The sequence below is a fragment of the Nocardia sp. CA-135953 genome (assembly GCF_050955735.1).
Taxonomy (GTDB): Bacteria; Actinomycetota; Actinomycetes; order Mycobacteriales; family Mycobacteriaceae; genus Nocardia.
In genome coordinates, this window is sequence record NZ_CP192082.1 from 2,229,504 (window position 1) to 2,287,174 (window position 57,671).

55 protein-coding genes (2 of these 55 cut by a window edge) are annotated in these 57,671 nt (G+C 65.9%); 44 read left to right on the forward strand and 11 right to left on the reverse strand.

What is annotated here, in order from left to right; genetic code table 11:
* On the forward strand, positions 1-1,340 hold the 3' end of the coding sequence (gene smc, locus ACQPXH_RS10250) for a chromosome segregation protein SMC (protein ID WP_433602075.1). The gene continues 2,278 nt to the left of window position 1, outside the view; 1,340 of the gene's 3,618 nt are visible here — the last part of the coding sequence; its start codon lies off the left edge, out of view; it ends in the stop codon at positions 1,338-1,340.
* Positions 1,341-1,445: 105 nt separating this feature from the next.
* Positions 1,446-5,831 (forward strand): tetratricopeptide repeat protein, encoded by a 4,386-nt coding sequence (locus ACQPXH_RS10255; protein WP_433602076.1) that lies wholly within the window; start codon positions 1,446-1,448, stop codon positions 5,829-5,831.
* 169 nt (positions 5,832-6,000) lie between these two features.
* Here ACQPXH_RS10255 and ACQPXH_RS10260 read toward each other — a convergent pair whose 3' ends face one another.
* Entirely contained in the window at positions 6,001-6,390 is a 390-nt protein-coding gene (locus tag ACQPXH_RS10260) for a DUF2237 family protein (RefSeq protein ID WP_014987060.1), read from the reverse strand.
* Between the two features lie 120 nt (positions 6,391-6,510).
* On the opposite strand from ACQPXH_RS10260, the gene ftsY reads away from it, so the two are divergent.
* From ftsY to trmD, 13 genes are all read left to right on the forward strand, one after another.
* Positions 6,511-8,187, forward strand: coding sequence for a signal recognition particle-docking protein FtsY (gene ftsY / locus ACQPXH_RS10265; protein WP_433602077.1), 1,677 nt, complete (start codon positions 6,511-6,513; stop codon positions 8,185-8,187).
* A 235-nt stretch (positions 8,188-8,422) separates the two neighbouring features.
* Positions 8,423-9,802: an ammonium transporter gene (locus tag ACQPXH_RS10270; RefSeq protein WP_433602078.1), complete on the forward strand. Its 1,380-nt coding sequence runs from the start codon at positions 8,423-8,425 to the stop codon at positions 9,800-9,802.
* Between the two features lie 4 nt (positions 9,803-9,806).
* The gene (locus tag ACQPXH_RS10275; RefSeq protein WP_063045789.1) at positions 9,807-10,145 is read left to right on the forward strand and encodes a P-II family nitrogen regulator; all 339 of its coding nucleotides are present in this window, start codon (positions 9,807-9,809) and stop codon (positions 10,143-10,145) included.
* Between the two features lie 165 nt (positions 10,146-10,310).
* Positions 10,311-12,767, forward strand: coding sequence for a [protein-PII] uridylyltransferase (locus ACQPXH_RS10280; RefSeq protein ID WP_433602079.1), 2,457 nt, complete (start codon positions 10,311-10,313; stop codon positions 12,765-12,767).
* 108 nt (positions 12,768-12,875) lie between these two features.
* Positions 12,876-13,190 carry a hypothetical protein gene (locus tag ACQPXH_RS10285; RefSeq protein WP_387289130.1) on the forward strand — a complete coding sequence of 105 codons (315 nt, stop codon included), beginning with the start codon at positions 12,876-12,878 and terminating at the stop codon, positions 13,188-13,190.
* A 169-nt stretch (positions 13,191-13,359) separates the two neighbouring features.
* The gene (ffh, locus tag ACQPXH_RS10290; protein ID WP_433602080.1) at positions 13,360-14,913 is read left to right on the forward strand and encodes a signal recognition particle protein; all 1,554 of its coding nucleotides are present in this window, start codon (positions 13,360-13,362) and stop codon (positions 14,911-14,913) included.
* A gap of 156 nt (positions 14,914-15,069) precedes the next feature.
* Complete coding sequence (locus ACQPXH_RS10295) at positions 15,070-16,164, forward strand: metal-dependent hydrolase family protein (protein ID WP_433602081.1); 1,095 nt, start codon at positions 15,070-15,072, stop codon at positions 16,162-16,164.
* Positions 16,165-16,291: 127 nt separating this feature from the next.
* On the forward strand, positions 16,292-17,275 hold the full coding sequence (locus ACQPXH_RS10300) for an LLM class F420-dependent oxidoreductase (protein WP_433602083.1): 984 nt from the start codon (positions 16,292-16,294) through the stop codon (positions 17,273-17,275).
* Positions 17,276-17,421: 146 nt separating this feature from the next.
* Complete coding sequence (locus tag ACQPXH_RS10305) at positions 17,422-18,000, forward strand: Uma2 family endonuclease (RefSeq protein ID WP_433602084.1); 579 nt, start codon at positions 17,422-17,424, stop codon at positions 17,998-18,000.
* Positions 18,001-18,338: 338 nt separating this feature from the next.
* Entirely contained in the window at positions 18,339-18,773 is a 435-nt protein-coding gene (gene rpsP / locus ACQPXH_RS10310; RefSeq protein WP_433602085.1) for a 30S ribosomal protein S16, read from the forward strand.
* Between the two features lie 73 nt (positions 18,774-18,846).
* Positions 18,847-19,089: an RNA-binding protein gene (locus ACQPXH_RS10315; protein ID WP_040693288.1), complete on the forward strand. Its 243-nt coding sequence runs from the start codon at positions 18,847-18,849 to the stop codon at positions 19,087-19,089.
* Positions 19,089-19,613 (forward strand): ribosome maturation factor RimM, encoded by a 525-nt coding sequence (gene rimM / locus ACQPXH_RS10320; RefSeq protein ID WP_433602086.1) that lies wholly within the window; start codon positions 19,089-19,091, stop codon positions 19,611-19,613. The genes ACQPXH_RS10315 and rimM overlap by 1 nt, the downstream gene beginning before the upstream one ends.
* 35 nt (positions 19,614-19,648) lie before the next feature.
* Positions 19,649-20,329 (forward strand): tRNA (guanosine(37)-N1)-methyltransferase TrmD, encoded by a 681-nt coding sequence (trmD, locus tag ACQPXH_RS10325; protein ID WP_433602087.1) that lies wholly within the window; start codon positions 19,649-19,651, stop codon positions 20,327-20,329.
* A 199-nt stretch (positions 20,330-20,528) separates the two neighbouring features.
* Here trmD and ACQPXH_RS10330 read toward each other — a convergent pair whose 3' ends face one another.
* Positions 20,529-21,383 carry a LuxR C-terminal-related transcriptional regulator gene (locus ACQPXH_RS10330; RefSeq protein WP_433602088.1) on the reverse strand — a complete coding sequence of 285 codons (855 nt, stop codon included), beginning with the start codon at positions 21,381-21,383 and terminating at the stop codon, positions 20,529-20,531.
* Positions 21,384-21,478: 95 nt separating this feature from the next.
* On the opposite strand from ACQPXH_RS10330, the gene ACQPXH_RS10335 reads away from it, so the two are divergent.
* From ACQPXH_RS10335 to ACQPXH_RS10415, 17 genes are all read left to right on the forward strand, one after another.
* Complete coding sequence (locus tag ACQPXH_RS10335) at positions 21,479-22,288, forward strand: AMP-binding enzyme (protein ID WP_433602089.1); 810 nt, start codon at positions 21,479-21,481, stop codon at positions 22,286-22,288.
* On the forward strand, positions 22,288-23,922 hold the full coding sequence (locus ACQPXH_RS10340; RefSeq protein WP_433602090.1) for an AMP-binding protein: 1,635 nt from the start codon (positions 22,288-22,290) through the stop codon (positions 23,920-23,922). Before ACQPXH_RS10335 ends, ACQPXH_RS10340 begins: the two co-directional genes overlap by 1 nt.
* Before the next feature lie 217 nt (positions 23,923-24,139).
* Positions 24,140-26,581: a Tex family protein gene (locus tag ACQPXH_RS10345; RefSeq protein WP_433603402.1), complete on the forward strand. Its 2,442-nt coding sequence runs from the start codon at positions 24,140-24,142 to the stop codon at positions 26,579-26,581.
* A gap of 30 nt (positions 26,582-26,611) precedes the next feature.
* Complete coding sequence (locus ACQPXH_RS10350) at positions 26,612-27,481, forward strand: hypothetical protein (RefSeq protein ID WP_433602091.1); 870 nt, start codon at positions 26,612-26,614, stop codon at positions 27,479-27,481.
* Between the two features lie 390 nt (positions 27,482-27,871).
* Positions 27,872-28,213, forward strand: a complete 342-nt coding sequence (gene rplS, locus ACQPXH_RS10355) for a 50S ribosomal protein L19 (RefSeq protein ID WP_011210681.1) — start codon at positions 27,872-27,874, stop codon at positions 28,211-28,213.
* Positions 28,214-28,320: 107 nt separating this feature from the next.
* A complete protein-coding gene (lepB, locus tag ACQPXH_RS10360) occupies positions 28,321-29,064 on the forward strand; it encodes a signal peptidase I (protein ID WP_433602092.1) in 744 nt (247 codons plus the stop codon).
* Positions 29,065-29,161: 97 nt separating this feature from the next.
* On the forward strand, positions 29,162-29,896 hold the full coding sequence (locus ACQPXH_RS10365; protein WP_433603403.1) for a ribonuclease HII: 735 nt from the start codon (positions 29,162-29,164) through the stop codon (positions 29,894-29,896).
* A 46-nt stretch (positions 29,897-29,942) separates the two neighbouring features.
* Entirely contained in the window at positions 29,943-30,248 is a 306-nt protein-coding gene (locus ACQPXH_RS10370; protein WP_011210678.1) for a DUF2469 domain-containing protein, read from the forward strand.
* A 195-nt stretch (positions 30,249-30,443) separates the two neighbouring features.
* A complete protein-coding gene (locus ACQPXH_RS10375) occupies positions 30,444-30,800 on the forward strand; it encodes a YraN family protein (RefSeq protein WP_433602093.1) in 357 nt (118 codons plus the stop codon).
* Positions 30,800-32,308, forward strand: coding sequence for a YifB family Mg chelatase-like AAA ATPase (locus ACQPXH_RS10380; protein ID WP_433602094.1), 1,509 nt, complete (start codon positions 30,800-30,802; stop codon positions 32,306-32,308). The genes ACQPXH_RS10375 and ACQPXH_RS10380 overlap by 1 nt, the downstream gene beginning before the upstream one ends.
* 869 nt (positions 32,309-33,177) lie before the next feature.
* Positions 33,178-34,296 carry a DNA-processing protein DprA gene (gene dprA, locus ACQPXH_RS10385; RefSeq protein ID WP_433603404.1) on the forward strand — a complete coding sequence of 373 codons (1,119 nt, stop codon included), beginning with the start codon at positions 33,178-33,180 and terminating at the stop codon, positions 34,294-34,296.
* A 300-nt stretch (positions 34,297-34,596) separates the two neighbouring features.
* Positions 34,597-35,517 carry a tyrosine recombinase XerC gene (locus ACQPXH_RS10390; protein ID WP_433602095.1) on the forward strand — a complete coding sequence of 307 codons (921 nt, stop codon included), beginning with the start codon at positions 34,597-34,599 and terminating at the stop codon, positions 35,515-35,517.
* Between the two features lie 459 nt (positions 35,518-35,976).
* A complete protein-coding gene (locus tag ACQPXH_RS10395; protein WP_433602096.1) occupies positions 35,977-36,705 on the forward strand; it encodes an acetoacetate decarboxylase family protein in 729 nt (242 codons plus the stop codon).
* Between the two features lie 162 nt (positions 36,706-36,867).
* Positions 36,868-37,233: a YidH family protein gene (locus tag ACQPXH_RS10400; protein ID WP_433602097.1), complete on the forward strand. Its 366-nt coding sequence runs from the start codon at positions 36,868-36,870 to the stop codon at positions 37,231-37,233.
* Positions 37,230-37,538, forward strand: a complete 309-nt coding sequence (locus ACQPXH_RS10405; protein WP_433602098.1) for a DUF202 domain-containing protein — start codon at positions 37,230-37,232, stop codon at positions 37,536-37,538. Before ACQPXH_RS10400 ends, ACQPXH_RS10405 begins: the two co-directional genes overlap by 4 nt.
* Before the next feature lie 48 nt (positions 37,539-37,586).
* Positions 37,587-39,485: an alkyl/aryl-sulfatase gene (locus ACQPXH_RS10410; protein ID WP_433602099.1), complete on the forward strand. Its 1,899-nt coding sequence runs from the start codon at positions 37,587-37,589 to the stop codon at positions 39,483-39,485.
* Positions 39,486-39,554: 69 nt separating this feature from the next.
* Positions 39,555-39,920 carry a hypothetical protein gene (locus ACQPXH_RS10415; RefSeq protein ID WP_433602100.1) on the forward strand — a complete coding sequence of 122 codons (366 nt, stop codon included), beginning with the start codon at positions 39,555-39,557 and terminating at the stop codon, positions 39,918-39,920.
* Between the two features lie 165 nt (positions 39,921-40,085).
* Here ACQPXH_RS10415 and ACQPXH_RS10420 read toward each other — a convergent pair whose 3' ends face one another.
* The 3 genes from ACQPXH_RS10420 to ACQPXH_RS10430 all read right to left on the reverse strand — a co-directional run bounded on the left by ACQPXH_RS10420 (position 40,086) and on the right by ACQPXH_RS10430 (position 41,842).
* Positions 40,086-40,604, reverse strand: a complete 519-nt coding sequence (locus ACQPXH_RS10420) for a DUF1990 family protein (RefSeq protein ID WP_433602101.1) — start codon at positions 40,602-40,604, stop codon at positions 40,086-40,088.
* 68 nt (positions 40,605-40,672) lie between these two features.
* A complete protein-coding gene (locus ACQPXH_RS10425) occupies positions 40,673-41,218 on the reverse strand; it encodes a M23 family metallopeptidase (RefSeq protein ID WP_433602102.1) in 546 nt (181 codons plus the stop codon).
* Positions 41,219-41,224: 6 nt separating this feature from the next.
* Positions 41,225-41,842, reverse strand: coding sequence for a hypothetical protein (locus tag ACQPXH_RS10430; RefSeq protein WP_433602103.1), 618 nt, complete (start codon positions 41,840-41,842; stop codon positions 41,225-41,227).
* Positions 41,843-42,208: 366 nt separating this feature from the next.
* Between ACQPXH_RS10430 and rpsB the strand changes: the two genes are divergently transcribed.
* The 5 genes from rpsB (at position 42,209) to ACQPXH_RS10455 (ending at position 47,032) form a co-directional block, all read left to right on the forward strand.
* A complete protein-coding gene (gene rpsB / locus ACQPXH_RS10435; RefSeq protein ID WP_433602104.1) occupies positions 42,209-43,042 on the forward strand; it encodes a 30S ribosomal protein S2 in 834 nt (277 codons plus the stop codon).
* 177 nt (positions 43,043-43,219) lie between these two features.
* Positions 43,220-44,044, forward strand: a complete 825-nt coding sequence (gene tsf / locus ACQPXH_RS10440) for a translation elongation factor Ts (protein ID WP_433602105.1) — start codon at positions 43,220-43,222, stop codon at positions 44,042-44,044.
* 249 nt (positions 44,045-44,293) lie between these two features.
* Positions 44,294-45,022, forward strand: coding sequence for a UMP kinase (pyrH, locus tag ACQPXH_RS10445; protein WP_397046684.1), 729 nt, complete (start codon positions 44,294-44,296; stop codon positions 45,020-45,022).
* A 49-nt stretch (positions 45,023-45,071) separates the two neighbouring features.
* Positions 45,072-45,629, forward strand: coding sequence for a ribosome recycling factor (gene frr, locus ACQPXH_RS10450; protein WP_040693344.1), 558 nt, complete (start codon positions 45,072-45,074; stop codon positions 45,627-45,629).
* A 536-nt stretch (positions 45,630-46,165) separates the two neighbouring features.
* Complete coding sequence (locus tag ACQPXH_RS10455; RefSeq protein WP_433603405.1) at positions 46,166-47,032, forward strand: phosphatidate cytidylyltransferase; 867 nt, start codon at positions 46,166-46,168, stop codon at positions 47,030-47,032.
* Here the strand turns inward: ACQPXH_RS10455 and ACQPXH_RS10460 are convergent.
* Positions 47,029-47,367 (reverse strand): LapA family protein, encoded by a 339-nt coding sequence (locus tag ACQPXH_RS10460; RefSeq protein ID WP_433602106.1) that lies wholly within the window; start codon positions 47,365-47,367, stop codon positions 47,029-47,031. The two genes, ACQPXH_RS10455 and ACQPXH_RS10460, sit on opposite strands and share 4 nt — an antisense overlap.
* A gap of 179 nt (positions 47,368-47,546) precedes the next feature.
* Between ACQPXH_RS10460 and rlmN the strand changes: the two genes are divergently transcribed.
* A complete protein-coding gene (rlmN, locus tag ACQPXH_RS10465) occupies positions 47,547-48,656 on the forward strand; it encodes a 23S rRNA (adenine(2503)-C(2))-methyltransferase RlmN (RefSeq protein ID WP_433602107.1) in 1,110 nt (369 codons plus the stop codon).
* Between the two features lie 33 nt (positions 48,657-48,689).
* On the opposite strand, the gene ACQPXH_RS10470 is transcribed toward rlmN, so the two are convergent.
* Positions 48,690-49,052 carry a hypothetical protein gene (locus tag ACQPXH_RS10470; RefSeq protein ID WP_433602108.1) on the reverse strand — a complete coding sequence of 121 codons (363 nt, stop codon included), beginning with the start codon at positions 49,050-49,052 and terminating at the stop codon, positions 48,690-48,692.
* A gap of 82 nt (positions 49,053-49,134) precedes the next feature.
* Here ACQPXH_RS10470 and ACQPXH_RS10475 point away from each other — a divergent pair, with 82 nt between their 5' ends.
* Both ACQPXH_RS10475 and ACQPXH_RS10480 read left to right on the forward strand, forming a co-directional pair.
* Positions 49,135-49,551, forward strand: coding sequence for a CBS domain-containing protein (locus ACQPXH_RS10475; RefSeq protein WP_063045836.1), 417 nt, complete (start codon positions 49,135-49,137; stop codon positions 49,549-49,551).
* 203 nt (positions 49,552-49,754) lie between these two features.
* Positions 49,755-51,869, forward strand: a complete 2,115-nt coding sequence (locus ACQPXH_RS10480; protein WP_433602109.1) for a catalase — start codon at positions 49,755-49,757, stop codon at positions 51,867-51,869.
* Between the two features lie 324 nt (positions 51,870-52,193).
* Here the strand turns inward: ACQPXH_RS10480 and ACQPXH_RS10485 are convergent, their stop codons facing one another.
* Positions 52,194-52,394: a hypothetical protein gene (locus ACQPXH_RS10485; RefSeq protein ID WP_433602110.1), complete on the reverse strand. Its 201-nt coding sequence runs from the start codon at positions 52,392-52,394 to the stop codon at positions 52,194-52,196.
* 207 nt (positions 52,395-52,601) lie between these two features.
* Here ACQPXH_RS10485 and ACQPXH_RS10490 point away from each other — a divergent pair, with 207 nt between their 5' ends.
* Positions 52,602-52,859: a cold shock domain-containing protein gene (locus tag ACQPXH_RS10490; RefSeq protein ID WP_433602111.1), complete on the forward strand. Its 258-nt coding sequence runs from the start codon at positions 52,602-52,604 to the stop codon at positions 52,857-52,859.
* Between the two features lie 33 nt (positions 52,860-52,892).
* Here the strand turns inward: ACQPXH_RS10490 and ACQPXH_RS10495 are convergent, their stop codons facing one another.
* Positions 52,893-53,921: an alpha/beta hydrolase gene (locus ACQPXH_RS10495; RefSeq protein ID WP_433602112.1), complete on the reverse strand. Its 1,029-nt coding sequence runs from the start codon at positions 53,919-53,921 to the stop codon at positions 52,893-52,895.
* Positions 53,922-54,042: 121 nt separating this feature from the next.
* Between ACQPXH_RS10495 and ACQPXH_RS10500 the strand changes: the two genes are divergently transcribed.
* A complete protein-coding gene (locus tag ACQPXH_RS10500; RefSeq protein WP_433602113.1) occupies positions 54,043-55,083 on the forward strand; it encodes a hypothetical protein in 1,041 nt (346 codons plus the stop codon).
* Here the strand turns inward: ACQPXH_RS10500 and ACQPXH_RS10505 are convergent.
* The gene (locus ACQPXH_RS10505) at positions 55,080-55,871 is read right to left on the reverse strand and encodes an SAM-dependent methyltransferase (RefSeq protein WP_433602114.1); all 792 of its coding nucleotides are present in this window, start codon (positions 55,869-55,871) and stop codon (positions 55,080-55,082) included. The two genes, ACQPXH_RS10500 and ACQPXH_RS10505, sit on opposite strands and share 4 nt — an antisense overlap.
* 336 nt (positions 55,872-56,207) lie before the next feature.
* On the opposite strand from ACQPXH_RS10505, the gene ACQPXH_RS10510 reads away from it, so the two are divergent.
* Complete coding sequence (locus tag ACQPXH_RS10510) at positions 56,208-56,357, forward strand: hypothetical protein (RefSeq protein WP_433602115.1); 150 nt, start codon at positions 56,208-56,210, stop codon at positions 56,355-56,357.
* Between the two features lie 98 nt (positions 56,358-56,455).
* Here the strand turns inward: ACQPXH_RS10510 and ACQPXH_RS10515 are convergent, their stop codons facing one another.
* Entirely contained in the window at positions 56,456-56,869 is a 414-nt protein-coding gene (locus ACQPXH_RS10515; protein WP_433602116.1) for a DUF5997 family protein, read from the reverse strand.
* 139 nt (positions 56,870-57,008) lie between these two features.
* On the opposite strand from ACQPXH_RS10515, the gene ACQPXH_RS10520 reads away from it, so the two are divergent.
* Positions 57,009-57,671, forward strand: the 5' portion of a protein-coding gene (locus ACQPXH_RS10520) for a LysR substrate-binding domain-containing protein (RefSeq protein ID WP_433602117.1). Its footprint extends 261 nt past the window's final position; the window shows 663 of its 924 coding nt (coding positions 1-663); its start codon is at positions 57,009-57,011; its stop codon lies off the right edge, out of view.

The following is a 57,671-nucleotide window of genomic DNA, read 5'->3' on the forward strand; positions in this document are numbered from 1 at the left end:
CCGAACTCGAATCCGAGGTCGACGACGACGGCATGGGCTCGGCGGGCACCGAATCCGCAGGCCGCGACCGCGAGGAAGCCGCCGCCGCACTGGCCGAGGCGCGGTCCATGGAAGTCGAGGCCCGGCTGGCTGTGCGCACCTCCGAGGAACGCGCGGAATCGGTTCGCGGCAAAGCGGATTCGCTGCGTCGGGCTGCCCGCGCCGAACGCGAGACGAGGGCCCGCGCCGAACGCGCACAGGCCGCGCGCAGGCTGGCCGCCGAAGTCGCTGCCGCCGTTGCCGAATCCGGTGCCAAGGTCGCCGCAGAGCTGGAATCCGTTGTGGCGCAAGCGGGTGCACGCCGTGACGAACTCGTGCGCCGCCGCACCGAATGCGCCACCCAGGTCGAGCAGATCAAGGAGCGGGTCCGCGCACTGACCACCCAGCTGGCCCAACTCACCGACGCCGTGCACCGCGACGAGGTCGCCAAAGCCCAAGCGGCACTGCGCATCGAGCAGATCGAGGCGACCATCGCCGAACAGTTCGGCATCGCGCTGGCCGATCTGATCGCCGAATACGGTCCGGATGTGCCTATGCCGCCATCGGATCTGGAGTGGCAGGAGTACGAACAGGCCAAGGAGCGCGGCGAGCAGGTCACCGCGCCCGCGCCGATGCCGTTCGACCGCAAGTCTCAGGAGCGCCGCGCCAAGCGCGCCGAGAAGGACCTCGCCACCCTCGGCAAGGTGAATCCCCTTGCGCTGGAGGAGTTCGCGGCGCTCGAGGAGCGCTACAACTTCCTCGCCACTCAGCTCGAGGACGTCAAGAGTGCGCGCAAGGATCTGCTGGAAGTGGTCGCCGAGGTGGACGCGCGCATCCTGCAGGTCTTCACCGAGGCCTACGAGGACGTCGAGCGCGAATTCGTCGGCGTTTTCGCGAAACTGTTTCCGGGCGGCGAGGGCAGGTTGGTGCTCACCGATCCGTCGGACATGCTGACCACCGGTATCGAGGTGGAGGCCCGCCCGCCCGGCAAGAAGGTCAAGCGACTGTCGCTGCTGTCCGGTGGTGAGAAATCGCTGACCGCGGTTGCCCTGCTGGTGGCCATCTTCCGCGCCCGCCCCTCGCCGTTCTATGTGATGGACGAGGTCGAGGCCGCGCTGGACGACACCAACCTGCGCCGCCTGATCGGCCTGTTCGAGCAGCTGCGCGAGAAGAGTCAGCTGATCGTCATCACCCACCAGAAGCCGACCATGGAGATCGCCGACGCCCTCTACGGGGTCAGCATGCGCGGTGACGGCATCACCCAGGTGATCAGTCAGCGGCTGCGCGGAGAGACCCTGACTCCGGTCGGCGCGGCCAGCTGAACGCGAGGCGCCTTCACGATCCCCTTGTGATCGTGGCCTTTTCGATTCCGCGTTGTTGCCCGACACCGACGCCCGCCGAGTACGTTTCGAAATATGGGCGGGAGGGTGGCGTTGGTAGTCGGCTCGGAGTGCACAGCGCTGCCCAGGTTGGGTTTCACCGACGACCTCGCCACCGGCCTCTACACCGAACTGCGCGAACTCGGTGGCTGGCGACCGGCCACCGGCACCGACGGCCCGCTGCTCGATCCGACGATCGACGAATTGGTCTGCGCGGTAGACGAAGCCTTCGACACTGCGTCGAATCGGCAAGCGACACTGCTGATCAGCTTCGTCGGCCACGGCATGACCACCGCCGCGGAGAACTTCTACCTGCTCGCCCGTGACTCACCGCAGCTGCCCAAGCTGCGCAACGCCTTTCACCTGACGCAGGAAATCCAGGAGCGGCTGAACAGTGCCGCGACACTGGACGGTTTGATCGTCTTGGTCGACGCCTGCGAGACGGGGGAGGGCGTCCGCGGCGCCGCGAGGCGCTGGCCGGAGGCCTCCGGCCCGAACGGGCGCGTCGAACTGCTGGTCGCCACCGGCAACGGACCCGCCTATTTCGGCTGTTTCACCAGGACGATCATCACTACCTTCGGCAAAGGGGTACCGCGCGGCGGCGAAAGTCTGCTGCCCTCGGATCTGGTGCAGCCGCTGCGCCAGTGCCCCGCGCTGGAGCCGCAGTCGTTCTCCTTCACCTCCGGAATCCGCACAGCCAGTAGCGATCCCGGGCTCTGGTTGGTGCCCAATGCCGCCCGCCGCGAGGACGCGGTCAGCGGCACCGCCGCGGCCGGTTTCATCGACCAGTTGATCAACGGCCTGGTCATTTCGGAGCCATTGCGGGAGCGGCTGACCCAGGTGGTCGACTCCGGCGAGGAACGGCTGCGCGGTGTGCTCGGTCCGGCGGGCTGCGGTAAATCGACCCTGCTCGCCACGCTCATCCGCCCGAGTTGGGTGGACACGCTGCCGATCAAGGCCGAATACGTCACGGCCGCGATATTTCTCGACGTCACCAGCTCCATGGAATCGTTCACTGCCGAGCTGGCCCAGCAATTGGGTAGCAGGCTGGACGGTTTCAAGGCCGCGACGCGCATGGTCGAATTCGATCTGGCCGAGCAGGACAGTCGTGGGCTCGATCTGTTCGAGATCAGGATTCTGCAGCCGCTGGCCAGGCTGCGCGGCTCGAAGCCGGTGCACATTCTGGTCGACGGCCTCGATCAGCCCAAGCGCGGCAGCCGTGCGCTGCTGTCGTATGCGGTCGCCGAGCTGACCCGTCGCCCGCAGCTCGCGCACGTCCATCTGATCGTCGGGATCCGTGAGGGCACCGGCATCGAGAATTCGCCGCGACTCGCCCATATGCGCCGCATCGAACTGCCCGCGCCGACGACCCCGGATATCGCCAATACCGTCGCCGCGGCCCGCGGCCATATCGCGCATACGAATTGGCGCGAATGGATCGACGGTCTGTTGCAGCAGACGCCGACGGGCGGTTGGCTGCTGGCGCGGCTGCTGATGGAAATCCGTTCCGATATAACCGCTTCCGATCTGGAGCGGGGAATCGGCATCGATACTCTGGTGTCGCGACGGGTCCGCGACGTCGTCGACAACGCCGATTCCGCCACGGGCACAGCGGTATACGCATTGCTCGGCATTCTGGTTGCGGCCGGCGCCGGGCCGGTGCTGCCGCTCGAGCTGCTGGAACGCGGTCTGGAATTCCTCGGTATCGAGTTGAGCACCAACCGGATTCGCGATCTGATCGTCCGGCTGGGAGTATTGGTCAGCCGCGGCCGCCCTGGCACCGAAGGTGAAATGCTGGGATTGGCGCACAATGCCTTTCGGCGCTCCCTGATAGTCGCTGGCCAGCCGGAATGGCGGCGCGATGCGCATCGGGCGCTGGCCGAGGCGATCGAGTTGGATGCGGGTTCGTCGAAACCCGCACCACAGATCACCGGTTACGCGCGGCGATCGGCGGTGCGCCACTATCTCGGCTACGGCGATTCGGCCGCCGCGCTGGCTTTCCTGGAACGGTTGAACACTCCGCGAGCAGCGGATAATCGTGATCTGTGGGCCGCCTGGATACCCTCGTTCGAATCCGCGGTCGGCCCCGATCACTCCGACACTCTCACCGCCCGCAATAATCTCGCCTTCTGGCGCGGGGAAAGCGGCGATCTGGCCACCGCCATCACCGAACACCAGGAACTACTCGCCGAACGAGTACGCGCGCTCGGTGCGGACGATCCGGGCACCCTCACCATTCGAACCAACCTTGCCCGCTGGCATGGCGAAAGCGGTGATTTCCGCACCGCCGTAGCCGAATTCGAGCAGTTGGTCGCCGACCGGACCCGTCTGCTGGGTGTCGACGACGCTGCGACGCTGCGCACCCGGGGTGACCTCGGGCATTTTCGTGGCGAACAGGGCGAAACCGCTCAGGCCATCACCGATTTCCAGCAGCTGCTCGCCGACCGGCTACGCGTCCTCGGACCGGATCATCCCGACACGTTCACCGCCCGTTACGAACTCGCTTACTGGCGCGGTGAGAGCGGCGACCTGGATGCCGCCATCATCGAGCTGCACCAACTGCTCGTCGATCAGCAACGCATTTCCGGCACGGCCGACCCGGCCTTCTTCAAGACCCGCCATCACCTGACCGAATTGCACGCCGAGAGCGGCGATCACATGCGCGCCATCGCCGAATTCCAACAGCTGCTCGAGGAACAGGATCGAGTGCTCGGTCCCGATCATCCGCATACCCTGATCACGCGCAACGATATTGCGCGCTGGCGCGGTGTGAGCGGCGACCACGCCACCGCCATCGCCGAATTCCAGCAGCTGCTCACCGATCGGACCCGCATTCTCGGTCCGGAACATCCGCATACGCTGCGCACTCGCAACAGCATCGCCTACTGGCGCGGCGAAAGCGGCGAGCACCATAGGGCCATCGGCGAATTCCGGCAGCTGATCGAGGACGAGCGCCGCATCCTCGGCCTGGATCAGCCGCTCACCCTGAAGTCACGCCACAACCTCGCCCACCTGTACGGCGAAATCGGTCACTACCTCACCGCCGTCGCCGAATTCGAGCAGGTGCTCCCGGCCCGGATCCGGGTCCTCGGGCCCGATAACCCGCATACCCTGCGCACACGTCACGAACTCGCGTTCTGGCGCGGGGAGAGCGGTAATCCGGCCACCGCGGTGCTGGAGTACCAGCGGCTGCTGGCCGACCGGCAGCGGGTATTGCCGATCGATCATCCCGACACCTTGCGCACCCGCCACGCGGTCGCCTACTGGCGCGGGGAGAGCGGCGACCCGGCTGCGGCCGTCGCCGAGTACCGACTGCTGCTGCGCGACCAACTGGCCATCCTCGGCCCGGAGCATCCCGAAACCCTCAGTACCCGACACTGTCTCGCATTCTTCCTCGGCCAGAGCGGCCAGGTCGGCACGGCCGTCACCGAATACGAACAACTGCTCGACGACGAGCGTAAAGTGCTCGGACCCTTGCATCCGGAAACCCTGCACACCTGGCATCGCCTCGCGCTCTGGCGGGGTGAGAGTGGCAATACCGCTGTCGCGCTCGCCGACCTCGAAGAACTGCTACCGCTGCGGCTGCGCATCCTCGGCCCCGACCATCCCGATACCTTGCGCACTCGGCACAATCTGGCGAAGTGGCGCGGTGAGGCGGGCCAATACGCCACCGCCATAGCCGAATACGAAGAACTGCTGGACGACCGGCGGCGCATTCTCGGCGCCGACCACCACGATACGCTGACGACCCTGCACAACCTCGCCTACTGGCGCGGTGAAAGCGGTGATCCGGCCGCGGCGGTCATCGAATTCGAGCATCTGCTCGTCGACCGGGAGCGGGTACTCGGACCGGATCACCCCGACACCCTGCGCACCCGTGCGAACCTCGCGCACTATCGGGCCGAGAGCGGCGATATCGCTTCGGCCCTGCCCGAATTCGAGTACGTGCTCGTGAATCGCATCCGGGTGCACGGACCGGAACACCCCAACACCTTCCGCACCCGTCACGACTTGGCGTGTTGGATTGGTGCGCAAGGTGATCCGGCCCTCGCGGTCGAGCGTCTCGAGCTGCTGCTCACCGATCGCGTCCGAGTGCTCGGCGACGATCATCCGGATACGCTGTTGAATCGGAATGAATTGGCCCGCTGGCGTTGTGAATCCGGTGATCCGCGATCCGCCGTGCGCGATTTCGAGCAATTGCTCACCGACGAATATCGAATATTCGGCGGGTCCCATCCGCGCACGCTCAGCACCCGCTTCCACTTGGCGCACGCCCGCGACTCCGCGGGCGATACCGCGACCGCCGCGACCGAATACGCAGAACTCCTGGCGGACCAGCTTCGTGTTCTGGGTACCGACCACCCCGATACCCGGCGTACCCGAGCCGCCTACCGCAACGGAAAGCCTGCACCGTCTCCTCGGGATCTGAAGTAGTGCGGATACCGACGAGTTGTCAATGCGAGGCGGCGAGCCGGTCGCTGTCCTGTTGTGCCCTGATCATGGCGGGCCGAGGCGGCCGCGCTGCGATAATACGACAGAATTTTTCGGCGACCGTCTGCCCTGGAACGCTCCGGGCATCGACGGTCGGCAAGGGGCGGCGGGGCTAGAGCAGGTCGCTTACGTCGTCCGGCACATCGACGGCGTACTTGCGCAGGATGTCCATCGAGATCACTTCCAGGGCGTTTTCATGGGTGGCCGCCAGCACCACGGGCGCGGCGACACCGTCCTCGTGGGCGTGCAACCAGCGCACGGCCACCACACACCACCGGTCGCCCGGCTGCAGGCCCGGGAAGTTGTTCTCCGGGCGCGGCGTACTCAGATCGTTGCCGATGGATGCCTGGTGTTCGAGAAATTCAGCCGTGACGACGGTGCACACGGTATGGCTGCCCAGATCCTCCGGCCCGGTACTGCAGCAGCCGTCCCGGTAGAAGCCGGTGAGAGGATCGGCGCCGCACTCTTCCAGCGGCCCCCCAAGCACGTTTCGATCGGTCACGTCGCCGATACTATTGTCACTTCGCGAGAAGTTCCGCAGGACAAGAAATCTCGGGGGTTGTGTGTCGGGTCCAGGACGCTGTGGTAAGGCGGAGCACCTGGTTCTGCAAGGATGGTCGGCGTGAGCTCCGAAGCCTGGATCCTGATTGCCGCTGTCGCCGCCCTGCTGGTGGTGGCGTTCGTCGCCGGATTCGTCCTGTACAAGCGCCGTCGCGTCACGCTGACGCCACCTGCCGCCGAGAAAGAACTGACCGACCGGTCCGGTGGATACGCGGCCTCCGGTGGCTTCAACTTCAGTCAGGGCGGCACGGCCACCGCGACACGCCCGGAGCCCACGCCGATCGAGCGGACCGACACGGAGGGGCAACCCCGTGTCGGCGACGACGCGGCGATTCCGCGTGACGCACCGAAGCGTGGCATTACCAATGTCGCGCTGCCCGAGGGCGATGTCGAAACCGCGGAGTCCGCACCGGTCGAAACCGACGGCGTGGGCACTGCGGCCGAATCCGCAACTCCCACGGTCGATTCGGATACCGCAGTCGAATCGGACGTGGCAACCGCCGAACCAGGAACGGCGCCGCCCACCAGTGCCGATACCGCCGCGCCTTCGGACACCGCTGCGCCTTCGGACACCGCTGCGCCTTCGGACACCGCTGCGCCTTCGGACACCGCTGCGCCTTCGGACACCGCCGCGCCCTCGGACACCGGCGCGCCTGCGGACCCCACCGCACCGACAGGCACCGAACCAGTCCCGCCCACGAGCATCACCCCGCCCGCAAGCACCGCACCGGCGCCGGCTCCGGACAAGAACTCCGTAGAAACCGCCCCCGAACCCACCGCCGCCGACGCGGCCACTACCCCTGCCCTCGAGGAAATCGAGCCGCCCGCCGGCCGCCTGGTCCGCCTGCGCGGGCGGCTGTCCCGCTCCCAGAACGCCGTCGGCAAGAGCCTGCTCGGCCTGCTCGGCGGCGGCGACCTCGACGACGATTCCTGGGAAGAGGTAGAGGACACCCTGGTCCTGGCGGATCTCGGCACCGCGAGCACCACCGCGGTGGTGGATCGCCTGCGCAAAGAGATGGCCGCGCGCAGCGTCCGCAACACCGAACAGGCCCGCGCCGTGCTGCGCGAGGTGCTGATCCAGGCGCTACGCCCCGAACTCGACCGGTCGGTGCGCGCGCTCCCGCACGACGATCATCCGTCGATCCTGCTGGTCGTCGGCGTCAACGGCACCGGCAAGACCACCACGACCGGCAAACTGGCCCGCGTACTCGTCGCCGACGGTCGCCGGGTCCTGCTCGGCGCCGCGGATACTTTCCGCGCTGCCGCCGCCGATCAGCTGCAGACCTGGGGTGAGCGGGTCGGTGCCCATACCGTCCGCGGCAAGGAGGGCGGGGACCCGGCCGCGGTCGCCTTCGACGCGGTCAGCGCGGGCATCGAGGGCGGCGTCGATGTCGTCATGATCGATACCGCGGGCCGGCTGCACACCAAGACCGGTTTGATGGACGAGCTCGGCAAGGTCAAGCGCGTCGTGGAGAAGAAGGCAGCGGTCGACGAGGTTCTGCTGGTCCTGGATGCCACCGTCGGACAGAACGGTCTCATGCAGGCGCGTGTCTTCGCGGATGTGGTCGATATCACCGGCGTCGTGCTCACCAAACTGGACGGGACAGCCAAGGGCGGCATTGTCTTCCAGGTGCAGCACGAACTCGGCGTTCCGGTGAAACTGGTCGGCCTCGGCGAGGGTGCCGACGACCTGGCTCCTTTCGAGCCGGGCGCCTTCGTTGACGCGTTGCTCGGCTAGTTCCGCGGCCACCGAATCCTTCTCCTCGGAAACAGCTGTCGGTTTGCTCCGACACGCACCGCACACCGGCGATGAAGCAACTGTGTACGCCACGAAACGTGGTAGCAACACAACTGCCCCACGCGTTCACTTAGGTGAAACACAGCATCATCACGGATGAAACACCGAATGGCGACCCTTCTGTGCAGGTCCAATTGCCGGAGTCGGCTGGGCCCGAGATGAGGAGGACATTAAGGTGGCTTTTCCCCTTACCGGTGCACCGGACACCGGTGACACCGCCTGGATGCTGGCAAGTTCAGCGCTCGTGTTGTTGATGACGCCCGGCCTGGCGTTTTTCTACGGCGGCATGGTCCGCTCCAAGAACGTGCTCAACATGATCATGATGAGCATCAGTGCCATGGGTCTGGTCGGCGTGCTGTGGTCGCTATACGGATACTCGGCCGCATTCGGTGACAACAAGTTCGGCGTGATCGGCGATCCGGCGCAGTTCTTCGGTCTCAAGGGTCTGATCGGCGGCAATTCGGTTGCCGAGGTCAAGGACGCGAGTGGCGTTGTCACCACGGCCGCGGTGAACATCCCGCTCGCGGGCACGATTCCCGCGACCGTGTTCGTCGCTTTCCAGTTGATGTTCGCGATCATCACGGTTGCCCTCATCTCGGGTGCGGTCGCCGACCGCATGAAGTTCGGCTCCTGGCTGCTGTTCGCCGGCATCTGGGCGACGGTCGTCTACTTCCCGGTCGCGCACTGGGTCTTCGACTTCGACGTCAAGGACGCCGACGGCAATGTCGTGCACGAAGGCGGCTGGATCGCGAACAAACTGCTCGCGGTCGACTTCGCCGGTGGTACCGCGGTCCATATCAATGCCGGTGCGGCGGGCCTGGCCCTGGTGCTGGTGCTCGGCAAGCGCAAGGGCTGGCCGAAGACCCCGTTCCGTCCGCACAACCTGCCGTTCGTGATGCTCGGCGCCGGTCTGCTGTGGTTCGGCTGGTTCGGCTTCAACGCCGGTTCCGCGGTCACCTCGGGTGGTCTGGCCGGTTCGACCTTCATCACCACCACCCTCGCGACCTGCGCGGCGATGCTGGCCTGGCTGCTTGTGGAGAAGGTCCGCGACGGCAAGCCCACCTCGCTGGGCGCGGCCTCGGGTGTGGTCGCCGGTCTGGTCGCGATCACCCCGTCGTGTTCCTCGGTCAACGTGGTCGGCGCCCTGGTGATCGGCTTCGTGGCCGGTGCGGTCTGTGCGCTCGCGGTCGGCTTGAAGTTCAAGTTCGGCTTCGACGACTCGCTCGACGTGGTCGGCGTGCACCTCGTCGGCGGCATCATCGGCACCCTGATGGTCGGCTTGGTCGCCGCGCCGGAGGCGGGCGCAGGCAAGACCGGCCTGTTCTACGGCGGTGGATTCGATCAGCTGTGGCGTCAGGCCGTCGGTGCCGGTGCGGTACTTGCGTTCTCCTTCATCGCGACGCTGATCATTGCCTATATCGTGAAGTTCACTATTGGGCTGCGCGCCAGCGAGGAAGCCGAGTCGGTGGGCATGGACGAGTCCGAGCACGCTGAAACGGCATACGATTTCGCTGCTGTGGGTGGCACGGCACGTACCGCCGTCAAGGAGGCATGACGACATGAAACTGATCACCGCAATCGTCAAACCGTTCACTCTCGAGGACGTCAAATCCGGGCTCGAGCAGGCTGGTGTGCTGGGCATGACCGTCAGCGAGGTACAGGGCTACGGCCGTCAGAAGGGGCACACCGAGGTCTACCGCGGCGCCGAATATTCGGTGGATTTCGTTCCGAAGGTTCGGGTCGAGGTTGTCGTGGACGATGCGTCGGTCGACAGGGTCGTAGAGGTGATCGTCGAGGCCTCCCGCACCGGCAAGATCGGTGACGGCAAGGTCTGGGTGACGCCGGTGGAATCGATCATCCGGGTGCGGACAGGCGAACGCGGTACCGACGCTCTGTAACCGCGACGCGAGCGACGGACCCGGAGGCGGTAACGCAGCGTGGCCACGTAGGGGCCCGGGACCGTCGCAATCCAACTCGAGCGAATCGAAATCGAGCGACGGCCCCGCTCCCACCGGATAGCCCGGTCGGGGCGGGGCCGTACGCATTTGGATGGACGGTGGTTTGTGGGTAGTCACGAGCAAGACGGCAGACAGGTAACCGAGAATGTCTCCAACGGCGCGACCGACCTGGTCCGGGCACGCAACCAATTGCTCGAGGGCGGACTGCCCCGCAATCCGCGTCTGGACGCGGAATCCCTGCGTTCGGCGCTGGTCGATCTGTTCGAACTGTGGCTGACCACTAAGGGCACCGAACTCGGCATCGGCCGCGACAGCGGTCTGGCCGTGGTCGCCGTCGGCGGACTCGGACGCAAGGAGATGCTGCCGTATTCCGATCTGGATCTGGTGTTGCTGCACGATGACGTCGATCCGGCGCGGGTGGCCGAGGTAGCCGATCAGCTCTGGTATCCGCTGTGGGACGCGCATGTCAAGCTCGACCACAGCGTGCGCACCGTGCCGCAGGCATTGCGCGTGGCCGCCGACGATCTCATCGCGGCCCTCGGCATGCTCGAGGCCAGGCACATCGTCGGCGATATCGAGTTGAGCAATCTGCTGATCGGCGGGGTGCGCCGGGAGTGGCGGACCGGAATCCGCTCGCGCTTCGGCGAATTGATCGAACAGGCCGAGACCAGATGGGAGCGCAGCGGTGCGATCGCCCATCGTGCCGAACCCGATCTGAAGAACGGGCGCGGCGGACTGCGCGACCTCCAACTGCTCGACGCGCTGGCCATCGCCCAGCTGACCGATGCGATGCCGGGTCTCGGGCCGGACGTGCCGGGCGGTGGGGTGAAGCAGGCGCGGCGTCGTTTGCTGGATGTTCGCACGGAGCTGCATCGGGTGGCCGGCCGGGCGCGCGATCAGCTGCGCGCCCAGGATGCCGACGAGATCGGCGCGGCCTTGCGCATCGGTGACCGGTTCGATCTCGCTCGCACACTGAGCGATTCGGCGCGGACGGTCAGCTACTCGGTCGATGTCGGCCTACGCACCGCCGCCAATGCACTACCGCGTCGGGGTCTCGCGCGGCTGCGTCGGATGCCGGTTCGCCGACCACTCGATGAGGGGGTGGTCGAACACGCGGGGGAGGTCGTGCTGGCGCGGGATGCGCGGCCGCAGCGCGATCCCGGACTGATCCTGCGGGTGGCCGCGGCGTCGGCGCAGACCGGGCTGCCGATGTCCGCGACCACCCTGAACCGGCTCTCCGAGGATGCGCCGGAGCTGCGCGAACCCTGGCCCAAGGACGCGGTCAACGACCTGTTGATCCTGCTCGGCGCGGGTCGCGGCGTCATCGATGCGGTCGAGGCACTCGACCGAACGGGCTTGTGGGGCAGGCTGCTTCCGGAATGGGGCGCGGTGCGCGACCTGCCACCGCGCGATGCGCTGCACACCTGGACCGTGGACCGGCACCTGATGGAGACGGTCGCGTACGCGAGCGCGTTGAGCACCCGCGTCGCCCGTCCCGACCTGCTGATGTTCGGTGCGCTGCTGCACGATATCGGCAAGGGTCGCGCCGGTGACCACAGCATTGTCGGCGCCGAACTGGCCACCCATATCGGTCGGCGTCTGGGCCTGTGGCCATCGGACGTGCGCACGCTCAGCGCCATCGTGCGCCACCATCTGTTATTGCCGGACACCGCGACTCGCCGCGATCTGGCCGATCCCGACACCGTGCAACTCGTCGTCGATGCCCTCGACGGCGACGTGCAACTGCTCGAACTGCTGCACACTCTGGCCGAGGCCGATTCGCTGGCCACCGGACCCGGTGTGTGGGGTGATTGGAAGGCTTCGCTGATCGGGGAACTCGTGCGGCGCTGCCGCCTGGTCATGGCCGGGGATCAGCTGCCGGAGCCGGAGCCGATCGCACCGGAACTGCTGGCCAAGGCCGCGGCCGGTGGCGTGCACGTCGATCTGCGGCCCGGCGAGGGCAAGTACACCTACACCGTCACCGTGATCGCACCGGATACGCCGGGCCTGCTCTCGGATGCCGCCGGAGTGTTGGCCCTGCATTCGCTGCGGGTGCTCTCGGCAACCGTCGGCGGCGAAGGCAGCTCGGCCATCAATACTTTCGTGGTCACCCCGAAGTTCGGCGATCCGCCGGACGGCGGACTGCTGCGACAGGAGCTGATCCGGGCGACCGCCGGCGATCTGGATCTGTCCGCGGTGCTGGCGAAGCGGGAGCGCGAGGCCACCGGTACCCGCCCGAGCCCGTACGCGCAGGCACAGCCCCGGGTGATCTGGTCGGCGGCGTCGACCCCCGGCCAGGTGGTCCTCGAATTGCGTGCCGAGGACCGGATCGGCCTGCTCAGCCGTCTGGCCGCGGCGTTTGCCGAATGCGGTGCCGATGTGCGCTGGGCGAAGGTGGTGACCATGGGTTCCGCGGTGGTCGACGCCTTCGGTCTCGACCTCGGCGTCGACATTCCGGAGCGTCGCGAAACCGTCGAAAAGGCGGTTCTGGCCGTGGTCCCGCGGCCCGCCCCGAAGCCTCCGGAGGGAGTCGGACCACCCGGTACCAGTTCGAATTCCTGACCGGCATGATTGACATTTGCACAGAATTTGCTGAAAGCGTATGCAGCGGGCCTGGCGCACCCTACTATCAGAGCGTCTGGCTATCGCGAGCACGAGGGGAGCAGGTCGGTGGCAATTGAAGTCGTGTCGGCGTCGATGATGACGAGTGACGAGACCACGCATATGGCGCGCTGCGTCGGCGGTGATCGGTGGGTGGTCTCCTGGCTGCCCGGCCGGACACTGACCGGTCAGCAGGCTGTGACCGCTATGACGATTGCCACCACCGTTGCCACCCACGATGTGCCGACCGGCGCGGACTGGGCGATGCTCGACGACCTGGCCCTCGAGCTCGGTCTCACCGGTCGGGAGGCGGTTTTCATGGTTGCTCTGGAGAACCACGACTACCGCAAAACTGCCAGGCCGCGCCGCCGCGCGATGGAATAACTCCACAAAGCGAGCACCGCTTGCGCGAACGCTCTTTTATAATTTTGGCGCTCCCAGGTCCCTCCGTGGTTACGCTGCGCTTCCGCCTCCGGGCCCGTCGCTCGCGCCGGGGCGAGTCCCATTACCCTGGGATACCAAGTGACGTCCCACGAGATCAGGAGCGCGATCGGTGTTCGAATCCCTGTCCGACCGGCTTACCGGTGTCCTCAAGGATCTTCGCGGTAAGGGGCGTCTGTCACCGGCCGACATCGACGCCACTTGTCGCGAGATCCGCCTCGCCCTGCTCGAAGCCGACGTCGCGCTGCCCGTAGTGCGCGGTTTCATCGCCAAGATCAAGGAGCGGGCCAAGGGCGCGGAGGTCTCCGCCGCCCTCAATCCGGCCCAGCAGGTCGTCAAGATCGTCAACGAGGAACTCATCGGAATCCTCGGCGGCGAAACCCGCAGGCTCACCCTCGCCAAGAACCCGCCGACGGTGATCATGCTCGCCGGTCTGCAGGGTTCCGGTAAGACCACCCTGGCGGGCAAGCTCGCGAAATGGCTCAGGGGGCAGGGGCATCAGCCGCTGCTGGTGGCCTGTGACTTGCAGCGCCCCGGCGCGGTCACCCAGCTCCAAGTGGTCGGTGAGCGCGCGGGTGCGCCCGTCTTCGCGCCGCATCCCGGCACCTCCATCGGTGGCGGAGTAAACCCGCTGGGCGTTTCGGCGGCCGATCCGGTCGCGGTGGCCGAGGCCGGTGTCGCGGAGGCGCGCAGCAAGCAGTACGACGTGGTCATCGTCGACACCGCCGGTCGCCTCGGTATCGATGCCGAACTGATGGCGCAGGCCGCCGGCATCCGCGATGCCGTACAGCCCGACGAGACGCTGTTCGTACTCGACGCGATGATCGGTCAGGACGCCGTCAATACCGCGGAGGCATTCCGCGACGGCGTCGGCTTCACCGGTGTCGTGCTCACCAAGCTCGACGGTGACGCCCGCGGTGGTGCGGCGCTGTCGGTCCGGAATGTGACCGGCTCGCCGATCATGTTCGCCTCCACCGGTGAGAAGCTCGAGGACTTCGACGTCTTCCATCCGGACCGGATGGCCTCGCGCATCCTCGGCATGGGTGACGTGCTGAGCCTGATCGAGCAGGCCGAACAGGTCTACGACCAGCAGCAGGCCGAGGAAGCCGCCCGCAAGATCGGCAGCGGCGAGATGACGCTCGAGGACTTCCTCGATCAGATGCTCGCGATCCGCAAGATGGGCCCCATCGGAAACCTGCTCGGCATGCTGCCCGGTGCGGGCCAGATGAAGGATGTGCTGGCCCAGGTCGACGATAAGCAACTCGACCGGGTGCAGGCGATCATCCGCGGTATGACCCCGGCCGAACGCGCGAACCCGAAGATCATCAACGCGTCTCGCCGCCTGCGTATCGCCAACGGTTCCGGCGTGCAGGTGTCCGAGGTCAACCAACTCGTCGACCGCTTCTTCGAGGCCAAGAAGATGATGGCCATGATGGGGCGCCAGATGGGCCTGCCCGGTTCGCGACGGGCCAACGCGAAGAAGGGCAAGAAGGGTAAGAAGGGTGGCCGCGGGCCGACGCCGCCGAAGGTGCGCGGTGGGTTCCCCGGCATGCCCGGAATGCCCGCCGGAATGCCGGATCTGTCCGGCATGCCCGCCGGGTTGGACCAGCTGCCGCCCGGCCTCGAAGGTCTCGACCTGTCCAAGCTGAACTTCCCCAAGAAGTAGGCGGCTCCGCCTTCCACAACGCCATTGCGGCGCGAGGTAACGGCCAGCCCGCCATGCTGGGCCGACGAACATCGGCTGGGAGCTGCTGCCGGTCGGGGGTGACCGTCAAAGGGGTGGGAAGTAGGTTAGGTGCCGACGACGGTCGAGGAGGTTGGTGTGCATCTGCGGGGTGTGGTTCTCCCTGGTGACGAGGTGCGTGACCTGTGGGTGCGGGACGGGCTGGTGTCGTTCGAGCCCCTCGCGGGGGCTGAAACACTGTGCGACACAGGGTGGATCGTGCCCGGACTCGTCGATGCCCACTGTCACGTCGGGATCCGGTACGGCGGCGGCCACGAGGATCGCGACGGCGCCATCGCCCAGGCCGAGACCGAGCGGGACGCGGGTGCGCTGCTGCTGCGTGATGCGGGGTCACCGGTCGATACGCGCTTCATCGATGCGCACGAGGAGCTGCCGCGGATCATTCGCGCGGGCCGCCATATCGCCCGACCGCGGCGGTATATCCGGGAACTCGGCATCGAACTCGACGACGAGCGCGAACTGCCGGAGATCGTCGCCGAACAGGCTCGGTTCGGCGACGGCTGGGTGAAGATCGTCGGCGACTGGATCGACCGGTCGGCGGGCGATCTGCGGCCGCTGTGGAGTGACTCGATCCTGAAGGAGGCGATCGACGCCGCACACGCGAATGGCGCGCGGGTGACGGCACACGTCTTCGGCGAGGACGCGCTGCCCGGCCTGATCGACGCGGGCATCGACTGCCTCGAACACGGAACCGGCCTCACCGACGACACCATCGAGTTGATGGTCGAACACGGCACCGCGCTGGTCCCGACGCTGATCAATATCGATACTTTCCCCGAAATCGCCGACAGCGCAGGCAAATTCCCCATCTATGCCGCACATATGCGCGATCTGCACGCCCGAGTTCGGCGCACCGTCGGCAATGCGCACGATGCGGGCGTTCCGATCTTCGCGGGCACCGATGCGGGTGGCTCCGTCCGCCACGGCCGCATTGCCGACGAAATCGCCGCCCTGTCCGGGGCTGGCCTGTCGAACCACGACGCGCTCGGCGCTGCCTCCTGGAACGCCCGTACCTGGCTCGGCCGACCGGGCATCGAGGCCGGTGCGCCAGCGGATTTCGTTGTCTACCAGGAAGATCCGCGCATCAACCCGGTCACGCTCACCGAGCCCGAATACGTCATCCTGCGTGGCCGCCTCGTCAAAACTTACAATCCGGTCACCGGCCACCGCTGACCCCACCGCATGGGGCACGGGCTGTATTTGTGCGAGATCGTATGTGGTGTGCGACAGAATCCCAGGTCAGCGGGTTGGTGCGGCCAAGATCGGAAAGGTTTGGGTGGCGCGCGGGTAGGGTCGGGTCATGACCATTCGCCTCGGTTATCAGATGCCCAACTTCAGTTATGGCCAGCCCGTCAGCGAACTCTTCCCGACCGTGGTCGCGCAGGCCAGGGAGGCCGAAGCCGCCGGTTTCGACACGGTCTTCGTCATGGATCACTTCTATCAGCTGCCCGGTCTCGGTGAGCCGAGCGCGCCGATGCTCGAGGCCTACACCGCCCTGTCCGGAATCGCCGCGTCCACCGAACGAATTCAGTTGTCGGCGTTGGTAACCGGCAACACCTACCGCAATCCCGCCCTGCTCGCCAAGACCGTCACCACCATGGATCTGGTGAGCGGCGGACGGGCGGTACTCGGCATCGGCGCCGGCTGGTTCGAGCTCGAACACCAGTCCTACGGCTTCGAATTCGGCACCTTCACCGAACGATTCCAGCGGCTCGACGAGGCGCTGCGGATCATCACCCCGATGCTGCGCGGTGAACACTCGACCTTCGACGGCAAGTGGTACCACACCGACAACGCCATGAACGAGCCGCGGCTACGCAATGACCTGCCCATTCTGCTCGGTGGCGGCGGCGAGAAGAAGACCTTCGCGCTGGCCGCCCGCTTCGCCGACCACATCAACATCATCTGCAATGCCTCCGAACTGCCCCGCAAGATCGAGGCACTGCACCAGCGCTGTGCCGAAATCGACCGCGACCCGGAGACTCTGGAGATCAGCTACCTCTGTTTCCTGATGATCGATGAGGACGGCGACCGCGCACGCAAACAACAGCACGATCTTCTGCGCGGCATCGGCGTCGACCTCTCCGCGATCTCGGAGGACGAGCGCAAGCAAACCATCGCCGACCGCCAATTCGTCGGCAGCCCAGCCGAAGTCGCCGAGCAACTGCAAACCAGGGTGCTCGACCAGGGTGTGCAGGGTCTTATCGTCAACATGGTGACGAACGGCCACGAACCGGGCGCCGTGGATCTTGCCGGACGCACCCTCGCCCCGCTGGTCCGCTGAGCCGGTTGCCCTGAGCGCCCATTCCTGTCCGAATCCTGGGCATCCCGCGAATCGTGTTGAGGAACGGGCGCTCACGCTACAGCAGTGCTCAGGTTAAAGTTGACGGATAACGGTCGCGGGCGACGGAGATCGGACGGGATACAACGATGAGCGCCGAGGTTGCGATGATTCATCCCCTGGGGCCGACGACTATGGAAGACTGGCTGGCCGAAGAGCAGCCGTCCGACGGATCTCGACTCGAACTCATCCTGGGGTACCTCTACATGACGCCAGCGTCTGGCGGTCCGCATCAGTATGCGTCGTTGGAATTGGCGATTCTGTTGCGCAATGCGCTACGGGCGGCGGGACGTACGGATTTGAATGTGTTGCCAGCGGTGGCTGTGCGGATCAGCACGGCTTTCCGTACCGGGATCATTCCCGACATCGCTGTGGTGAATGTCGATTTCAACCACTCCAGCTTCGCGCCCGAGGACCTCGTGCTCGCCGTCGAGGTGTGGTCTCCGGGCAATACCCGCGAGGAGCGGGATACAAAGATCGCCGGATACGCGGCCGCACGTGTTCCGTACCTCTGGGTTGTGGAGTTGCCCGAGGACAAGCCAGCACGCTTCTGGGGCTACCGGCTCGGTGAGAGCGGATACCGTCAGGAGGTATACGCCGCGGCGGGCGAGGCCGTCGTGGCCCCGGGACCCGTTCCGATCACAGTCGACACGGCGGATCTGCGCTGACCGAGAGCCGTAACTCCCGCTCCGGCGTCGTACTGCTGCGCCGTCGAACCGTGTAATCGTCAGCCGAGCAGGTTCGCGATCACGCACGGATACCGCTGGCAGCGACCTGCGTGCGGTCGGCTATCCGTGGCGTGCGGTCGTTCGTTCACCGGCGACGCGATTTCAGCAGCGGGGGACCGGTCTGGCAGAATGGACCACCGTCCTTCCTGGACAAGTGTCAGCCCGTCTCCGGTTACGTACCGCGCGGCGGTCACACACTCCAAGCGCAAAACCGGGCTCGCAGACCGTGCGGGTCGCTGAATTGCGCCGTGACCAACCACCGAAAGGCAGATCAGCAAATGGCTGTTCGCATCAAGCTCACCCGTCTCGGCAAAATCCGCAACCCGCAGTACCGCGTGGTCATCGCGGACGCCCGCACCCGTCGTGACGGCCGCGCCATCGAGAACGTCGGCAAGTACCACCCGAAGGAAGAGCCCTCGCTGATCGAGATCAACTCCGAGCGCGTGCAGTACTGGCTGGGCGTCGGTGCGCAGCCGACCGAGGCCGTGCAGCGCCTGCTGGAGATCACCGGCGACTGGCAGAAGTTCAAGGGCCTGCCGGGCGCTGAGGGCACCCTGAAGGTGAAGCCCGCGAAGCCGTCCAAGCTGGACCTGTTCAACGCCGCGCTGGCCGCCGCCGACAACGAGCCGGTCGCCGAGGCCGTCACCCCCAAGAAGAAGGCCGCCAAGAAGGACGAGGCCGCTGAGGCCGCCGAGACCGAGGCTGCCGAGTAACCGTGAGCGAGCGCAGCGAGCGAGCCATAAGCACGGCGGTCATGACGGAGCCGAGCGTTAGCGAGGCGCAGTCATGAGCGCCGTCGTCGCCGATGCCGTCGAGCACTTGGTTCGCGGCATTGTCGCGAATCCGGATGACGTCCGGGTCGAGCTGATCACCGGCCGCCGCGGACGCACTGTCGAGGTGCACGTCAACCCCGATGACCTCGGCAAGGTGATCGGACGCGGCGGTCGTACCGCGACCGCGCTGCGCACCCTCGTCGCCGGGATCGGCGGCCGGGGCATCCGGGTCGACGTGGTCGATACCGACGCTTGATGGAACTCGTCGTAGGCCGGGTCGCCAAATCGCACGGTGTGCGCGGCGAGCTGGTCGTCGAGGTACGCACCGATGATCCCGACGCGCGTTTCGCACCGGGTGTGCGGCTGCGCGGGCGGGCGGCGCGATCCGAAGAAGTTCGTGAATTCACCGTGGAGTCGGCCCGAGAGCATTCGGGCCGGCTTCTCGTGCAACTCGTCGGGATCTCCGACCGCACCGCCGCCGATGCGCTGCGCGGCACGCTGTTCATCGTGGACAGTGCGGAGTTGCCGCCGTCGGAGGATCCGGACGAGTTCTACGACCACGAGTTGGAGGGACTGACCGTCCAACTCACCGATGGCACTGCGGTCGGCAAGGTTACCGAGGTGCTGCATTCGGCTGCGGGAGAACTGCTTTCGGTGCGCGCCACCGACGACGGCAGGGAGATCCTGATCCCGTTCGTCACCGCGATCGTGCCGACGGTGTCGCTGGCCGATCAACTGGTTGTCATCGATCCGCCCGAGGGTCTGCTCGATCCGGAGTAGCGGATCGCCGATCCACCGGAAACCTAAGGGACTACATGAAACTCGATGTCGTCACGATTTTTCCGGAGTATCTGGAGCCGCTGCGGACGGCGTTGCTGGGCAAGGCCATCGACAAGGGCCTGATCTCCCTCGACGTGCACGATCTGCGTCGCTGGACGCACGATGTGCACAAGTCCGTCGACGATTCGCCCTACGGCGGTGGGCCGGGCATGGTCATGAAGCCGACCGTCTGGGGCGAGGCCCTCGACGAGGTATGCCCCGACGAGGCTCTGCTTGTGGTGCCGACCCCCGCGGGAGTGCCCTTCACTCAAGCCACCGCGCAACGCTGGGCGAGCGAGAAGCACCTCGTATTCGCCTGCGGTCGTTACGAAGGCATCGATCAACGCGTCTTCGACGATGCCGCCCGCCGGGTTCGTGTCGAAGAGGTCAGCATCGGCGATTACGTCCTCATCGGTGGCGAGGCTGCGGTCCTCGTGATGGCCGAGGCCGTAGTCCGTCTACTCCCCGGCGTTCTCGGCAATCAGCAGTCCCACCAAGAGGATTCGTTCTCCGACGGACTGCTCGAGGGACCGAGCTATACGCGCCCCGTTTCGTGGCGCGGCCTCGAAGTGCCGCCGATCCTGCTGTCCGGTGATCATGCCAAGGTCGCCGCGTGGCGCCGCGAACAGTCGTTGGCCCGGACCCGCGAACGGCGTCCGGATTTGCTCGACGACTGAAACTACAGGCCGCAGCAGTAACCACGGGCGATACAAAGGCCGGAACGAGCGCCCGTGCCGGTACACCCCGAAGGCGTCTGCACCGGCGGCCGCTGACGAGGTTAGGTCACTGTGCCGCGCATGAATTCGCGCGCCGCGCATCGGATCGTCCGAGATTCTGTGCGCGGCGTGCGAAATGCGCGCGCGGGAGTGCGTTTGATCAGGGCAGCAGACCGAAGCGCCGAGCGGTGACGACGGCCTCGTGGCGAGAGTGCGCGTCGAGTTTGGTCATCGCGTTGCGCAGATAACTCTTGACCGTTTCCGGGCCGAGCGAAAGGCGTTGGGCAGCTTCGTGATTGGTGCAGCCGAGCGCGATATGGGACAGCACGTCGAGTTCCCGTCGGGACAGGCGCGGGGCGTGCGCCGGTGGATCGCCGACCAGGACTCGGGTGAGGCGTTCACACACCGAGTGCAGGCGTTCGCGTAGGTGTTCGTCCTCGGCTGAGCGCGCCGCGCCGCGGAGTTCGGCATTGATCTCGCGGAGTTCCTCGGCGACGGCGGGTGCGGTCTCGGGCGCGGGAGCCGCCATTTCCAGCAGGCGCAGGCGACGGTCAACCTCGTCGCGGATGGTGATTTCGGTGGCCACGCGTCGGCTGGCCGCGACGACCAGATCGGCGGTGCGGTCGCCGAGCGGTGTGCCACCGCGGGTGGCGGCGTAGAGCACCGCGCGGGAGCGATTATCGACCACCACGGGCACCGCGAGCACCGAGCGGATGCGTTCGTCGGAGACCGGACCGTCGTAGTGGTGGGTGATTTCGGAAGCATTGCGGTAGTCGGCGACCGAGGCGGGCCGCCGCGTATCCATCACCCGGCCGCCCAGCCCAGAGGTGCGCAGCACAGTCAGTCCGCGCAGGCCATTGGTGACGGTGCCGACGAATTCGGTGAGCAGCAGCGCATCATCGTGCACCTCGCCGCCGAAAACCACCGGCACGCCCGCCTTGTTCGCCACCCAGCGGATCTCGGCGCGCAGCGCATCGCCGTCGCGCGGCCGCAGCAGCGCGGTGTTGTGGGTCAAAAGACTCACCCCTTTTCGGGGGTAGTGCCGAACGTGATGTGACCCACATCCTATTGGAGACGAGGTGGCCTGGATCACCGATGAGGAGAGGCGAGATGACCGCGGACCTGAACGCGCGCGTGCGCGAGCTACTGGAGGCCTACGACGGACCCGACGTCAGCGCAGCGGATCTGCTGTGCGATCGGCACCCCGCCGACCGCATCGCGTTCACCATCGTCGACCCCGACCTGACCTCGACCGACCTCACCTACGGCGAACTGCGCGAGCGCTCCCAGCGCTTCGCCGTCGCCCTCGCCGACCTCGGCGTCGAACCCGGCGACCGCATCGCCACCCTGATGTCGAAATCCGCCGACCTGGTGGTCGCGCTGCTGGGTATCTGGCGTCGCGTCGCGGTGCACGTCCCGCTCTTCACCGCATTCGCCCCACCCGCCATCGATACCCGACGCAGTCCGCTGCTGTGGTTCCTCGGCTACCTCCACGCGCCGGAACGCACCGCGCAGCGCTATACCGCCGACGGCCGCTGGTATCTGACCGGGGATGCCGGATCCCAGGACGCGGACGGTTTCTTCCACTTCTCGGCCCGCGACGACGATGTGATCATCATGGCCGGCTACCGCATCGGCCCGTTCGAGGTCGAGAGCGTGCTGGTGCTGGATGAGCGGGTTGTCGAGGCCGCGGTGGTCGGCATGACCGACGAATTGCGCGGAGAGGTGCTCGAGGCATTCGTGGTGCTGCGCAACGGTTTCGAAGGGAATGCCGAACTCGAGGCCGAATTGCAGACCCTGGTGAAACGCAAGTTCGCCGCGCACGCGTATCCACGCAAGGTGCATTTCGTGGACGCCCTGCCCAAGACGCCCAGCGGGAAAGTGCAGCGGTTCATCCTGCGGCAACAGGGGGTTCGGTGATGTCCGCCCTGGCGAGTTACACATCCGGGACCGCGGAAACCCCGCTGCTCGGCGACACCATCGGCGATGACTTCGACCGCACGGCCGCCGCCTATGCGGACCGGGAAGCCCTGGTGGACTGTCCAACCGGTCGCCGCTGGACCTATCGCGAACTCGCGGCCGCGATCGACGCGGTCGCCACCGGATTGGCCGAACGCGGTATCGCCAAGGGCGACCGGGTCGGCATCTGGGCCCCGAACTGTGCCGAATGGTTCCTCACCCAGTACGCGACCGCGAAAATCGGTGCGATCCTGGTCAATATCAATCCGGCCTACCGCACCAGCGAACTGGAATATGTACTGCGCCAAGCCGGTGTACGCATGCTGATCGCCGCCCCGGAATTCAAGACCTCGGATTACGTCGCCGCGATCGAACAAGTCCGGCCGAATTGTCCTGGTCTGGAACAGGTCCTGGTGCTCGGCACTCCCGAATGGGATGCGGTCGCGCAGTCCGATATCGACGCCGAACGACTCGCGCAGATCGCCGCGACGTTGTCCATGGACGACCCGATCAATATCCAGTACACCTCCGGCACAACGGGTTTTCCCAAGGGTGCGACGTTGAGCCACCACAACATCCTCAACAACGGTTACTTCGTCGGTGAACTCTGCGGCTATACCGAACAGGATCGGATCTGTGTACCGGTGCCTTTCTACCACTGCTTCGGCATGGTCATGGGCAACCTGGCAAGCACAAGTCACGGTGCGGCCGTGGTGATTCCGGCACCCGCATTCGATCCGGTCGCAACCTTGGATGCGGTCGCCGCGCAGCGGTGCACCTCGCTCTACGGCGTACCGACAATGTTCATCGCCATACTCGCGGAACTGGATTCGGGCAAACACGTCGACCTGTCCAGCCTGCGCACCGGCATCATGGCCGGAGCACCCTGTCCGGTCGAGGTGATGAAGCGGGTGATCGATCGCATGGGCATGAGCGAGGTGTGCATCTGCTACGGCATGACCGAAACCTCCCCGGTATCGACTCAGACCCGTCGCGACGACGGCCTCGACCGCCGCACCGCGACCGTCGGCCGGGTCGGTCCACACCTGGAGGTCAAGATCGTCGACCCCGCAACAGGTTTGACCGTGCCGCGCGGCGAACCCGGCGAGCTGTGCACCCGCGGCTATTCGGTCATGCTCGGCTACTGGTCCGAACCCGAGAAGACCGCAGAGGCCATCGATGCGGCCCGCTGGATGCATACCGGCGATATCGGCGTCATGGACGACGACGGATATCTCGCGATCACCGGCCGGATCAAGGACATGGTGATCCGCGGCGGCGAGAACATCTACCCGCGCGAGATCGAGGAATTCCTCTACACCCACCCGGACATCCTCGATGCCCAGGTGATCGGCGTCCCCGACCCCAAATACGGTGAGGAGCTGATGGCCTGGATCCGAATGAAGGACGGCACAACACCATTGGACGCCGACGCGATCCGTGCCTTCTGCACCGGCAAACTCGCGCACTTCAAGATCCCGCGCTACGTGCACATCGTCGAAGAGTTCCCGATGACGGTCACGGGGAAAATTCGCAAGGCTGAAATGCGTGAGCTGGCTGTGGAACTGCTCGCACCTTCGGACCGCGACGACTGATTTCGTGACCACATGGATAGTTCGCCGGGACGTCCAGAACTTCGCCGGCAGATCGACGCCCGCGACGGAAGCCCTCGAGCACCTCACGACCGGCAAAGGCCGGGAGAGGATGGGGAAGTCACCGCGCGATTCGGGTCCCAGCGTGCTGGTTTACCTGGGCGTGGGCCGTTTGTCGGGTGACAACGGTAGTGTCTCGGGCGTGACGACAGCGCCCGAGATCGCCAGTTCAGCGACGAACACCGACACGACCGCCGCCGCACCGGCCGCGACCACAGCTCTGGCCAGCGTGGGCCGGCGCATCGCCGATGAGCTCGGCGTGCGCGAGACCCAGGTCAGGGCTGCCGTCGAGCTGCTGGATGCGGGTTCGACGGTGCCCTTCATCGCGCGATACCGAAAAGAGGTCACCGGTGGCCTCGACGACGCCCAGCTCCGCCAGCTCGATGAGCGCCTGACCTACCTGCGCGAACTCGACGAGCGCCGCGGCGCGATCATCGAATCCATCAAGGGCCAGGGCAAACTCGACGACGTGCTGCTCGGGCAGCTGATGACGGCCGAGACAAAGGCGCGCCTCGAGGACATCTATCTGCCGTACAAGCCGAAGCGGCGCACCAAGGCGCAGATCGCGCGCGAGGCCGGTCACGAGCCCGTCGCCGATGCGCTGATCGGCGATCCGACGACCGATCCCGCGCAGTACACCGCCGAACAGCTCGACGGTGCCCGCGCCATCCTGGTCGAGCGTTTCGCGGAGGATGCCGATTTGGTCGGCGAGCTGCGTGAGCTGATGTGGAACCGCGGCCAGGTCAGCTCGAGCGTGCGGCCGGGCAAGGAGGAGGCGGGCGCGAAGTTCGCCGACTACTTCGAATTCAGCGAGCCGTTCGGCAAGCTGCCCTCGCACCGGATCCTCGCGCTGCTGCGCGGTGAGAAGGAAGAGATCCTGCAATTGCAGCTCGAACCCGACACCGAGGAGTTGGAGCCGGGCGAGCGGTCGGTCTACGAGGGGCGCATCGCGGTGAAGTTCGATATCGCCGATCGCGGCCGGACCGCCGACACCTGGTTGCTGGATACGGTGCGCTGGGCGTGGCGCACGAAACTGCAAGTGAGCCTTGGTATCGATACCCGCATGCGCCTGCGTCAGGCGGCCGAGAAGGACGCTGTCGACATCTTCGCCGCGAATCTGCGTGATCTGCTGCTGGCCGCGCCCGCGGGTACCCGTACCACCATGGGCCTGGACCCGGGCTACCGCACCGGTGTGAAGGTCGCCGTCGTCGACGCCACCGGCAAGGCCGTCGCGACCGAGGTCATCTACCCGCACAAGCCGCAGGGCCAGACCGAGAAGTCGCTGGCCGTACTCGGCGCGCTGGTCGCCCGGTTCGGCGTCGAACTCATCGCCATCGGCAACGGCACCGCCTCGCGCGAGACCGATGCCCTTGCCGCCGAGCTGATTTCGCGGATCCCGGAGAACAAGCCGACCAAGATCGTGGTCTCCGAGGCGGGCGCATCGGTGTACTCCGCATCCGCCTACGCCTCGCAGGAACTACCGGATATGGACGTCTCGCTGCGCGGTGCGGTATCCATCGCCCGTCGTCTGCAGGACCCGCTGGCCGAGCTCGTGAAGATCGACCCGAAGTCCATCGGCGTCGGTCAGTACCAGCACGATGTCTCCGAAACCCTGCTGGCGCGCTCGCTGGGCGCGGTGGTCGAGGATGCGGTGAACGCGGTAGGTGTCGATGTGAATACCGCATCGGTGCCGCTGCTGTCGCGGGTGTCCGGTATTGCCAATTCGATCGCTGAAAGCATTGTGGCGCACCGTGATCAGCACGGCCCGTTCCACAGCCGCACCGCGCTGCTCGACGTGCCGCGCTTGGGCCCCAAGGCCTTCGAACAGTGCGCGGGCTTCCTGCGCATCCGCGGCGGCGACGACCCGCTCGACACCTCCGCGGTGCACCCCGAGGCCTACCCGGTGGTGCGGCGCATCCTGGAATCGACCGGACGCGGCATGGCGGAACTGATCGGCGACACCACGGCGTTGCGTTCGCTGCGGCCCGCCGAGTTCACCGATGAGAAGTTCGGTATCCCCACCGTCACCGACATCATCTCCGAACTCGAGAAGCCGGGTCGCGACCCGCGTCCGGAATTCAAGACCGCCGAATTCGCGGCGGGCGTGGAGAAGGTCGCGGACCTGCAGCCGGGCATGGTGCTCGAGGGTGTGGTCACCAATGTGGCCGCATTCGGTGCATTCGTCGATATCGGTGTGCACCAGGACGGACTCGTGCACGTCTCGGCCATGTCGCACAACTTCGTCAAGGATCCGCGCGAGGTCGTGAAGTCCGGCGATGTCGTCAAGGTGAAGGTGCTCGAGGTCGACGTCGCACGTCAGCGCATCGGTCTGTCGCTGCGGCTGGACGACGAGCCGGGCACCGCGACCAAGGGCGAGGGCGGTCGCGGCCGTGGCCAAGGCGGTCGCGGCGGGCAGGATCGCGGCGGGGATCGCGGCGGGCAGCGGCAGAATGGACAGGGTCGACAGCAGGGCCAGGGTCGACAGGAGGGCCAGGGTCGACAGCAGAATCAGGGCCGTAACCAGGGTAACCAGCGGCGCAACGCTCCCGCACCGAGCGGTTCGATGGCGGATGCGCTGCGGCGGGCCGGTTTCGGGCAGTAGAGCGATACGAGCGGAGGTTTGCAGGCGGCCATGCGACGGTGGCTCGAAGACGATGTGATCGGGCACGGCCGCCTTCCGCTGCTGTGCTTCCTCCTCGGGTTCATAGTCGGCTTCCTGCTGATCCGGCTCAGCGTCCGGTTGATCCGCAAGCAGGTCCGCTGGTGGCCGGGCAATGTGCGCTCCGGCGGTGTGCACATCCACCACATGGTGTTCGGGGTCATCCTGGTGCTGCTGTCCGGCATCGGGATGGTCACCATGTACCAGAGCGCCACCACACTCACCGCGAGCCTGCTCGCCGCCGCCTTCGGTGTCGGCGCGGCCCTGACCCTCGACGAATTCGCGCTGATCTTCTACCTGCGCGATGTGTACTGGGAGGAACAGGGCCGCACCTCGGTCGATGCGGTCTTCGTCGCGCTCGCGGTGACCGGACTGCTGCTGCTCGGAATCCACCCGCTGTGGCTATTGGACATCAACGACTTCCGCCGCGACCCCAGCACCGAAGTCCGCATCTTCATCGTCTGCTTCGCCGTGGTGAATCTGGGCCTGGCGGCAGTCGTCATCGCCAAGGGCAAGATCTGGACCGGCCTGTTCGGCATGTTCTTCCTGCCCCTGCTCGTGGTCGGTGCACTCCGCCTGAGCAGACCGGGCGCACCCTGGGCCCGCTGGCGCTACCCCGGCAAACGCCGGCTCATGTATCGGGCGATAGTCCGTGAACGTCGCTACCGACGCCCGGTGATCCGCGCCAAGATCTTCGTGCAAGACCTGGTCGCCGGAAAACCCGACGTCGTCCATGTCCGCGAGGCCACGGAGGCCGAATTGGCCCGCACCGTCGTCCCCGCACCCCCCGCCCCCACCCATTGGCACCTGCCCTCAGTATCCGACCACTCCCTTCGCGATTGACCGCGCCTCCCTACACCCCCGCAGGCATCACCCCAGTTCACACCGCGTCCCGAGTCCACGAGAATTCTCGCGGAGGGTGCTCTCGACGTTTGCCTCAACCGTTGCATGGTGATCAAGCGCCCAAGACTGCGTCTGGGATGCGGGCGGGGTCCGAGGGCAGGTCGATGGCGGTGATTGTCGTCGACGATGGTGATGGCGATCAGGGAGACTGTCTTGCCGCTAGCGGTGTTGAGCAGGGCCCGATTTTCCCGCGACCCGCCGATCTGGCACAATGCACAGGTTGCCCTGGGTGCATTCGGCCCACGGAGCACCCTTTATTCGGAGCATGAACCGGTCGAGCACGCGAGTGCCGCCAGGGTCCTCTGCTCGCGCAAACATCAGAAGGATGAAATGAACACCCTTGACTTCGTCGACGAAAAGTCGCTGCGCAGCGACGTCCCCGACTTCCGTCCGGGCGACACGCTCAACGTGCACGTGAAGGTCATCGAAGGCTCGAAGGAGCGCATCCAGGTCTTCAAGGGCGTCGTGATCCGGCGTCAGGGCGGTGGCATCCGCGAGACCTTCACCGTTCGCAAGGTGTCGTTCGGTGTCGGCGTGGAGCGCACCTTCCCGGTGCACAGCCCGAACATCGACCACATCGATGTCGTGACCCGCGGTGACGTCCGCCGTGCCAAGCTGTACTACCTGCGCGATCTGCGCGGCAAGGCCGCCAAGATCAAGGAAAAGCGCTGAGCAGGTAGCGGCACCGCTAGGCACGGAAGTTCTTCAGCTAGCCCGGCACCGGACGTCAGTCTTGGTGCCGGGCTAATCTGTTCGGCGTGGCAGACGAAAGTGGGTCGATGACGGTGTCCGATTCGGACGACGAAGGCAAGAGCCGCCGCTCACGGCGCTCGAAGCGCAAGCAGCGCCCCTTCTGGCAGGAACTGCCGATTCTCATTGTCATCGCCGCGGTCATCGCGGCACTCATGGTCAGTTTTGTCGGGCGGCCGTACGTCATTCCGTCCCAGTCGATGGAAGACACTCTGCTCATCGGTGACCGCATCTACGTGGAGAAGCCGAGCTACTACTGGGGCGAGCCGCAGGCCGGTGATGTCGTGGTGTTCGTCGGCCCGCCGTCCTGGAATACCCGCTACCAGTCGATCCGGTCCAGCAATGTCGCCGTGCGCGGCGTGCAGAACTTCTTCTCCTTCTTCGGACTTGTGCCACCGGATGAAAACGACCTGGTGAAGCGTGTGATCGCCGTCGGCGGCCAGACCGTGCAGTGCTGTGACGCGCAGGGGCGGGTCATGGTGGACGGGAAGCCCTTGGACGAGCCGTACGTCCTGAACGACTACCCGTGGTACCCGGGTCAGCAGAATGCGACCTACCCGGCGGGCCGGGTATTCGGCCCGGTCAAGGTGCCCGAGGGCAACCTGTGGGTGATGGGCGACAACCGCAACCAGTCCGCCGACTCACGCGCCCACGTCAGCGATAACCTGCAAGGCACCGTCCCGATCGACAATGTGCGCGGCAAGACGGTCTTCAAGATCTGGCCACCCAGTCGGATCGGTCCGGTGAAAGCACAGGATCCCCAGACGAACTGAACGTTGCGGGCCGCAGGATAATTGGATGGTGGGGCAGGGTCGAGTGGCTAGGGCTAATGGCGCGACTACGGGCAACGGGTGGCCGCCGCGTGTCGTCATGCGCCGAGCCGGTGGGTTGCGCACCCTCGAGGCGGCGCTGATCCGCAGCGGACTCGGCCCGGTCGCCGGGGTCGACGAGGCCGGGCGCGGACCGTGTGCGGGGCCGCTCGTTGTCGCTGCCTGCCTGCTCGCTCCCAAGGCCTACGACAGACTGGCCGGACTCGACGATTCCAAGAAGCTCACCGAACCCGTGCGCGAGCAGCTGTATCCGATCATCACCCGGTTGGCGCTGGCTTGGAAGGTGGTCGTCATTCCGGCCTGGGAGATCGACTCGATCGGCATCCACGTCGCCAATATCGAGGGCATGCGCCGCGCGGTCGCCGGACTCGGACAGACACCGGGGTACGTGCTGACCGACGGATTCCGGGTGCCCGGGATTCCGGTGCCCTCGCTGCCCGTCGTCGGCGGTGACGCGGCCGCGGCCTGCATCGCCGCCGCGAGCATCCTGGCCAAGGTGACCAGGGATCGGATGATGGTCGAGCTGGACGAGCGGTTCCCCGGCTACGGATTCGCCGCGCACAAGGGCTACAACACGCCCGAGCACACAGCCGCGCTGGAACGGCTCGGACCGAGCAGTGAGCACCGCCGATCCTGGCGCAATGTGCGCTTGGCAGCGGGGTTGCGGCCGGTAGCCGCGGCGGAGTACGCCGACGCGGAACTGGCCGATGAGGTTTTGCTGGATGGCGTCGAACCGGATAGCCGAGTGGCTACCGACACGGCGCATGCGCGATGATGATTACAGCAGACGCAGTGCGGCGAGAAGGAGGACGTCCCACCCGATGAGTGCCGAGGACCTGGAGAAATACGAAACCGAGATGGAGCTCTCGCTATACCGGGAGTACAAGGACATCGTCGGTCAGTTCTCGTACGTGGTGGAGACCGAGCGCCGCTTCTATCTGGCCAACTCCGTCGAATTGCGGCCGCAGAACGCCGACGGCGAGGTGTACTTCGAGGTGCGCATGAGCGATGCGTGGGTGTGGGATATGTACCGACCCGCGCGCTTTGTGAAGCATGTTCGGGTGATCACGTTCAAGGACGTGAATATCGAGGAACTGGAGAAGCCGGATCTGCGGTTACCCGAGTAGCGCTCTGACCCCACGCGGACGGCGGTCGCGTTGGTGCTGATCTGCTGCCGGCCCAATAGCATTGGGCACCGACAATCAGGTGGAGCACGGGGGTTGGATGCCCGGGTTGTCCACAGCTGAGCGGGTATCCACAGGTTTTCTGTTTGCGCAGGTCGGTGCCATCGGGCGGGGGCGCGGTCCGAGCACGCTGAGCTGGTGGCAGACAACCAGGCGCTCGGCGCACAAGGGGAAGAACTCGCGGCCCGATTCCTGCAGGCCGCGGGGATGGAGATCATCAGCAGGAATTGGCGGTGCAAGTACGGCGAACTGGATCTGATCGCCCAGGACGGCCGCGTCACCGCGTTCGTCGAGGTCAAAACGCGAACCGGAACGAAATTCGGCGCGCCCGCCGAGGCGGTCACCTTCGATAAGCAGCAGCGGATCAGGCGGTTGGCGCTGGTGTGGCTGGCCGAACAGGACGGCCCGTGGCGCGATGTCCGCTTCGATGTCATTTCGGTGCTGCTGCACCGCGGCCATCGACCGGTCATCGATCACCTGAAAGCGGTGTTCTGATGGCGCTGGGGGTGGCGTACTCGGTCGCGGTGAGCGGGGTGGACGGCCAACTGGTCGAGATCGAGGCGGATATCGGGCAGGGGCTGCCATCGGTGCATCTGGTCGGACTGCCCGATACCGCACTGCAGGAATCCCGCGACCGGGTCCGTTCCGCAGTGGCGAATATCGGGGAGAAATGGCCGGACGGCCGGGTGATCCTGGCACTGTCCCCGGCGACGCTGCCCAAAATCGGCAGTGTCTACGATCTTGCCCTCGCGATCGCGGTGCTCGACGCGGCGGGCGCGGTCCCCTCCGATCGGCTCGGAAAGACCGTATTGCTCGGGGAATTGGCGCTGGACGGGCGCGTGCGCCGGGTGCGCGGCGTCCTGCCCGCCGTGCTCGCGGCACGCAATGCGGGCTGGATGCGGGCGATCGTGCCGGAATCCGCACTGGCCGAAGCCGGGCTGGTGGACGGCATCGAGATTTTCGGCGCCACGACCCTGCGCACTGTCGTCGCTTGGCTGCGTGGTGAAGGCGGTCTGGTCGAGCCCGACGGCATGCTGCCCGATACCTTGCGCTGCGGTGGCGATCTGAGCGAGGTGGTCGGTCAGGAGGAGGCCCGGTGGGCATTGGAGGTGGCCGCGGCCGGCGGACATCATCTGCTGCTCACCGGGCCGCCCGGAATCGGCAAAACTATGCTGGCGCAACGTCTTCCGGGGCTGCTGCCGCCGCTCACCGAATCCGAAGCACTCGAGGTGACGGCCATCCATTCCGTCGCAGGCGCACTCTCCGATGACCACCCCTTGATCACGATGCCGCCTTTCGTCGCTCCGCATCACTCGACCTCGGCCAGCGCCATGGTCGGCGGGGGATCGGGTACCGCACGTCCGGGCGCCGTCAGCCGTGCCCATCGCGGGGTCTTGTTTCTCGACGAATGTCCGGAGATAGGAACCAAGGTCCTGGAAGCGATGCGAACGCCGTTGGAAGAGGGCGAAGTTCGCATCGCCCGCCGCGATGGCGTGGCTCGCTACCCGGCCCGATTCCAATTGGTTTTGGCCGCGAACCCCTGCCCATGTGCCCCAGCCCGCGATGTCGACTGCATCTGTGCCCCGCTCGCGCGGCGTCGCTACCTGGGCAAGCTGTCCGGACCGTTGATGGACCGCATAGATATCTGGGTCCAGATGCACGGCCACGTCGGCGCATCGTTCGCCGCCGAGGACGCCGAGAGCAGCGAGGTCGTGCGCCGTCGAGTCGCGGCCGCAAGGCAAGCCGCAATACAGCGTTGGCAGGACTACGGCTGGGCGACCAATGCCGAAGTCCCCGGCCACATCCTGCGCCAACGCTTCCGACTCCCCCACGAAGCAACCGCCCCTATCGAAGCCGCCCTCCGCCTGGGCCGCCTGTCCGCCCGCGGCGCCGACCGCGCCCTCCGCGTCGCCTGGACCATCTGCGACCTCCGCAACGCCGAGCAACCCAGCGCCCAAGACGTACTGGCCGCCTTGAACTTCCGTCAACGGGGTTCACATTGAGCGCGGCGACGGGAGACGAACGCTCGACCAGCGGTGAGATTTCTGGAACGAGGTCCGTTGCGCCAGACGCGGGTGGCGGTGCGAACGCCGGCGAGCTCACTGTTATTGCGCATATCGACGCGACCGCGCCGGATCTCGCGGCGACAGAAGAGAGTTGCCCTGCTGGCGTCGGGTGTCCGGGCGAGTTGACGGGCAATGGCTTTGCCGCCGATCCGCGAGCGGCCGCGTCGACGCGCAACGGCTCCGCCACTGTAAATGGGAAGGCGGTGGGATCGGTGGGTGGTGGTTCTGCCTCTGTCGGACGTGCGGGCACGTCGACGGGCACTGTCTCGTGTGCCTCGGATTGCGCACCACTGACCGTATGTGGCGGCAGTCCTGTAGTCGGTGCCACCGGTACCTCGGTGGACAGCCGGTCTCGCGCGACGCGAGTCGTCGATGTCGCAGGATGGGCAGCGGCTGGGGCCGGCGGCGGATCTGCTGCTGGGAGTGTGGGCATGTCGGTGAACACTGTCTCGGATTGCCGAACTCCGGCAGCCTGTGGCGGCCGTCGCGCAACAGGACCTCTGATGGGCGACGACCCCACTGCGACGGGGGATTTGGAAGCAACGTCGGGTTGTGCAGAACTGGCGGCAGATGGTGGATCCGCTGAGTCGGCCAGTGGTGCTGCGGCAACGGGAGCCTCCGGTGCGGCGGCGGGAAGCGATACCTACCCGGTCGCATTGGTAGTCAGGGAGATGGATGCGGCGAAGTATGCCGGGGCGGGGGTAGGGCGCGTGCGAGGTTCGGAGCATGGCGTTGTGGATCCGGATGGTTGGGATTCGGGGGGATCGGAGTCGGCTGTTTCTGGCGGGGACGCCGATGAGCGGCGGTTGGCTTGGGCGTATTTGTCACGGGTAGTTCAGGGGCCGTGTGCGGCGTTGTCGTCGTTGATCGATTCGGTGGGGGTGGTGGAGGCGGCGCGGGCGGTACGGGAGTGTGAGCTGCCGGAGTCGTTGCTCGGGCCGACCGCTCGGCGGCGGGAGATCGATAGTGCGGCACGGGATCTCGAGGTGATGGAGCGGCTGGGCGGGCGGTTGGTAACCCCGGACGACCCGGAGTGGCCGGCCTGGCGGATGCTCGGGCTCCAGCAACTCGAGCCCGGACGCGATCGCGACGGGGCGGTGCCATTGGTGTTGTGGGTGCGCGGGCCGCGGTCGTTGTTGGAGTCGAGCGAGCGGGCGATCGCGGTGGTCGGTTCACGTTGCAGCAGCGGATACGGAGAGCATGTCACCGGCGAGATCGTTGGTGATCTGGGCGCTCAGGGCTGGACAATCGTCTCCGGCGCCGCCTTCGGTATCGACGGTATGGCGCATCGTGCTGCCCTCGCCGTCGGTGCTCCGACGATCGCCGTTCTTGCTTGCGGCGTCGATCGCGCCTATCCGGCCCAGCACGAACGACTCTTGGCCGAGATCGCCGAAACCGGTTTGGTGATCAGCGAATACCCGCCCGGCATGGTTGCCCACAAGAACCAATTCCTCGCCCGTAATCGTGTGATCGCCGCGCTGGCGGACGGCGTCCTCGTCATAGAGGCCGGACTACGCAGCGGCGCCCGGAATACCGTGAAATGGGCCCGCCGCCTCGGCCGCCCCGCCCTCGCCATCCCCGGCCCGGTCACCGCCGCCTCGTCGGCCGGCTGTCACCGCATGATCCGCGAAGGCGAGGCCCTGCTGGTCACCCGCGCCGATGAGGTCATCGATGAAGCAGGCCCACTACGCCTTTCACTACCGACCACCCAGCCGTCCGACACCAGCGACCGACTGCAAGGTAACGAAGCATCGGTCTACGCCGCCCTTCCCGAAATCGGCTCCCGCCAACCCCGCGCCATCGCCGAAAACGCCGACCTGGACCTCCCGACCGTGCGCGCCATCCTCCCCGCCCTCGAACTTGCCGGCCTTGTTGGCATGGACGAAAACGGCTGGCACCGAACCGCAAACCCGCCGATCCGATGAGCGTTCACACACCGGGCTGGTGAGTGGTCGTGGACTGGGCTGGTGAGTGGTCGCGGTCTGGGCTGGTGAGTGCTTGCGGACCGCGGCCGATCACAGCTCCGGTACTGGGAGCGCTGGCTGGTCGTTACGCGGTCGAGAATTCAGCTCAGCACGGATCGGTGCAGTCGAGGCTCGCAGTGGTTCGGCCGTTGCGGTCGGAGGAAACCCGGTCGGGACGCGATGACGCGGTTCTCGCAGTAAACCTGCGATGTTGCGGCGTGCTTACTTGCCAAGGGGAGTGGGGGCGGTGACGGTGGGAGGATGGAGTTGCCGGAGGATCTCGTGGCGTTGCTGGCGGAGTATGAGCGGCATTTGCGGCTCGGGCGGAATCGGTCGGTGCATACGGCGCGGGCGTACGTGGGGGACGCGCGGTCGTTATTGGGGCATTTGCTTGCGCGGTCGGCGGATTCGGCGGTGCGGGAAATGGATTTGGCGTTGTTGCGGTCGTGGTTGGCGGCGCAGTCGGCCGGTGGGGCGGCGCGGACAACCATGGCACGGCGGGCGTCTTCGGCGAGGACATTCACGGCTTGGTTGACCAGTACCGGGCGGCTGTCGATCGATCCGGGGTTGCGGCTCGGGTCGCCGAAGGCGCATCGGGTACTGCCTGCCGTACTCGGCACGCAGCAAGCTGTCGCGGCTATGGATGCGGCGGAATCCGGTGCAGTGCAACGTGATCCGATGGCATTGCGAGATCGGCTGATCGTGGAGCTGCTGTACTCGACCGGTATTCGGGTGAGCGAGTTGTGCGGCCTGGATCTCGACGATATCGATCGCGAACGGCGGCTGGTCCGCGTCATCGGTAAGGGCAACAAGGAGCGCTCGGTGCCCTTCGGAGTTCCGGCCGACGAGGCGATCGCGAATTGGCTGCAGTACGGCCGTCCCGCCCTCGCGACAGCCGATTCCGGTCGTGCGCTGTTGCTCGGCCGTCGCGGCAAACGCCTCGACCAACGTCAGGCCAGAACGGTTGTCCACGAGGTCGTTTCGGCAATCCCGGGCGCACCCGACATGGGGCCGCACGGCCTGCGGCATTCCGCCGCAACCCATCTGCTCGAGGGCGGCGCGGACCTGCGCGTAGTACAGGAACTCCTCGGCCACGCCAGCATGGCGACCACCCAGCTCTACACCCACGTCTCCATAGAGCGCCTGAAAAAGGTGCACGATCAGGCCCACCCCCGAGCCTGACCGCCCATGGCGCGGTGGACGAAGATCTGAGGTGCGATGGGAGGCCGGTTTCCGAAGTCGGAATCATGGCCCGGCCGCGCCGGAGACCCGTGATCAGCGTTGGCCCTGGCTCGAACCAAGTCACCCGGATTCTCAGCGTCTGCGGAAGTGGCGGACGATGGCCTCGATCGGGGTGGAATCGATTGCGGTCGGGCATGCCAGTGGTAATGGCTGCGCACTCGCTGAACAAGGTCCGCGCGTGACGCTGGTGATGTGCGGCGGACGATCGTGCGCGAGTTGGATCCGAAATGACCCAGCTGGAATTCTGCAATGCGTTCTTCTTGATAAAAGCGCTACGGCAAGGGTGAAATAATCGCTATTCTGACACGGGTTCCAGTTTGGAGGATTCGTGGACGCCGCACGATTTGTCGACCGCTCGGTGGTCGACGCATGCTGCATTGCCGTCTCGGGGTGGAGCCGATGAGTACCCATACTGTGCTGGGCAGGGAAGTGCAGATGCCGGTGCGGATTCGGCTCGCGCATGCCTTCATGGCGACCTACTCGGTACCGGCGGCGGCCGCGCAGAGAGTCGTCGACTACTCCGGCCTGGAGATTCTTCGGCTGCCGGGTGGTCGTGCCGTGTGCACGCTCGTTTTCGTCGATTACCTCGACGGCGACCTCGGGCCGTACAACGAGTTCGGTGTCTCGTTCATGGTCCGGCACCACACCGCTGCGCCCGCCGGTACGCTCGGCGATCTGCGTGCTCTGTCCACGAGCGGCGCGGGCGTCTTCATTCATCGTCTCCCGGTCGACGGCGAATTCACGCTGGCCGCCGGCCGCGGCATCTGGGGCTTCCCCAAGGAAATCGCCGATTTCGACGCGCGGCACGACGCAAGCGTGCGACACGGCGTTTTGCGCCAGAACGGGCAGCTGATCGTCGATCTCACCATCCGTCCCGGCCTCGCGGTCCCGCAACGCCGCAAGGGCTCCTCCTTCGACGCGTACTCCCACATCGACGGCGTCACCCGCTGCACGCAGTGGCAGATGGAACCGTCCGGCATGCGCGCTCGTCCCGGCGGCGCAGAACTGTCCCTCGGTGAGCATGCCTGGGCCGACGAATTGCGCTCCCTCGGCTTACCCAAGCGCGCACTCATGGCCTCGATGGTCGATCGGCTAGCGATGACCTTCCAGGACGCCACACCCGTCTGACCGGGAGTGCGACATTCGCGACGGTGATCTTCGTAGACGACGACAACGCCGCTCGTTAACCTGACGTAGCGGAGCGTTCGCATGCGGCAGTAAACCGACCAGCGATGGAGAGGTGCCCGTGAATTCCGACGACGACCATGGTGCAGTCCGAGCCGAGGCGCCATGACACTCCCCAACCCCGCCGAGGAATCCGAGGAGGGGGAGGAGGAAGTCGACTACCGCTTCACTCTCGCCAACGAACGCACCTTTCTGGCCTGGATGCGCACCTCGCTCGGCCTGCTCGCGGGCGGTGTCGCGGTGCATACGCTGGTGCAGCCGGTGCGGATGTCGGGGTTGCGCCGGACGCTCGCGATGAGCTGCATCGTGCTCGCCGTGATCATCGCGGTCGGTGCGTATGGACATTGGCGGCGCGTCGGTCGGGCCATGCGAAACGGTGAACCGCTACCCGACACCATCATGGTGCCGATTCTGTCGTGCGGTATCGCCGTCGTGTCGGTATTTGCCTGCGTGGTGGTGTTGTTCCGGTGACCCCCAAGAGCCTGGCCGCCGAACGTACCGCATTGGCGTGGCGACGTACGGCTACTGCCGCGATGGTCGTCGCCGCGCTTTTCGTCAATCATGCCGCGACCAACGGGTGGCGTGCCGTCGCCATCGCGCCGACGGGGGCGGCGATAACCATGGCAGCCGTTGCGGCCCTGTCCTTTTCGCGCAATCGCGCCTTGCATCAGGGGCGCGTCGACCACGGCGGGCGAGTCATCGCGGCGACGATGCTGGCAGTGCTGGCCGTCGCATGCGTCGCGGCCGCAATCGGTTTTACGGATCCACGGCCCTAATGCGTTGCGGGCCGGACATGTTCGGCTGACAAGCACAGGAGGATGGATATGAGCACAGCGACCGAGCCGAGCGAATTCATCGTCGCCGAGCAGCAACGAGCGGCGGCCGCACTGCCCACGGATACGGCCGATCTCGCGGATGCGGACCGCGGGTTCATCGCGGCACTCGAGCCCGGAGAGGTGCGCGCGTCCGACGGAAAGGTGGTGTGGGACAGCGTCTCCTACGCGTTCCTGCAGGGAACCTGCCCGGCGTCGGTCAATCCGAGCCTGTGGCGGCAGTCCGGGCTGGTCGTCAAGCAGGGGCTGTACGAGGTCGCAGCGGGCATCTATCAGATCCGCGGGCTCGATCTGTCGAATATGACGCTGATCGAGGGAACCGCCGGTGTGCTCGTGATCGATCCGCTGATCTCAGCGGAGACCGCCGCGGCGGGCTTGGCGCTGTATCGAGCGCACCGAGGCGATCGGCCGGTGACCGGGTTGATCTATACCCATTCGCACGCCGACCATTTCGGCGGTGCGATGGGTGTGACGACGGTCGACGATGTTGCGGCGGGCCGCTGCCCGGTACTCGCACCCGCCGGATTCCTCGAACACGCGGTTGCCGAAAACATCTATGTGGGAACCGCGATGGGGCGTCGGTCTGCCTATATGTACGGCGCCGCACTGCCGCGGGGACCGAAGGGGCAGGTCGGGGCTGGACTCGGACAGACCACATCGCTGGGCACGATCACCTTGATTCCGCCGACGGTGGATATCACCGGCACCGGTCAGGAAGAAACGGTCGACGGAATCCGGATCGTCTTCCAGCTCACCCCGGGCACCGAGGCGCCCGCCGAGATGAACTTCTACTTTCCCGAGACGCGCGCGTTGTGCATGGCCGAGAACGCGACGCACACACTGCACAACCTGCTGACGCTGCGTGGTGCGCTGGTCCGTGACCCGCATGTGTGGGCCAAGTATTTGACCGAGTCGATCAATCTGTTCGCCCGCAAGTCCGACGTGATCTTCGCCTCGCATCATTGGCCGACCTGGGGTACCGAGCGGCTGGTGGAATACCTTTCGCTGCAACGGGATTTGTATGGATATCTGCACGATCAGACGGTGCGCAGGCTCAATCAGGGTTATCTGGGTGGTGAGATCGCCGAGATGCTGAAGCTGCCACCGGCCATCGCCGATGCGTGGCATACGCACGGGTATTACGGTTCGGTCAGCCACAATGTCAAGGCCATCTACCAGCGCTACATGGGGTGGTTCGACGGCAATCCGGCGCATCTGTGGGAGCATCCGCCGGTCGAATCCGCCAGGCGTCATGTGGAATTCATGGGTGGTGCCGACGAGGTGCTGCGCAAGGCGCAAACCGCTTATGAAGCAGGGGATTACCGGTGGGTCGCCCAGGTGGTCAACTATGTCATCTTCGCGGATCCCGCCAACGAGGCGGCGAAAACGTTGCAGGCCAACACCTTCGAGCAGCTCGGCTACGGCGCGGAGAATGCCACGTGGCGCAACTTCTATCTCAGCGGAGCCTATGAGCTGCGCAACGGCTCGTTCGGCACGCCGACGACGACGAATGCGCCCACGATGCTCGACGCGCTGACCATCGAGCAGATCTTCGATGCGATCGCGCTGCGCATCGATGGACCGAAGGCATGGAATCTGCGCGTGGTGATCGACTGGCACATCACCGACGAGAAACGCATCTACCGCCTCGAATTGCGCAACGGTCTGATGGTCCACTACGACAAGCCCGACGGCGCCGACTTACCCGATCCGGACGCCTCTTTCACCTTGACGAGGTCGATCCTGATTCGCGCCTTGTTGGCGGGGGAGAATCTCGGCGCACTGGTCGCCGCGGGCGATATCGCCATTGCCGGGGATCCCAGCGGGCTGAACGCGGTGGTCGGTGTGATCGACGCGCCGGATCCGGACTTCGCCATCGTCACCCCGTGAGATAGCGCTCGCGTTCCGCTCGGCTAAATCGCTCGACCCGCGAGGTACCGGCGCGTACGGTCGGCGACCATGTCCACCGAAGCTATCGACAGGTCCGTACCTCTGCGTGCGCGCCTCCGCACCGCGTTGTCCGCCGCTATGAAGACCCGCGATCGCAGCGCGATCTCCGGTCTGCGCTCTGCGCTCGGCGCCATCGATAACGCCGAAGCTATCGACACGGTGGACATCAAGGCCGGAGCCGTCGAGAGCAGCGCGGTGGGACTCGGCGCCGCCGAAGCTCGCCGCCGCGATCTCACCGAGGCCGATATCGAACAGATCGTCCGCACCGAAATCGCCGACCGACTTCGGGCGGCCGCCGAATACGACACCCTCGGACGCGCCGATCACGGTGACCTGTTGCGCGCCGAAGCCGCCGCACTCGAGGTGCAGCTCTAGGTACCCCAGCCGTGTGCTCTTGCGTGAGCCGAGCTGGTTACGCGACGCTCGGGTGACCGTCGAGCACATCATTGCCGCATGTTTTGGAGTTGTCGCCCATCCAGACGCCGGATTCGGCTGCCCTGCAGCGGAATCCGGTGTCCTGACCTGGGCGTTGTGCGGATCCTAGGCGGAGGTGGGGAGCGTGTCGATGTACCTTCCGGCGATGACGCGTTGGATGGCACGCACCACCGGTCCGCCGAGCCGGACGTACCAGGCCCCGGGGCGGGAGAAGGCGGTGACCAGGCCGTAGACGGTGTCATCGGTGGTGTCGTATTCGACGGCGAACAGTTCCTCGCCGATCTCTGGATGTCCGGGCAGCGTGCCGTACGCGAAGCCGCGCCGGTCGGGTTCGTCGAGGACGTAGACGACCCGGCACGGTGCGGTGATGCTGACCGGACCGACGCCCAACCGCACGGTCAGCCGCGTCCCCGGCTGTGCGGTCGGTGTGTCGGCCTCCCGAAAGATGCCGGTGCCCTTCTGCATTCGATACGCCAGGATCTCCGCGCCCGCGCGCTCGAACAGTGCCCGTCCGGACCCGATGCGGCGGCGCAGCCGAAACCGGTGATAGCCCGCAGGCAGCACCTCCTTCGTCGCGCCGACCTCGGCATAGGTGAACGGCGGATCTCCGAACGCATATCCCATAACCCGATCCTCGCGCCCGGAGCCGCAGTGCGGAAGAGCATCCCCGAAGCTGCTGCTCGGCCTTGAAATCAAGTCACCGGCTTCAGCCGCAGGGGAGTCGGATGCAGTAGTCCGAGTGGATCGATGTACTCACGTCGGCTGTGACCGCTTGCTGCTCGTCTCGCACCCCAATGCAGGCACGCGGCCGCCACGCAACCGGCATGTCCCGGCTCTAAAGCGCCGATTCGCGTTCCGCGACCGACTCGCATGCCTACCGAAACCTCTGCTTGCACCGGCTCGTACGTGGTTCGCAGCCCGCTGGGGTGATCGATCGATACGACCGGTTTGCCTGCGACCGTTCCCGCGAACACCACAATTCCGTCTCCGGCCGCGAGTACCGCCTGCCCAGGCGCACCTGCCAGATCAACCCCGCGATGTCCGGGCAGCCAGTCCTGCGCCGGTTTGTCGAATCGCCGCTCGACCGCGGGCCGTGGTTGCAGGGGCCAGCCGAACTCCCCGTGTGGAGCAGCCGAAACCGACTGCTCCGCAACGAGTCCCAGCAGAGCGATGACTCCGAGAACGATCGAAATCAGCCGCCGCCCATGCGGGCCGCCGAATCTGCTGAGGCGGTTCATCCGAGATCAGCGCGTCAGCGGGAGCGGAGCCCGCTGAACCAGATCCAGCAGCCTCGACAGTAGATCGCTGAAAACCCGCGGCAACGAGCTCGCCGACCCCGTGCCCCCACGCGCGATGTCGTCGGCCAGCGGCGTCGCGCCCGCCCCGGAGACCGGCCTCGGCGTCCTGCCGACCGAACGCAGGTCGGATGCACTGTCCACCCGGGGCTCGTCGAGTGCAATGCCCACGCGAAGTGCGTCGGGCGCGATATCGACGCGGAAAACGCCCGGCGCGATGTTTCCGCGCGGTGCATCGGACGCGACGTTCACCTGGAGTGGCTCGGAGGCGACATTCACACCCAACACACCAGGCGCGACATTTACCACGAGCGGCGCAGCACGAAGCGGATCCGGCACCCGCGTCGGCCCGCCGCCCGCCGAACAGGCCGAACCCGTGCACCCCCCGAACACGACTCCCGATCGGGGGAAGCCGCCATCCGGCGCAGCGGTTGCCGCAAGTCCCCGAGGCGGCTCCACCGGAGCCCCGCCATTGGAGGGTGCGGCCGAAACCGGCTGTGCCAGAGCCAGTGACAGCAGGAACAGCGGTGGTATGAGCATGGTCATCGAGATAGCTATGCGATTCATGTTTCAAGCGTCGGCCGCGTACGGTGCCCGCAGTGCCCTCGCTTCGGCGAGTGTGGACAACTTCTCCGGTTGTGGAGATCGTCCGTTTCGACCCATGATCAGGGCGATTTAGAAACTCACACCCTCAGCCCGTAGACTGATCAAGCGGTCTGTGCCTGCACGGACCGACTTCGCGCGCCACCCCGTGCTTGTTCGTAACGGCGCTGTTCGAACCGGAGCTCGACTTCGTGAATCGTCAGCGCATGCGGAGCAGGGAATCATCGGCTGGTCCTGATCCTCGTGATCGGGTCCGATGGTTCGGAGGCGCCAGGGCGGCGGATCACCGATTCGCCGCGGCAACCGGCAACGAAAGAGAGATACGGCACCATGGCTGTCGTAACAATGAAGCAGCTGCTCGACAGCGGCGCACACTTCGGACACCAGACCCGGCGCTGGAACCCGAAGATGAAGCGGTTCATCTTCACCGACCGCAACGGCATCTACATCATCGACCTGCAGCAGACGCTGACCTACATCGACAAGGCCTACGAGTTCGTCAAGGAGACCGTCGCCCACGGTGGCACCGTTCTCTTCGTCGGCACCAAGAAGCAGGCCCAGGAGTCGATCGCGGCCGAGGCGACTCGCGTCGGGATGCCCTACGTCAACCAGCGTTGGCTGGGTGGCATGCTCACCAACTTCTCCACCGTGCACAAGCGCCTGCAGCGCCTCAAGGAACTCGAGGCGATGGAGCAGACCGGTGGCTTCGAGGGTCGCACCAAGAAGGAAATCCTCATGCTCACGCGTGAGATGAACAAGCTGGAGCGCACCCTCGGCGGTATCCGCGATATGGCCAAGGTGCCCTCGGCGATCTGGGTCGTCGACACCAACAAGGAGCACATCGCCGTCGGCGAGGCGCGCAAGCTGAACATCCCGGTCATCGCGATCCTGGACACCAACTGCGATCCCGACCTGGTCGACTACCCGATCCCGGGTAACGACGACGCGATCCGTTCCGCCGCTCTGCTGACCAAGGTCGTCGCCTCCGCGGTGGCCGAGGGCGTGCAGGCGCGGGCCGGTGTCTCCTCCGGTGACGAGAAGCCGGAAGCCGGTGCGGGCGAACCGCTCGCCGAGTGGGAGCAGGAGCTGCTCGCGCAGGCCGCCCCCGCCGCGACCGAGGCCGAGGCTGCCGCCGAGGCCCCCGCTACCCCGGCCGACGCCTGATCGTCGCAGTGTTTGATGGCGATGGCGGCGGGGGCCTGCGTGGTTACGCAGGCTACCGCCTCCGGCCCCGTCGCCGTCATCGCGGAGCGTCTGTTCACCTTGCCGACCTCTCCTGCATAGGAGCGGTCGGCAAGGTGGTGTTACCACCCGAAACAACACACAGGAGGATCGCCACCCATGGCGACATACACCGCCGCTGACGTGAAGCGGCTGCGGGAGCTCACCGGCTCCGGGATGATGGACTGCAAGAACGCGCTGGTCGAGACCGACGGCGATTTCGACAAGGCCGTCGAGGTGCTGCGCATCAAGGGTGCCAAGGATGTCGGCAAGCGCGCCGAGCGCGCCACCGCCGAGGGTCTGGTCGTCGCCAAGGACGGCGTGCTGATCGAGATCAACTCCGAGACCGACTTCGTCGCCAAGAACGACGAGTTCCAGGGCCTCGCCGACAAGATCGTGACCGCCGCCTCGGCCGTCAAGCCCGCCGACCTGGACACGCTGAAGGCGCTGAAGCTGGACGGTCAGACCGTCGAGGAGGCGCTGCAGGCGCTCGCCGCCAAGATCGGCGAGAAGCTCGAGCTGCGTCGCGTCGTCGCCTTCGACGGCCCGGTCGCCATCTACCTGCACAAGCGTGCCACCGACCTGCCGCCCGCCGTCGGCGTGCTGGTCGAGTACCAGGGCGAGGGTGACGGCGCCGCCGACGCCGCGCGTGCGGTCGGCATGCAGGTCGCCGCTCTCAAGGCCAAGTACCTGACCCGCGAGGACGTGCCGGCCGACGTGGTGGAGAACGAGCGCCGCATCGCCGAGCAGACCGCCAAGGAAGAGGGTAAGCCCGAGGCCGCGCTGCCGAAGATCACCGAGGGCCGCGTCAACGGCTTCTTCAAGGACGTCGTCCTGCTGGAGCAGGCGTCGGTCACCGACTCGAAGAAGACCGTCAAGGCGCTGCTGGACGAGGCCGGTGTCACCGTGACCCGCTTCGCCCGGTTCGAGGTCGGCCAGGCCTGATAACGCCCGCGAAACCCCTCGTGCTCCGGATGCGGTGTGCGAGGGGTTTCGGCTGTCCGGACGTCGACCGTTCATCCGCAATTCCCGAGCCTGACCGGGCGAGTTCGTTGCGTCCGAGGGGGTCTTCTACCCACACCGAATCCGAGTAGGGCAGGATAAGGGCGCTCCGTATTGAAGCCTCCGCGTTGCCATCCGGCCCACGTGCTGTGTCGACAGACCGAAATCTATCGCCGAAGGAGACGAACACCCATGACGGACCCCGGGACCGACCGCCCAGGATATCGCCGGGTGCTCCTCAAATTGGGTGGGGAGATGTTCGGCGGCGGCAAGGTCGGGCTCGACCCCGATGTGGTGCAGACGGTCGCCGAGCAGATCGCCGAGGTGGTCTCCAGCGGTGTTCAGGTCGCCGTGGTGATCGGCGGCGGCAACTTCTTCCGCGGCGCCGAACTCGAGGAGCGCGGCATGGAACGCGCCCGCTCGGACTATATGGGCATGCTCGGCACCGTGATGAACAGCCTTGCGCTGCAAGACTTTTTGCAACAGCAAGGTATCGACACCCGGGTGCAGACCGCGATCACCATGGGGCAGGTCGCCGAGCCGTATCTGCCGCTGCGCGCCAAGCGGCACCTGGAGAAGGGCCGCGTTGTCATCTTCGGCGCGGGCATGGGCATGCCCTACTTCTCCACCGACACCACCGCGGCTCAGCGCGCGCTGGAGATCGGCGCCGAGGTGGTGCTGATGGCCAAGGCCGTCGACGGGGTCTTCACCGCGGATCCCCGGGTCGACGAGAGCGCGACCATGTATACCGAAATCACGCATAAAGAGGTCATCGAGCGTGACCTCAAGGTCGCCGACGCGACGGCCTTCAGCCTGTGTATGGACAACCAGATGCCCATGCTGGTGTTCAATTTGTTGATAAAGGGCAATATCGCCCGTGCGGTCGCCGGTGAGAAGATCGGCACATTGGTTCGGTCCTGACCCCGCGCCCGCGGATCATGACGATGACGACGCTGTGGAGGAAACGGTCGTGATTGAAGAAGCGCTCTTCGACGCCGAGGAGAAGATGGAGAAGGCCGTCTCGGTGGCGAAGGACGATCTGGGGTCCATCCGCACCGGTCGAGCGAATCCGGGCATGTTCCAACGGATTGTCATCGACTACTACGGTTCGCCGACCCCGATTACCCAGGTGTCGAGCATTACCGTGCCCGAGCCGCGGATGGTGGTGATCAAACCGTACGAGCAGTCGACGCTCGGCGCGATCGAAACCGCGATCCGCAACTCGGATCTCGGTGTCAATCCCACCAACAACGGTGACATCATCCGGATCTCGGTCCCGCAGCTCACCGAGGAGCGGCGCCGTGAACTGGCCAAACAGGCCAAGGGCAAGGGCGAGGACGCCAAGGTATCGATTCGGAATGTCCGCCGCAAGGCCATGGACGAACTCTCGCGGATCCAGAAGGATGGCGAGGCGGGTGAGGACGAGGTCGGGCGCGCCGAAAAGGAACTCGACAAGACCACCGCGAAATATGTCGGCCAGGTCGATGAACTGGTCAAACACAAGGAAGCTGAACTGCTCGAGGTCTGAGGTCCGAGGCCGGATCTTTCGGGCCCGCCCGGGCGGGGGACGAACGGAACGACGAGTTGAGCGACGGGACAATCGTGGCCGAGAACGCCGCCGCGACCGGTGCGGCCGAGGAGCCGAGGCCGGCCAACGGCACTGTTGATGCGACGGACGGGCGCGCGGTCGAATCCGCGATTCCCGAAGCCGCACCTCCCGAACCCGTGCGCTCCGACTCCCCGACGTCCGAGGCCGAACGTCGGGGACCCTCGACGCGGGTGCCCTCGACCGGTCGGCCCGCGACTCCGGGCGAACCGACCGTCGCACCCTCGGAACCGACGACATCCGGACCGGCAACCGAGGGTGTCGCGACAGTCGGCCCCCCGACACTCGAATCGGCGACACTCGACTCGGCGACCGATGGTCCCGCGACCCCCGGCCCCGCGACTGATGACCCTACGACGCCGGGACCTGCGACCGATGGGCCTTCGACCTGGGGACCGGCGACGCCCGGACCCGAAAACGACGGTTCCGTGACCCCCGAATATTCTGCCGCCGATGCAGTGAATCTCGCAGCCCAGCAACAGAACTCGGACGAACCCGCGGCACCCGCGCCGCGCGCGGGCCGCAATCTCCCCGCCGCCTTGGCTGTCGGTTTCGGTCTCGGGCTCTCGCTCATCGCGATCCTGCTGTTCGTGCCGAAGGTATTTATCGGCGTCGCGGCCACCGGAGTCGGCGTCGCCACCTGGGAGGTCGCCAAGCGACTGCGGGAGGCCGATGTCCTCGTCCCGCGGATCCCGCTCATCGTCGGTGGTCAGGCGGTGTTCTGGCTCGGCTGGCCATGGGGCGCCAGCGGCGTGGCGGGCGCCTTCGCCACGACCACGCTGATCTGCATGGTGTGGCGCCTTTTCGATCACGGCTTGCAGACCGCGCCGCGAAACTTCTTGCGCGACACCGCGATCACGATCTTCACCCTGGCCTGGATCCCGCTGCTCGCCTCGTTCGCGACGCTGCTGCTGCTCGAGCCCGACGGCAATCTGCGGGTGCTGACCTTCATGATTCTGGTGGTCTGCTCCGATGTCGGCGGTTATGTCGCGGGTGTGCTGTTCGGGCGGCATCCGATGGTGCCCGCGATCAGCCCGAAGAAGTCCTGGGAGGGCTTCTGCGGTTCGCTGGTGTTCAGCGTGATCGGCGGTCTGCTGACGGTGACCCTGCTGCTGGAAGCCAATTCGATGATCGGCGTGGTGCTCGGCGTCGGCTTGGTGCTGGTCGCGACGGTCGGCGATCTGATCGAATCCCAGGTCAAGCGGGAATTGGGCATCAAGGATATGGGCACCCTGCTGCCCGGCCACGGCGGCATCATGGATCGACTCGATTCGATGCTGCCCTCGGCCTTCGTGTCCTGGCTGGTGCTGAGCAGCTTGCTCTAGCGCTTCGCGGCGCGGCGGAGCTGAATGATCCGCACCCCGCCGACCAGCGCCATCACCAGCGCACCGGCAATCACCGACAGCAGCACCATGATGCCGACCGGCATGGAGAAGCTCCAGAAGAACAGATCCACCCGCTGCTGTTCCAGATTCTGCAGGATGAAGATCAGCAGCACGATGCCGATCAGCGTCGCGGCGACCAGAGCGACCCAGGTGTCGCCGGTACGGGACTTCATCACCGACTTGCGGCCGGTCTGCTCCACCGTCTCAGGGCCGGTCGACGCAGGTGCGGCATCTTCGGTGCGCTCCGGCTCGGACGACTCGGCGTGACTGGTCATCCTTCGATCATTGCCGATCGCTATCGTCGGTGCACGCATTTCTGTCCGGTGACCGTTCTGTCGTGATGTCGAAGCACGGCTGCTCACCGGCCCGATCGACGTGACGTTCGTCGCGTCGGCCGTCGTGATGGTCACCTTCGGTCCGAGCCGCATACGCGAGATGGGACACTGGAGAAACTATGACCGTCTCCCTGCCCCTCGTCTTCGATGCTCCGCGCCGTGGCATGCCGCCGCGGCATCTCGCCGACCTCGACGCCGACGGGCGCAAGACCGCGGTCGAGGAGCTCGGTCTGCCGAAGTTCCGCGCCGACCAGATCGCGCGCCAGTACTACGGCCGGCTGCAGGCCGATCCGGAGTTGATGACCGATCTGCCCGCCACTGTGCGCGAAAAGGTCGGCGCGGCGCTGTTTCCGCCACTGATGTCGGTGGTCAAGCATGTCGCGTGCGATGGCGGCGAGACGCGAAAGACCCTGTGGCGTGCGGGCGATGGCACCTTGCTGGAGAGCGTGTTGATGCGCTACCCAGACCGCGCCACCCTCTGCATTTCCAGCCAGGCCGGCTGCGGTATGGCTTGCCCGTTCTGTGCCACCGGTCAGGGCGGCCTCAACCGCAATCTCTCCACCGCCGAAATCGTCGACCAGGTCCGCGCCGCAGCCGCTGCCATGCGTGATGGTGAGGTGTCGGGTGGTCCGGGCCGCCTGTCCAATATCGTCTTCATGGGCATGGGTGAGCCACTGGCCAATTACAAGCGCGTGGTCGCCGCGGTTCGTCGCATCACCTCACCCGCGCCCGACGGCTTCGGTATCTCTCAGCGCAACGTGGTCGTTTCCACCGTCGGCTTGGCTCCGGCGATCCGCAAGCTCGCCGACGAGGACCTCTCGGTGACCCTCGCGGTGTCGCTGCACACCCCCGATGACGAACTGCGCGACACCCTGGTGCCGGTGAACAACCGATGGCCGGTCGCCGAGGTCCTCGATGCGGCCCGCTACTACGCCGATAAGAGCGGTCGCCGGGTGTCGATCGAATACGCGCTGATCCGCGATATCAACGACCAGCCGTGGCGTGCGGATATGCTCGGCGCGAAACTGCACAAGGCCCTGGGCTCCCGCGTGCACGTCAACGTCATCCCGCTGAACCCGACGCCGGGCAGCAAATGGGATGCCAGCCCGAAACCTGTTGAGCAGGAATTCGTTCGGCGCGTCAACGCTCAGGGTGTTCCGTGCACCGTGCGCGATACGCGGGGCCAGGAAATCGCCGCGGCCTGTGGGCAGTTGGCCGCAGAAGGCTAGTTTGCTTCCCTTACGGGTTGCTTCCCTTACGCGTCAGTGGCCGCCCGGCTCGAGGAGTTCGCGTCCTTCGTCGGCCTTGACGCGGCGGTGTTCGGCGAGGATGAGTCCGCCGCCGCAGATCAGGCACACAGCGGTGGCGATACCGGCCACGACGGCCCAGCCCGCGAATCCGTAGCCTGCGGCGGTGAGCGTCAGGGCGGCGCCGACTACGCCGAGCAGCACCAGGATGACGCCTGGCCAGTTGTGGGTGTCGGCGATCATTTCGCCCGCGTGATTTCTGGTATTGCGTGCGCGGTCCGGGAAGTCGGAACGCAGCCGATCGGATGGGTCGGGTTCAGGAAACATGGCGTCCTCTCCGTTCGGATGGATCGTCTCGTTCGAGCGGATACCCGACATGTTCCGGATCAATCAGGGTGTATCGGCGACCGCGTCGGGTACCGCGAACGCGAATCTGCTTGCGACGAACAGGAGGGCAACCATGGCAACCGCGCGGGAACTCATGACCGAAGGCGTGCAGTGCGTGCGATCCAGCGATTCGGTGGTCGAGGCCGCCAAACTGATGAAACAGCTGAGCGTGGGCGCGCTGCCGATATGCGGTGAGGACAATCGGTTGAAGGGCATACTGACCGACCGCGACATCGTCGTGAAGGTGCTTGCCGAGAACAAGGACCCGATCGGCGTCAAGGCGGGGGAACTGGCCGAGGGCACACCGATCACGGTGCAGGCGGGCACCGATGCCGATGAGGTGCTCAATGTGATGGCGGTGCATCAGATCCGCCGGGTGCCGGTGCTCGACGGTGACCAGTTGGTTGGCATTGTGGCGCAGGCCGATGTGGCCGTCGCGCTCGGCAATGCCGATACCGGCGGCGTGGTGGAGGCGGTGTCGACGGACTGACCGCGACCTGCGAACCGTCTCGTCCGCGCTGCCCTGAGCGCAGGTGTGAGTGTGTCGCTCGCGGGTATGCGCGGACGAGAGGAGCCGCGGTGGCTCCGTCCCCGATCGAGGAGGTACGCAATGGCCACCGGTCAGAAGGAAGACGTCGTCCGGATTCGCGACGCGGTGCACGATTGGCGCCGTAAGACCGAGGAGTGAGTGACATGCCCGACGCAACCGATAGGAACGGCGCGCCGAATGACAAGCAGCGCCAGCTGGATCGATACCGGGTGGACCGCGAACAGGGGAAGCTGACCACACAGCAGGGCGTACGGGTGGACAGCACCGACGATGCCCTGAAAGTGGGGGAGCGCGGGCCGACGCTGCTCGCGGATTTCCATGCCAGGGAGAAGATCACCCACTTCGATCACGAGCGGATCCCGGAGCGAGTGGTCCATGCCAGAGGTGCGGGTGCCTACGGACACTTCCGGCCATATGACGGCTGGCTCGGCAACTTCACCACTGCACGCTTCCTCATCGATTCGAGCGTGGAAACGCCGGTGTTCGTGCGATTTTCGACCGTCGCCGGTTCGCGCGGATCCGCGGATACCGTGCGCGATGTGCGCGGCTTCGCGACGAAGTTCTATACCGCCCAGGGCAATTACGATCTGGTCGGCAATAACTTCCCGGTGTTCTTCATCCAGGACGGAATCAAATTCCCCGACTTCGTGCACGCGGTGAAACCCGAGCCGCACAATGAGATTCCGCAGGCCGCCTCCGCGCACGACACCCTATGGGACTTCGTTGGTCAGCAGCCGGAGACACTGCACGCGATCATGTGGCTGATGTCGGACCGGGCGCTGCCGCGCAGCTATCGCATGATGCAGGGCTTCGGCGTACACACCTTCCGACTCGTCAACAGCGAGGGCCGAGCCACTTTCGTGAAGTTCCACTGGACGCCGAAACTCGGCGTGCACTCACTGCTGTGGGATGAATGTCAGCAGATCGCCGGGCGTGATCCCGACTTCAACCGACGCGATCTGTGGGACTGCATCGCGGCCGGCCAGTATCCGGAGTGGGAACTCGGCGTGCAGCTGGTCTCGGACGACAGCGAATTCGGCTTCGACTTCGACCTGCTCGATCCAACGAAAATCATTCCGGAAGAACAGGTTCCGGTGCAGCCGGTCGGTCGCATGGTGCTGGACCGCAACCCGGACAACTTCTTCGCCGAGACCGAGCAGGTGGCCTTCCACACCGCCAATCTGGTGCCCGGTATCGATTTCAGCGATGATCCGCTGCTGCAGTTGCGCAACTTCTCCTACCTGGATACCCAGTTGATCCGTTTGGGCGGGCCGAATTTCGCCCAGCTGCCGATCAACCGGCCGGTCGCCGACGTGCGCAATCACCAGCAGGACGGCTACGGTCAGCACGCCATTCCACAGGGCGAGGCCGCGTATACCAAGAACACCATCGGTGGCGGTTGTCCGGCATTGGCGGATACCGAGATGTTCCGGCACTACGCCGAGCCACTATCCGGTTCTACTATTCGAGAGCGCGCCAACAGTTTTCGTGAGTACTATCGGCAACCGCGGATGTTCTGGCGCAGTATGTCGCCGCCGGAGGCCGACCACATCGTCGCCGCCTTCGCCTTCGAACTCGGCAAGGTGGAGCGGCCGATCATCCGAACCAGGGTGCTCGAACATCTGGTGCGAATCGAGCCCGAACTGGCCGAGCGGGTCGCGAGCGAACTGGGTATGCCGGTGCCGCAATCGGACTCGGATGATCGCGAGGCGGTGGTATCTCCCGCGCTGTCGCAACTGAATTCGGTCACCGACACAATCGCTACCCGGAAGGTCGCTGTCCTGGCCGCCGATGGTGTGGACACACTCGGTGTGCGCCGCATCAAATCGTGGTTGACCGACCGTGCAGCTGTTCCCGAAGTTCTTGCGCCGCATGCCGGTACGTTGGGCGGCGACGGCAGTGACGGCGAAACCCTCCCGGTGGACCGGTCGCTGGCCACCGTGGCCTCGGTTCTCTACGATGCGGTACTGGTCGCGGGTGGCGCGCGGTCCGCCGAAACCCTGCTGGGCAATGGCGCGGCGGTGCACTTCGTCCTGGAGGCGTTCAAACACGCCAAACCGATCGGCGGCTTCGGCGATGGTGTCACGCTGCTGCGGGTCGCCGGTGTCCTATCCGACACTGATCACGACGCGCGAACAGGTGTCTTCACCACGACCGCCACCGGCGCGGGTGTGTCCGAGGATTTCATCGAGGCATTCGCGAATGCGCTTGCCCAGCACCGGGTCTGGCGCCGGTCGACCGTAGCGGTACCCGCCTAGCCGTCGCGGTTCAGCTCAGGGCGGGCTGGATCTCCTTCTCCACGCGGTGCGGAAGCCATCCAGATCGGGCAGATCGGGACCGATCTGCTGGACGTACGGTCGTCGACACCGGCATCGAGATACTGCCGGAGTCGGCGGATATGACGTTCCGGATCGGCTCGGTAGCGAAGTGCTCACGGGTGGACGCGCGACTGATCCACTGCCGCTCGAACCCTGCCTGCTCGGTGCGTTCGGCCTGCTCGACGAGTTCTTTCGACGCATGGCAACGGGCCCCGGACATATCACCGAGGGGACATATCACCGAGGCCCGCTCGACAGTTTGACCTAGCTGCCGCTGTGGCTGTGCTGGCCACCCTTCTGCTTGGCCGCCGTCGGCTGCGCCTGTGCGCCCTTACGACCTGCCTCGTGCGGGTCGGCCGCATTGCGCTGGCCGAAGCTGCCGGTACTGGCCTTGCCGCCCTTGCTGGCCTGCTCATGGGTGTCCTTGCGATTGCCGAACTGCCCGGGGTTCTTCGGATCTGCCATGTCGGCACTCCTTCTCGGTAGTTGGAACTATCTGCGGCCCCGGTTCGGACCACATGTGCGATCTACCCGGGATCCGGTCGGCTAATCGAGCGGATATCACCCGGTGGGCAGGCTGTTTCGCGGCTTGAAAAATGGCGTTTACCAGTGGCATTCGCGGGTACGCCGACAACGGGGAGATGGCCGAATCCGACATTCGCGGAGGCGACGATGAGCAACGTTATCGATCCGACTTCGGTATGGCTGACCGGTAGGGTGGCTTGGTTCGACGAACAGCGTGGGTTCGGCTTCATCGATCCGGACGGTGTCCGGCAGTGGCCGGTGTTCGTCGAATACAGCCGTATCGATGTTCCGGGTTATCGCGCACTGGCGGAAGGCCAGCCGGTGCGCTATCTGTGCGATCCCGAGGCGCACGGCCGCGCGGCTGCGGTGGTGCGCCCGTACTCTCCGCAGATCAGTCCGCTGTGATCACGGAAACCGAACTGCCGCAAGCAGATCCAGCTATCCGACGACCGACTTCATCCAGTCGATGACGGCGGCATGATATTGCGCGGTGTTCCGTGCGAGATTCACCGAATGTCCGCTGCCGGGCAGCACGAAGGTACGCAGCCGCGCAGCCGGACTGAAAAAGGCGGCCTCCGCGGCCTGCAGGGTCGTGCTGTCGGCGCAGATCGCATAGGCGGGTCCGCACGACAACCGGTCCACACTGCCATTGACGACCATGACCGGGGCGGTGATCAAGCTGGACATCCCTGGCAGGGTAGAGGTGAGGCCGTCGGGATATTCGGTGAGCGAGAAGGTTTCCTTCGTCGCCTCATCGATCGCGAGCACCTGCGGATCATAATTATCCGACCCGAAGAAGTCACTGGCCCGGGTGCCCGGCCGGGTCACGAGATAGCCCGAATCGTATCCGCGGCTGGCGAATACGGGATCCTGTACCGCCTGGTAGTAGGTGCCGATCACGCCGAGGACATCCGGCACGCTCAGGGTGTGCGAATATCCGGTGAGCAGCACGCCGTCGACGTCATGGTAGGTGGTGGCCTCCATGACCGATATGCCGGAACTCAGCGAATGACCACCGGTGACGACCTTGCCGAACGGCTGTGCGCCCGCGAGTCCGTGGCGCAGGGCCTGCACGATGTTGTGCAGGGCTTCCGCGGTGGCGGACGCGGTCAGTGACATGCTCGGCGGGCGGGTGCTCGCGCCGTTACCGAGTCGATCGGCCACCAGCGTCGCGTAACCGGCTGTGTTCATCGCGCGCCGGAAGTTGTAAGTCTCTGGGGCGTAAGGGAAATCCCAGTAGGTGTGGTTGTAATTGGACCCCGCCATCAACACCATGACGGTGTCGGTCGGCCGGTCCGGCAGGCACAGCGTCGCGCCCAACGTCCCCTGCGGTACCGGGAAGGAGATCTCCTGACAACGGTCGGGCAAGGCGGCCGGATCAGCACTAGCCCCGCCCGGCACCACACCGAGCATTGTCGCCGCGGTGGTAGCGGCCACCAGCATTCGGGCGTAGAGCTTCTTCGTCACCGCGTTCCCTCCGAATGGGAAATATCGTGCGCCGCGCCATCTTCTGGCGAATCACCATACCGCACATGAAGTTCCGTAGCTATGGGGTTGCGTGACGAAGATGCGATCTACGATGCACGGCATGGGTTCGCGTGGTGTGCACTTTGTGGGCAGCTTTCCGGGTACGAGTACCGACGATGCGATGCGCGCGATGCTCGATGCCGCGGGGCCGCGCCTCCGCACGCTCCCGACTGGGGAAACGCGTCGCTACGAGTTCTACATCCAGCCGATCGTCGAGGATCTGGTGGCGCAGGGCGCATTGGAAGTGAAGAAGTCGGGTACGTGGCGCTCGAGTCGGGAGCGGACCATCCATCGCGTTCCGACTGGTCGCGAGCTGACGGGCGACATGATGGAGCTCGGTTATCTCGCCGAGGCCCAGGAGGCGCTGCCGATATTCCAGGGTTTGCGTACGGCACGCGAGCTGCCCGAACTCACTCTGCAGATCGGGATGCCGACCGATTTCACCCTGGCCTTCATCGCCATGGGCATTCCAGGTGTCCGGTCGCACCGCAAGGCATTCCGTGACGCGGCTGTGCGCGATATCGCCGCCATCCACGAACTGGTCGGTACCGAGGACGTGGTCGTGCAATTGGAGGCGACCGCGGAAATGGTGCTCATGGCGAAGGCACAGCCACTGCACGGACGGCTGGAGGCGGCATTGCGCCTCGGCGAGGGGATTGCGGCGCTGGCCGAATCCAGCCCTGCGGGAACCAGATTCGGCGTGCACCTGTGCGTCGGAAGTATGCATAACAAGTCCCGGGCCAGCATGCGTGATCTGCGCCCCTTCGTGGACCTGGCCAATTCCGTTGCCCGGCAGTGGCCTTCGGATCGCCCGCTGACCTATGTGCACGGTCCGCTTGCGGCCGGAGATATCCCGCCGTCGGCGGATCCCGCGTTCTACGCACCGCTCGCGGACCTGTCACTCGGCGCGGGCACCAACTTCTACGCGGGATTCGTCCACGACACTCCCACGGTGCCAGAGCAGGTCGAGACCTTGCGGTTGATCGAGAACGCACTGAGTAGACCGGTGGACGGCGTCGCGAGTGCATGCGGACTCGGTCGCCGTTCGCGTCCGATCGCCGACGCGCTCGCGGCGCGCGCCGATACGCTCGCCGCGAGCTAGGGCTTGCGACCGACTCCGCCCAACAGCACCAACTTGGTGCGCGGCAGGTCGTCGTCGAGCCAATCCTGTACCGGCACCAGACCGGGTCCGACTATCTCGAAGCCGTCCAGGTAGGCGGCCACCATATCCGGGGTCCGGTATTGGACCTGCGCCGAGCTGCCGTTGGTATCGCTGGTCGACTGCGCGACGAACTCCGCGTATGTGTCGATCGATCCGTGGGTGAAGGCAAGGATGCTTCCCGGCGCCATCACATCGCGTAGTCGCGCGATGATCTCGGCCGGGTGTTCGTCGTCCATCACGAAGTGCAGCACGCCGACGATCAGAATCGCTACCGGCTGGTCGAAGTCGATCTGTCCTTCGGTCCGCGCCTTCTCGATAATCTCGTCCGTGTCGCGAATATCACCGAGTATCGATGTGACACCGGACGTGCCGGACAGCAGCGCGTTGGCGTGCACGTGCACGACCGGGTCGTAGTCGATCATCACGACGCGTGCCGAGGGGTCGATCTTCTGCGCTATCTCGTGCACGTTGGGCGAGATGGGGATTCCGGCGCCGATATCGATGAATTGCCGAATCCCCGCATGAGCCGCCTCTTCCACGGCGTTGAGCAGGAATTTACGACTGAACCAGGCCGTCGTCTTGGTGTCCGGCGCGACCGCGAGCATTCGCTCGGCGACCCGCTGGTCCACCTCGTAGTTGTCTTTACCGCCGAGTAGATAGTTGTACACCCGAGCAGCGTTCGGCTTGGATGGATCGACGCGTACCGGCGCCCGATCGGCCTCAGCCACCGCACCTCCTTGATGCCCCTCGGCACATCGTAACAACTTCTGGTCGTTTGTCCGCAAGGATCGGGCTGCGATGCTCTATCGCGGTGAATCCTTGTGTGCGGGTTTACACCTCTCATACTTGTGTCGGCAACACGGTCGGCACGAAATCGGGAGGTTTGGCGTGATCGTAGCCGCGATTGTCGTTGGGGCGCTGCGCATCTGCTCGGGCTGAGCACCGCGGCCATGAAACACGGCTGCATCGGGCGCGTGCGGTGGTGCAGGGGAGTTCGGAGATTTGAGTTCGTCAGTGCGTCGCTGTCGCGCCATTCGGCCCGTGGCGCAATCGGATTCGGCGCTGTGTTCGGTTCGTTCGCACTGATGCCTGCGGTCGGGCCCGTCGGTCTGCTGCTCCTGCCGGTCGGTCGCGTCGCGCTGCGTGGCTGCCCGACCTGCTGGGCGATCGGCTTGCTCCAGACGCTGTCCCGCAGCCGACTGCAGCGCTGGTGAACCAACGGATTCTGCCAACTGGTCACCACGAAATCCGGTGCGACATAACCGCTTCCACCAGGGGAATACAGTCGCACCCAAAGTTGGGTGCGGCTGTTCTACGTGCGGTTCTTGGCGGGCCGGTTGGAAGCGGCGCGACGTTCGGCCTGTTGGGTTTTGATGCGCTCGTTTTCCTTCAGCACCGCGGCGTAGTTCTCGCGTTCGCGGATCAGCCATTCGGGCGGGTCGGCGAGCAGGGTGGCGATCTCCTCGGCGTTCATCGCGTCCGAGACTTCGGCGCGGGCCAGGCCGGTATTGGAAACTCCGAGTTTGCGGGCGACGATTTCGCGCGGGAAGGGGCCGGTCTTGCGCAGTTCGGTCAGCCAGGCCGGGGGATTGGTGCGCAACTCTTCGAGTTCGGCGCGGGAGATCGGGGAGTTGCGGAATTCCTCGGGCGTCGCCGGAAGGTAGATGCCGAGCTTGTTCGCCGCGGTCAGCGGCTTCATGGTCTGCGGTTTCTTATCCGGGCTCACCGGTACAGCCTAACGGGCACAGCCGGACGCAGTCTGTTGCGCTTGGACGAGCGCGAGGCCGCCGCGTATCCGGCCCGTGCGTGCCCTCAGACCACCCGCCTCGCGAGTCGACAGCCTCGATGGCAATACCCTCGTACGAATGAACCCCGAGTCCATCGACGTGACCCGCCTGCGCTGGTTTGTCGCGGTTGCCGAGGAACTGCATTTCGCCCGCGCGGCGAAATCGCTGCACATTTCGCGGCAGAAGTTGAGTCACACGGTGATCGACTTGGAGCAAGAACTCGGAACGAAACTCTTTGTGCCCGGAGCGCAGCCGGCGCAGCTGACCGAGGCCGGACAGCAGCTGCTGCGCGACGCCGGGGATATCATCGCGCGCGCCGAGGAGAAGCCCGCGCCCATGGCTGCCGAGGATGTGGCATTGCGAGTCGGCTTCGTACCCGGTGTGACGGTCTCCAAATGGACGCGGATCTGGAGTGAGCGGTTCCCGAACACCCCGCTCGAGATGCTCCCGATCCCGATGGCCGAACAACTCACCGCGCTGCGTGACGAGCGCGTCGACGCCTGTTTCGTCCGCCTGCCCATCGATCGTGAAGGTCTGAGCGCGATTCCGCTCTACCGCGAGCTTCCCGTCGTGGTGGTGCCCAAAGACCACACCCTGTCGATTTTCGAACAGGTGGGTATGGGCGATCTGGAGGGTGAACGGATTCAGGACTCGAGCGATATCGATGCGATCGCGGGCACCATCGAATTGGTCGCGGCCGGTGTCGGCGTCGCCATCGTCCCGCATTCCATTGCCCGGCTG

Excerpts from the sequence above, each read along its gene's own strand:
- ACQPXH_RS10275 (WP_063045789.1), top strand. The coding sequence starts at position 9,807 with ATGAAACTGATCACCGCAATCGTCAAACCGTTCACTCTCGAGGACGTC.
- ACQPXH_RS10300 (WP_433602083.1), top strand. The coding sequence starts at position 16,292 with ATGACCATTCGCCTCGGTTATCAGATGCCCAACTTCAGTTATGGCCAG.
- ACQPXH_RS10305 (WP_433602084.1), top strand. The coding sequence starts at position 17,422 with ATGAGCGCCGAGGTTGCGATGATTCATCCCCTGGGGCCGACGACTATG.
- rpsP (WP_433602085.1), top strand. The coding sequence starts at position 18,339 with ATGGCTGTTCGCATCAAGCTCACCCGTCTCGGCAAAATCCGCAACCCG.
- ACQPXH_RS10315 (WP_040693288.1), top strand. The coding sequence starts at position 18,847 with ATGAGCGCCGTCGTCGCCGATGCCGTCGAGCACTTGGTTCGCGGCATT.
- rimM (WP_433602086.1), top strand. The coding sequence starts at position 19,089 with ATGGAACTCGTCGTAGGCCGGGTCGCCAAATCGCACGGTGTGCGCGGC.
- trmD (WP_433602087.1), top strand. The coding sequence starts at position 19,649 with ATGAAACTCGATGTCGTCACGATTTTTCCGGAGTATCTGGAGCCGCTG.
- ACQPXH_RS10335 (WP_433602089.1), top strand. The coding sequence starts at position 21,479 with ATGACCGCGGACCTGAACGCGCGCGTGCGCGAGCTACTGGAGGCCTAC.
- ACQPXH_RS10340 (WP_433602090.1), top strand. The coding sequence starts at position 22,288 with ATGTCCGCCCTGGCGAGTTACACATCCGGGACCGCGGAAACCCCGCTG.
- ACQPXH_RS10350 (WP_433602091.1), top strand. The coding sequence starts at position 26,612 with ATGCGACGGTGGCTCGAAGACGATGTGATCGGGCACGGCCGCCTTCCG.
- rplS (WP_011210681.1), top strand. The coding sequence starts at position 27,872 with ATGAACACCCTTGACTTCGTCGACGAAAAGTCGCTGCGCAGCGACGTC.
- lepB (WP_433602092.1), top strand. The coding sequence starts at position 28,321 with ATGACGGTGTCCGATTCGGACGACGAAGGCAAGAGCCGCCGCTCACGG.
- ACQPXH_RS10365 (WP_433603403.1), top strand. The coding sequence starts at position 29,162 with ATGCGCCGAGCCGGTGGGTTGCGCACCCTCGAGGCGGCGCTGATCCGC.
- ACQPXH_RS10370 (WP_011210678.1), top strand. The coding sequence starts at position 29,943 with ATGAGTGCCGAGGACCTGGAGAAATACGAAACCGAGATGGAGCTCTCG.
- ACQPXH_RS10380 (WP_433602094.1), top strand. The coding sequence starts at position 30,800 with ATGGCGCTGGGGGTGGCGTACTCGGTCGCGGTGAGCGGGGTGGACGGC.
- ACQPXH_RS10390 (WP_433602095.1), top strand. The coding sequence starts at position 34,597 with ATGGAGTTGCCGGAGGATCTCGTGGCGTTGCTGGCGGAGTATGAGCGG.
- ACQPXH_RS10395 (WP_433602096.1), top strand. The coding sequence starts at position 35,977 with ATGAGTACCCATACTGTGCTGGGCAGGGAAGTGCAGATGCCGGTGCGG.
- ACQPXH_RS10400 (WP_433602097.1), top strand. The coding sequence starts at position 36,868 with ATGACACTCCCCAACCCCGCCGAGGAATCCGAGGAGGGGGAGGAGGAA.
- ACQPXH_RS10410 (WP_433602099.1), top strand. The coding sequence starts at position 37,587 with ATGAGCACAGCGACCGAGCCGAGCGAATTCATCGTCGCCGAGCAGCAA.
- ACQPXH_RS10415 (WP_433602100.1), top strand. The coding sequence starts at position 39,555 with ATGTCCACCGAAGCTATCGACAGGTCCGTACCTCTGCGTGCGCGCCTC.
- ACQPXH_RS10420 (WP_433602101.1), bottom strand. The coding sequence starts at position 40,604 with ATGGGATATGCGTTCGGAGATCCGCCGTTCACCTATGCCGAGGTCGGC.
- ACQPXH_RS10425 (WP_433602102.1), bottom strand. The coding sequence starts at position 41,218 with ATGAACCGCCTCAGCAGATTCGGCGGCCCGCATGGGCGGCGGCTGATT.
- ACQPXH_RS10430 (WP_433602103.1), bottom strand. The coding sequence starts at position 41,842 with ATGAATCGCATAGCTATCTCGATGACCATGCTCATACCACCGCTGTTC.
- rpsB (WP_433602104.1), top strand. The coding sequence starts at position 42,209 with ATGGCTGTCGTAACAATGAAGCAGCTGCTCGACAGCGGCGCACACTTC.
- tsf (WP_433602105.1), top strand. The coding sequence starts at position 43,220 with ATGGCGACATACACCGCCGCTGACGTGAAGCGGCTGCGGGAGCTCACC.
- pyrH (WP_397046684.1), top strand. The coding sequence starts at position 44,294 with ATGACGGACCCCGGGACCGACCGCCCAGGATATCGCCGGGTGCTCCTC.
- ACQPXH_RS10460 (WP_433602106.1), bottom strand. The coding sequence starts at position 47,367 with ATGACCAGTCACGCCGAGTCGTCCGAGCCGGAGCGCACCGAAGATGCC.
- rlmN (WP_433602107.1), top strand. The coding sequence starts at position 47,547 with ATGACCGTCTCCCTGCCCCTCGTCTTCGATGCTCCGCGCCGTGGCATG.
- ACQPXH_RS10470 (WP_433602108.1), bottom strand. The coding sequence starts at position 49,052 with ATGTCGGGTATCCGCTCGAACGAGACGATCCATCCGAACGGAGAGGAC.
- ACQPXH_RS10475 (WP_063045836.1), top strand. The coding sequence starts at position 49,135 with ATGGCAACCGCGCGGGAACTCATGACCGAAGGCGTGCAGTGCGTGCGA.
- ACQPXH_RS10480 (WP_433602109.1), top strand. The coding sequence starts at position 49,755 with ATGCCCGACGCAACCGATAGGAACGGCGCGCCGAATGACAAGCAGCGC.
- ACQPXH_RS10485 (WP_433602110.1), bottom strand. The coding sequence starts at position 52,394 with ATGGCAGATCCGAAGAACCCCGGGCAGTTCGGCAATCGCAAGGACACC.
- ACQPXH_RS10490 (WP_433602111.1), top strand. The coding sequence starts at position 52,602 with ATGAGCAACGTTATCGATCCGACTTCGGTATGGCTGACCGGTAGGGTG.
- ACQPXH_RS10500 (WP_433602113.1), top strand. The coding sequence starts at position 54,043 with ATGGGTTCGCGTGGTGTGCACTTTGTGGGCAGCTTTCCGGGTACGAGT.